Annotated in this window: 53 protein-coding genes (2 of these 53 running past the window's edge); 8 read left to right on the top strand and 45 right to left on the bottom strand. The window is 33.7% G+C overall.

Going from position 1 to position 57671, the window contains the following annotated elements; genetic code table 11:
• The 3 genes in view from ACNC7R_RS21570 to ACNC7R_RS21560 are tightly spaced (at most 16 nt apart) and all read right to left on the bottom strand, a layout consistent with a single transcriptional unit that may run on beyond the window.
• Positions 1-249: the 5' portion of a hypothetical protein gene (locus tag ACNC7R_RS21570; protein WP_417943063.1), read on the bottom strand. It extends 405 nt beyond the left edge of the window; the window shows 249 of its 654 coding nt (coding positions 1-249); its start codon is at positions 247-249; the stop codon falls past the left edge of the window.
• Between the two features lie 7 nt (positions 250-256).
• Positions 257-1732, bottom strand: coding sequence for a hypothetical protein (locus ACNC7R_RS21565; RefSeq protein WP_417943062.1), 1476 nt, complete (start codon positions 1730-1732; stop codon positions 257-259).
• 16 nt (positions 1733-1748) lie between these two features.
• On the bottom strand, positions 1749-3488 hold the full coding sequence (locus ACNC7R_RS21560; protein WP_417943061.1) for an O-antigen ligase family protein: 1740 nt from the start codon (positions 3486-3488) through the stop codon (positions 1749-1751).
• Positions 3489-3601: 113 nt separating this feature from the next.
• Between ACNC7R_RS21560 and ACNC7R_RS21555 the strand changes: the two genes are divergently transcribed.
• Both ACNC7R_RS21555 and ACNC7R_RS21550 read left to right on the top strand, forming a co-directional pair.
• Positions 3602-3919 carry a helix-turn-helix domain-containing protein gene (locus tag ACNC7R_RS21555; RefSeq protein WP_417943060.1) on the top strand — a complete coding sequence of 106 codons (318 nt, stop codon included), beginning with the start codon at positions 3602-3604 and terminating at the stop codon, positions 3917-3919.
• Positions 3920-4077: 158 nt separating this feature from the next.
• A complete protein-coding gene (locus ACNC7R_RS21550) occupies positions 4078-5505 on the top strand; it encodes an MATE family efflux transporter (RefSeq protein WP_417943059.1) in 1428 nt (475 codons plus the stop codon).
• 43 nt (positions 5506-5548) lie between these two features.
• Here the strand turns inward: ACNC7R_RS21550 and dusB are convergent, their stop codons facing one another.
• From dusB to ACNC7R_RS21375, 35 genes are all read right to left on the bottom strand, one after another.
• Positions 5549-6541 carry a tRNA dihydrouridine synthase DusB gene (gene dusB, locus ACNC7R_RS21545; RefSeq protein ID WP_417943058.1) on the bottom strand — a complete coding sequence of 331 codons (993 nt, stop codon included), beginning with the start codon at positions 6539-6541 and terminating at the stop codon, positions 5549-5551.
• A 173-nt stretch (positions 6542-6714) separates the two neighbouring features.
• Entirely contained in the window at positions 6715-8001 is a 1287-nt protein-coding gene (locus ACNC7R_RS21540; RefSeq protein ID WP_417943057.1) for a phenylacetate--CoA ligase family protein, read from the bottom strand.
• Positions 7998-9665: a C45 family autoproteolytic acyltransferase/hydolase gene (locus ACNC7R_RS21535; protein WP_417943056.1), complete on the bottom strand. Its 1668-nt coding sequence runs from the start codon at positions 9663-9665 to the stop codon at positions 7998-8000. Before ACNC7R_RS21535 ends, ACNC7R_RS21540 begins: the two co-directional genes overlap by 4 nt.
• A 5-nt stretch (positions 9666-9670) precedes the next feature.
• The gene (locus tag ACNC7R_RS21530; protein WP_417943055.1) at positions 9671-11182 is read right to left on the bottom strand and encodes a phytoene desaturase family protein; all 1512 of its coding nucleotides are present in this window, start codon (positions 11180-11182) and stop codon (positions 9671-9673) included.
• On the bottom strand, positions 11182-14862 hold the full coding sequence (locus tag ACNC7R_RS21525) for a 1-acyl-sn-glycerol-3-phosphate acyltransferase (RefSeq protein ID WP_417943054.1): 3681 nt from the start codon (positions 14860-14862) through the stop codon (positions 11182-11184). Before ACNC7R_RS21525 ends, ACNC7R_RS21530 begins: the two co-directional genes overlap by 1 nt.
• Before the next feature lie 93 nt (positions 14863-14955).
• A complete protein-coding gene (locus tag ACNC7R_RS21520) occupies positions 14956-16125 on the bottom strand; it encodes a DUF2062 domain-containing protein (protein WP_417943053.1) in 1170 nt (389 codons plus the stop codon).
• A 17-nt stretch (positions 16126-16142) separates the two neighbouring features.
• Positions 16143-16628 carry a hypothetical protein gene (locus tag ACNC7R_RS21515; RefSeq protein WP_417943052.1) on the bottom strand — a complete coding sequence of 162 codons (486 nt, stop codon included), beginning with the start codon at positions 16626-16628 and terminating at the stop codon, positions 16143-16145.
• 2 nt (positions 16629-16630) lie between these two features.
• A complete protein-coding gene (locus ACNC7R_RS21510) occupies positions 16631-17002 on the bottom strand; it encodes a 3-hydroxyacyl-ACP dehydratase (RefSeq protein ID WP_417943051.1) in 372 nt (123 codons plus the stop codon).
• Between the two features lie 3 nt (positions 17003-17005).
• Positions 17006-17650: an outer membrane beta-barrel protein gene (locus ACNC7R_RS21505; protein ID WP_417943050.1), complete on the bottom strand. Its 645-nt coding sequence runs from the start codon at positions 17648-17650 to the stop codon at positions 17006-17008.
• 3 nt (positions 17651-17653) lie between these two features.
• Positions 17654-18271 (bottom strand): outer membrane beta-barrel protein, encoded by a 618-nt coding sequence (locus ACNC7R_RS21500; RefSeq protein WP_417943049.1) that lies wholly within the window; start codon positions 18269-18271, stop codon positions 17654-17656.
• Positions 18272-18273: 2 nt separating this feature from the next.
• Positions 18274-18879: a porin family protein gene (locus tag ACNC7R_RS21495; protein WP_417943048.1), complete on the bottom strand. Its 606-nt coding sequence runs from the start codon at positions 18877-18879 to the stop codon at positions 18274-18276.
• Positions 18880-18895: 16 nt separating this feature from the next.
• Positions 18896-19501 (bottom strand): hypothetical protein, encoded by a 606-nt coding sequence (locus tag ACNC7R_RS21490; RefSeq protein ID WP_417943047.1) that lies wholly within the window; start codon positions 19499-19501, stop codon positions 18896-18898.
• Between the two features lie 7 nt (positions 19502-19508).
• On the bottom strand, positions 19509-20135 hold the full coding sequence (locus tag ACNC7R_RS21485; protein ID WP_417943046.1) for an outer membrane lipoprotein carrier protein LolA: 627 nt from the start codon (positions 20133-20135) through the stop codon (positions 19509-19511).
• Positions 20136-20218: 83 nt separating this feature from the next.
• Positions 20219-20887 carry a polysaccharide deacetylase family protein gene (locus tag ACNC7R_RS21480; RefSeq protein ID WP_417943045.1) on the bottom strand — a complete coding sequence of 223 codons (669 nt, stop codon included), beginning with the start codon at positions 20885-20887 and terminating at the stop codon, positions 20219-20221.
• 113 nt (positions 20888-21000) lie between these two features.
• Entirely contained in the window at positions 21001-22065 is a 1065-nt protein-coding gene (locus ACNC7R_RS21475; RefSeq protein WP_417943044.1) for a beta-ketoacyl synthase N-terminal-like domain-containing protein, read from the bottom strand.
• Positions 22065-23261, bottom strand: a complete 1197-nt coding sequence (locus tag ACNC7R_RS21470) for a beta-ketoacyl-[acyl-carrier-protein] synthase family protein (protein ID WP_417943043.1) — start codon at positions 23259-23261, stop codon at positions 22065-22067. Before ACNC7R_RS21470 ends, ACNC7R_RS21475 begins: the two co-directional genes overlap by 1 nt.
• A 139-nt stretch (positions 23262-23400) precedes the next feature.
• On the bottom strand, positions 23401-23658 hold the full coding sequence (locus ACNC7R_RS21465; RefSeq protein WP_110346503.1) for a phosphopantetheine-binding protein: 258 nt from the start codon (positions 23656-23658) through the stop codon (positions 23401-23403).
• A gap of 6 nt (positions 23659-23664) precedes the next feature.
• A complete protein-coding gene (locus ACNC7R_RS21460; protein WP_417943042.1) occupies positions 23665-24282 on the bottom strand; it encodes a 3-oxoacyl-ACP synthase in 618 nt (205 codons plus the stop codon).
• A 103-nt stretch (positions 24283-24385) separates the two neighbouring features.
• A complete protein-coding gene (locus ACNC7R_RS21455) occupies positions 24386-25000 on the bottom strand; it encodes a hypothetical protein (RefSeq protein WP_417943041.1) in 615 nt (204 codons plus the stop codon).
• A 30-nt stretch (positions 25001-25030) separates the two neighbouring features.
• Positions 25031-26182, bottom strand: coding sequence for a beta-ketoacyl synthase N-terminal-like domain-containing protein (locus ACNC7R_RS21450; protein ID WP_417943040.1), 1152 nt, complete (start codon positions 26180-26182; stop codon positions 25031-25033).
• Positions 26183-26505: 323 nt separating this feature from the next.
• The gene (locus tag ACNC7R_RS21445; protein ID WP_417943039.1) at positions 26506-26955 is read right to left on the bottom strand and encodes an acyl-CoA thioesterase; all 450 of its coding nucleotides are present in this window, start codon (positions 26953-26955) and stop codon (positions 26506-26508) included.
• Positions 26930-28213: an ABC transporter permease gene (locus ACNC7R_RS21440; protein ID WP_417943038.1), complete on the bottom strand. Its 1284-nt coding sequence runs from the start codon at positions 28211-28213 to the stop codon at positions 26930-26932. Before ACNC7R_RS21440 ends, ACNC7R_RS21445 begins: the two co-directional genes overlap by 26 nt.
• Complete coding sequence (locus ACNC7R_RS21435) at positions 28203-28901, bottom strand: ABC transporter ATP-binding protein (RefSeq protein WP_417943037.1); 699 nt, start codon at positions 28899-28901, stop codon at positions 28203-28205. Before ACNC7R_RS21435 ends, ACNC7R_RS21440 begins: the two co-directional genes overlap by 11 nt.
• Before the next feature lie 61 nt (positions 28902-28962).
• Complete coding sequence (locus tag ACNC7R_RS21430) at positions 28963-29961, bottom strand: BtrH N-terminal domain-containing protein (RefSeq protein ID WP_417943036.1); 999 nt, start codon at positions 29959-29961, stop codon at positions 28963-28965.
• Positions 29962-30366: a hypothetical protein gene (locus ACNC7R_RS21425; protein WP_417943035.1), complete on the bottom strand. Its 405-nt coding sequence runs from the start codon at positions 30364-30366 to the stop codon at positions 29962-29964.
• Positions 30367-30395: 29 nt separating this feature from the next.
• Complete coding sequence (locus tag ACNC7R_RS21420) at positions 30396-30857, bottom strand: ABC transporter permease (protein WP_417943034.1); 462 nt, start codon at positions 30855-30857, stop codon at positions 30396-30398.
• 5 nt (positions 30858-30862) lie between these two features.
• Entirely contained in the window at positions 30863-31285 is a 423-nt protein-coding gene (locus ACNC7R_RS21415; RefSeq protein ID WP_417943033.1) for a hypothetical protein, read from the bottom strand.
• Positions 31286-31293: 8 nt separating this feature from the next.
• Positions 31294-32427, bottom strand: a complete 1134-nt coding sequence (locus tag ACNC7R_RS21410; protein WP_417943032.1) for a beta-ketoacyl-ACP synthase III — start codon at positions 32425-32427, stop codon at positions 31294-31296.
• A 14-nt stretch (positions 32428-32441) separates the two neighbouring features.
• The gene (locus tag ACNC7R_RS21405) at positions 32442-33344 is read right to left on the bottom strand and encodes a dialkylrecorsinol condensing enzyme DarA (RefSeq protein ID WP_417943031.1); all 903 of its coding nucleotides are present in this window, start codon (positions 33342-33344) and stop codon (positions 32442-32444) included.
• 54 nt (positions 33345-33398) lie between these two features.
• Entirely contained in the window at positions 33399-34280 is an 882-nt protein-coding gene (locus ACNC7R_RS21400) for a lipid A biosynthesis acyltransferase (protein ID WP_417943030.1), read from the bottom strand.
• On the bottom strand, positions 34280-34534 hold the full coding sequence (locus ACNC7R_RS21395) for an acyl carrier protein (protein WP_417943029.1): 255 nt from the start codon (positions 34532-34534) through the stop codon (positions 34280-34282). Before ACNC7R_RS21395 ends, ACNC7R_RS21400 begins: the two co-directional genes overlap by 1 nt.
• 3 nt (positions 34535-34537) lie before the next feature.
• A complete protein-coding gene (locus tag ACNC7R_RS21390) occupies positions 34538-35761 on the bottom strand; it encodes a beta-ketoacyl-[acyl-carrier-protein] synthase family protein (RefSeq protein WP_417943028.1) in 1224 nt (407 codons plus the stop codon).
• Positions 35762-35780: 19 nt separating this feature from the next.
• Positions 35781-36512: a 3-oxoacyl-ACP reductase FabG gene (gene fabG, locus ACNC7R_RS21385; RefSeq protein WP_417943027.1), complete on the bottom strand. Its 732-nt coding sequence runs from the start codon at positions 36510-36512 to the stop codon at positions 35781-35783.
• Positions 36513-36729: 217 nt separating this feature from the next.
• Positions 36730-37923: a WG repeat-containing protein gene (locus tag ACNC7R_RS21380; RefSeq protein ID WP_417943026.1), complete on the bottom strand. Its 1194-nt coding sequence runs from the start codon at positions 37921-37923 to the stop codon at positions 36730-36732.
• 84 nt (positions 37924-38007) lie between these two features.
• Positions 38008-39528, bottom strand: coding sequence for an HAL/PAL/TAL family ammonia-lyase (locus tag ACNC7R_RS21375; protein ID WP_417943025.1), 1521 nt, complete (start codon positions 39526-39528; stop codon positions 38008-38010).
• A gap of 100 nt (positions 39529-39628) precedes the next feature.
• Here ACNC7R_RS21375 and ACNC7R_RS21370 point away from each other — a divergent pair, with 100 nt between their 5' ends.
• Positions 39629-40879 (top strand): NAD(P)/FAD-dependent oxidoreductase, encoded by a 1251-nt coding sequence (locus ACNC7R_RS21370; RefSeq protein WP_417943024.1) that lies wholly within the window; start codon positions 39629-39631, stop codon positions 40877-40879.
• 22 nt (positions 40880-40901) lie between these two features.
• Here ACNC7R_RS21370 and ACNC7R_RS21365 read toward each other — a convergent pair whose 3' ends face one another.
• The gene (locus tag ACNC7R_RS21365; protein ID WP_417943023.1) at positions 40902-41507 is read right to left on the bottom strand and encodes a hypothetical protein; all 606 of its coding nucleotides are present in this window, start codon (positions 41505-41507) and stop codon (positions 40902-40904) included.
• 218 nt (positions 41508-41725) lie between these two features.
• On the opposite strand from ACNC7R_RS21365, the gene ACNC7R_RS21360 reads away from it, so the two are divergent.
• A complete protein-coding gene (locus tag ACNC7R_RS21360) occupies positions 41726-43000 on the top strand; it encodes a Y-family DNA polymerase (RefSeq protein ID WP_417943022.1) in 1275 nt (424 codons plus the stop codon).
• Positions 42991-43431 (top strand): LexA family protein, encoded by a 441-nt coding sequence (locus tag ACNC7R_RS21355; protein WP_417943021.1) that lies wholly within the window; start codon positions 42991-42993, stop codon positions 43429-43431. The genes ACNC7R_RS21360 and ACNC7R_RS21355 overlap by 10 nt, the downstream gene beginning before the upstream one ends.
• Before the next feature lie 169 nt (positions 43432-43600).
• On the opposite strand, the gene ACNC7R_RS21350 is transcribed toward ACNC7R_RS21355, so the two are convergent.
• The 4 genes from ACNC7R_RS21350 to ACNC7R_RS21335 all read right to left on the bottom strand — a co-directional run bounded on the left by ACNC7R_RS21350 (position 43601) and on the right by ACNC7R_RS21335 (position 53154).
• A complete protein-coding gene (locus ACNC7R_RS21350) occupies positions 43601-43822 on the bottom strand; it encodes a DDE-type integrase/transposase/recombinase (protein ID WP_417943205.1) in 222 nt (73 codons plus the stop codon).
• Positions 43823-44015: 193 nt separating this feature from the next.
• Positions 44016-44588, bottom strand: a complete 573-nt coding sequence (locus ACNC7R_RS21345) for a hypothetical protein (protein ID WP_417943020.1) — start codon at positions 44586-44588, stop codon at positions 44016-44018.
• Positions 44589-44592: 4 nt separating this feature from the next.
• Complete coding sequence (locus ACNC7R_RS21340; protein ID WP_417943019.1) at positions 44593-49245, bottom strand: DUF6443 domain-containing protein; 4653 nt, start codon at positions 49243-49245, stop codon at positions 44593-44595.
• A gap of 135 nt (positions 49246-49380) precedes the next feature.
• Positions 49381-53154 carry a hypothetical protein gene (locus tag ACNC7R_RS21335; protein ID WP_417943018.1) on the bottom strand — a complete coding sequence of 1258 codons (3774 nt, stop codon included), beginning with the start codon at positions 53152-53154 and terminating at the stop codon, positions 49381-49383.
• Positions 53155-53614: 460 nt separating this feature from the next.
• On the opposite strand from ACNC7R_RS21335, the gene ACNC7R_RS21330 reads away from it, so the two are divergent.
• Complete coding sequence (locus ACNC7R_RS21330; RefSeq protein WP_417939497.1) at positions 53615-54373, top strand: IS5 family transposase; 759 nt, start codon at positions 53615-53617, stop codon at positions 54371-54373.
• A 254-nt stretch (positions 54374-54627) separates the two neighbouring features.
• Here the strand turns inward: ACNC7R_RS21330 and ACNC7R_RS21325 are convergent, their stop codons facing one another.
• Positions 54628-54996 carry a hypothetical protein gene (locus ACNC7R_RS21325; RefSeq protein WP_417943017.1) on the bottom strand — a complete coding sequence of 123 codons (369 nt, stop codon included), beginning with the start codon at positions 54994-54996 and terminating at the stop codon, positions 54628-54630.
• 153 nt (positions 54997-55149) lie between these two features.
• On the opposite strand from ACNC7R_RS21325, the gene ACNC7R_RS21320 reads away from it, so the two are divergent.
• Together ACNC7R_RS21320 and ACNC7R_RS21315 are read left to right on the top strand one after the other, a co-directional pair.
• Positions 55150-55386: a hypothetical protein gene (locus ACNC7R_RS21320; protein WP_417943016.1), complete on the top strand. Its 237-nt coding sequence runs from the start codon at positions 55150-55152 to the stop codon at positions 55384-55386.
• Positions 55387-55524: 138 nt separating this feature from the next.
• The gene (locus tag ACNC7R_RS21315) at positions 55525-55854 is read left to right on the top strand and encodes a hypothetical protein (protein ID WP_417943015.1); all 330 of its coding nucleotides are present in this window, start codon (positions 55525-55527) and stop codon (positions 55852-55854) included.
• Positions 55855-56408: 554 nt separating this feature from the next.
• Here ACNC7R_RS21315 and ACNC7R_RS21310 read toward each other — a convergent pair.
• Positions 56409-57671 carry the 3' portion of a sodium/sugar symporter gene (locus tag ACNC7R_RS21310; RefSeq protein ID WP_417943014.1) on the bottom strand. The gene runs 423 nt beyond the window's last position, so 1263 of the gene's 1686 nt are visible here — the last part of the coding sequence; its start codon lies off the right edge, out of view; it ends in the stop codon at positions 56409-56411.

The following is a 57671-nucleotide window of genomic DNA, read 5'->3' as shown; positions in this document are numbered from 1 at the left end:
ATAAGAATAACTTTCGACAGCTTTAATTTTTTTTAACGCTTCTTCTATAATGGTAATTTCAAAATCTTTATAGTTTATATACCGGTCTTTTTTTAATTCAGCAGCTAAAAAATCATTTACAATATCATTTTCGACTTTATTCAGGCTGGATTCTACTGGAATTTCGATTGGATCTATTTTAGTATTATTTTTTTGTGCAGAACAGGAAAATAATAGAGCACTTAAAAAGAGATAAATTTTTTTATTCATAATAGGATTAATTACAAGGTGTTGAAATTTGATATTGTGCTTGAGGAGTTCCTTCACCAATTGGGTGACCCGTTTGTTCAGCAGCATACCGGTTTATTATTCTTTGTCTGTCAGAGCTTCCAACAGGAAAAAGAGAGTCAAAAACCGGAGTTCCAATTAATCCCCCCCATGCCAAATCGGAATAAGTCTGGGAAGGAGTAGCCCCTTGGGAAACTGGTGTTCCAGTTTGATACTCTTGTAATGCTCTTGCAATTGCATCCGAATAATCTGTAGCCATTTGTTGATGATGAATATCAACGGGATTTATAGAAGAAGGTCTGTTTAATGTGACATAGTAATTAAATAAATAAGAAAAATCATTGTAGGCGTTTGAATTTGGAGGATTTGTATTGTAATAATCATCAAAAAGACTCATAAAATAGGCATGTACTAGTTCATGAAACATATTTGCAGCAATAAACAATTGAGTTTTATCTTCAAAATCAGTACTAATGTAAATAGTATAATTAAACTTTGAATCGCGAATAGTTTGTGCAGGTGTTCCGTTTGGAGTAGCCTGAGATTTAAAAGTGGTATTATATATTATATTAGTATCGCCCAGTTTTTTTAAGACTTCGGCTATATCACAAACAGTTGCATTTTTTACTGTATTTAAAATATTTTTTGGACAATCATCAAGCATTGTATCATTAATTGTTTCTTCAATTGTATCTGCAGCATCACCAGAGCCATCCCCACCTCCAGAACCGGGATCTTCTGGATTTGGATTAGGATTTGGATCATCAGGAATATCAAAACACTCATAGTTATAATAGGTTGTGCAAACCGTATATGAACCTCCACCGCCGCCGCCACAATCTGACCAGCCTTCGCCAGTACCTCCATCGCAGTCTCCTCCTCCGCCACCCACAGTTACGCATGATTCATATGGAGAAGTATAATAACATACAAGTCTTGATGTCATTGCATCTAATTTTTCCTTTGAAGCAGCTTTACGCATAACGCCGGGATTTCCGTTTTTCTTCCCTAATATTGTTCTGTCATACGCTTTAAAATAACCAACCCAAATATTAGAATCCCAAAATGGAAGTTTTATATTTTTGTTAAATACATCGCTGCGAACAGTCATATCATATTGTATTTTTCCTTTAGAGTCTCTGTATAAAGCAAAAAAACCAATTATGTTTTCTTTATCGATACTTAAAAAAGGCACCAAAATTCTTTTCTTATCTTCAATGACTAAAAATTCAGCATTCTTCCACAATACCTCATTTTTTAACAACCTTCTTTCTAGTTGTTCTCTCTTTTTACTATTTTTTAATTCTTGTATTACCCCTTTTAGAACTGTATTATCTCCATCATATACCCAGACTTTTTCAGCAATGTAGCTAGCATTGGCTTCTGGTGTTTCAATTTTCTCGCTGACACAAGATACGTTTAAAAATAGAAGTAATGCAATCGTATAAAAAAAATGTTTTTTCATAGTTTGTTGGTTAATGTTAGTAAATAGAATGGATTAAATATTTTTTTGCTTTTAGCTTTATAAGAAAAACTTTTTTGCTTTTAATTTTTACAGGCGTTTTTAAAATTTTATTAGCATAAAATCCGGCATTTTTTAGATCATTGTTTCTTATGTAGAATTCTAATAATTTTTCCTGCGGTTTAAACAAATGAGGCTGTATAAAATGTAATTTCAAAAGATTGTTTTCTGCACTTTTATAATTTTGCTTTTTTTCATAAAGATTTGCTGTTTTACTATAAAGTATAGGTAGATTATTTATTTTTTTTGCTTTTTCATATAAACATAAGGCGCTATCTATATCTGTATCTTCAAGAAAATTGCCATAACGCAATAAAAAATTACCATCATTATTTAATCGTTTTTCTGCATATTCATAAAGAGTTTTGCTGGAATCAGGACTAGTATATTCTAATTCGCTTGCACTCTTCGAGGCATGAAATCCTTTGTATTGAAAGTTAGTTAGGAGAATTAATAATGCGGCAATTAAACAAAATGCTGCTTTTTTGAAGTTTTCATTTAACTTAATTTGAAGATTTGAAGGATTGTAATTTCTTAAAGCAATTTGATTCAATAAAATTAATTTGAAGGGAAAAAATTGCAGAGGAAAAGAAAAGAAAGCAAAAACAACAAATGATAAATAAACAGAAAATGATGCTAAGGTAAAGTCATCTTTTTGATTACTGAGTAGTGACTGTTTAGATTTAAATATCCATATACCTGCAATAACAATTATAATAATTCCTAATAATCCGTTTTCAAGAATGAATTTTAAAAATTCGTTGAATGCCTGTGAACTTGCTCCGGCCAGTAGAATTTCTTTTGTAGTACCACCTTTAGAAAAATAATCAGCCTGCGAATTAATATATTCAACATTAAAAAAATTATAACCAACACCTGTTAATGGATTTTTTAGAAATGAAAGAAAGGAAATTTTCCAGATCAGTAATCGTCCATAAACAGAATCAGTTCCTTTACTGTAAAAAATGAATAAAAGAAGAGGTATTGAAGAAAACAAAAAGTATTTAAAATATCCCCATTTTTTGAAAGTAAAATAACTTATTATACTGACAATTGTGACAACTGCAGCTAACATTGCAGCTCTGGAAGCACTAAGTATAAGTACAAAAAACATTAAAAAAACGGCAAGTAAATAAAGTATTAATCTTAAAGGTTTTTTTAGAATGATTTTTTGTGATAATTGACAACATGCCAGTGATAAAATTATAGCGATGAAGCCACCTAATGGTCCCGGATTAGGAAAATTACCAGTTACTTGCCAATAATAATTTGTTCGTTCGATAATACCGTTGTACTGAAGTATACAATAAATGCTAAGCAGTACTCCGATAAAAGTAACATAATCATAATAGGTATTAATTTCCTCGTACTTTAAACGAATTTTCTTTAATGATATGTAATAAATAATGAGTGAAAACGTACTTATGACATGAATTTCATTTATTGACCCTAAGCGTAAACTTCTTGAAATTGCTGAATATAAAAGAATAACAATTACAGCAAAATCAGTTTTGCCAAGTTGTAATGGTTCTTTTGAGAAAGTAAACAAGGATCCTGAAAATAGTATTAAAAGAAATAGCTGATAATAAACATATTCACGACCAATCCAAAAATCAGAGTTATGATTTAAGACAAGACTTATAATAAGAATTATAGCTAATAATGTCGTTTTAAAGAAATTTTTATTTATAGCTACCATCTTATTGTTAAGAGTAATTTTTTTCTTTCAAAAAAAAGAATTAATTTCAGATCTTTAAATGTGATAATAACATTTATTATGTGATTAAAACATAATTGCTAAATAATTTAGAAATGCAGTTACACCAAAAAGTTAAGCTCATTAGGGAAATAAAAAAGCTTTCTCAGGATTATATTGCTCATGAATTGGATTTAAATCAGTCTCAATACACTAGGAGAGAAAAGGGAGAAATACCATTTATAACTAATGAGATAATAAAACTTTCGATACTATTAGAAACATCAATATCTGACTTATTTGATGAGAGAGTTACTGCTCTAAATAATACTATTTTAATTCATGAAAAACTTATACAACAATATGAATTACGGATTAAAGAAAAAGATGAACTTATTGAGATATTGAAAAGTCAAATAAATATTTCTTCCTAAAAATTACTTATATTTACCGCCTCAAAAATCTACAGTATATGATAGTTTCTGCCTAATCCTATATTTTATTTTTAGAATAATTTAGGATACTTACGCTTTTTACTTTTCAGTTCAGATTACTACATCTGAACCAATTTTATCATTTATCCTAAAATATCATGACAGAAACAACTATAAAGAAAAATCTATTTTCTAAAATTTTTATCACATTAAAACAAGCCCTGAAAGGCGACGAATCCTTTGATTACACATCCGGAAGCATCAAGAAAGCAGTAATTCTGCTGGCTATACCAATGGTTTTGGAAATGATGATGGAATCCGTTTTTGCTTTAGTAGATTTATATTTTGTCGGACATTTGGAAAACAGCAGTTTTGCGATTCAGACTGTTGGTTTAACCGAATCGGTATTGACGGTTATTTATTCGCTTGCCATCGGAATGAGTATGGCGGCGACAGCAGTTGTGGCAAGACGTATTGGAGAAAAAGATCCCATAGCAGCTGCAAAGGCCGGAATGCAGGCGATTATTATTGCTTTTGCAGTTAATAGCTTACTGAGTATTTTCGGAATTATGTATGCGAAAGATATTTTGATTTTAATGGGTTCCTCATTAGAATCAGCAGAGCACGGTTACCGATTTACGCAAATCATGATTGGTTCCAGTTTATGCATCATGCTTTTGTTCCTGATAAACGGAATTTTTCGCGGCGCCGGAAATGCAGCAATTGCCATGAAAAGTCTTTGGATTGCCAATATCTGTAACATTATTTTATGTCCAATTTTAATTAACGGTTTAGGACCGGTTCCCGCTTTTGGTTTGGTTGGTGCCGCATTAGCTACAACATGTGGGAGAAGTATTGGGGTTTTGTATCAAATCTATCATTTATTTTCAGGAAATGGAATTTTAAAAATCAAAATTTCATACTTCGTTCCGGATTTTACACAAATAAGAGCGTTAGTAAAAATTGCAGCTCCCGGAATTTTACAATTTGTAATTGCGTCCTGCAGCTGGATTTTTTTAGCTCAATTAGTAGCCACGACGGGAGGCGATCATGGTTCAGCAGGCTATCAGACAGCACTTAGAATTATGATGTTTTTTATCCTTCCTGCCTGGGGATTGAGTAATACTGCGGCAACTTTGGTGGGACAAAATCTTGGTGCCAAACAAATTGAGCGTGCCGAAAGATCAGTTTTTACGACTGCGAAATACAATGTGATTTTTATGGCCACTATTATGATTATTTCATTGTGTTTTGGCAAATACATTGTTTCTTTTTTTACAAACGACGAAATGGTTAGAACATTCGCTACTCAAGCTTTACAAATTATGAGTGCCGGATTTGTTTTCTACGGAATCGGAATGGTTTTGATTAATACGTTCAACGGGGCAGGAGATACCTGGACACCAACCGGAATCAATTTCTTCGGGTTTTGGTTGTTTCAAATTCCGCTTGCCTTTGTTTTGGCCAAGCATTTCAATATGGGACCAACGGGGGTTTTTATTGCCATTCCGGTTGCTGAAACTGCGATTACTTTAGCTGGAATCTTTTTCTATAAAAGAGGAAAGTGGAAACGGGTTCAGGTATAATAAAAATGAAAGACATTCAGTTACGGAGGTCTTTTTTTTTATTTTAAACAAATTCATATCCCGCATAAACCTGTTCAATTTCTTTCATAATCGCGAATAAATTTTCAGGTTCATCAGTAGTAACTAGTTTTTGTTTGAATTCTTTAAAAGAGTGAATTCCTTTGAAATAATTGGTGTAGTGACGACGCATTTCTACAATTCCCAAACGTTCGCCTTTCCAGTCCATTGACCATTGCAAATGATTTCTGGCTGCTTCAACACGATCAATAACCGTTGGAGCAGGCAAATGTTCTCCGGTTTTAAAGAAATGTTTGATCTCGTTAAAAATCCACGGGTAACCAATCGCAGCACGGCCAATCATGATTCCGTCGATTCCATATTCGTTTTTATATCGTAATGCCTTTTCGGGACTATCGATATCACCGTTTCCGAAAATAGGCATTGTAATTCTTGGGTTGTTTTTTACACGTGCAATATGAGACCAGTCAGAATGACCTTTGTACATTTGGGCACGGGTTCTGGCATGAATGGTCAAAGCCTGAACACCAATATCCTGAAGTCTTTCTGCCACTTCATCAATATTAATTGAATTTTCATCCCAGCCCAAACGTGTTTTTACTGTAACAGGCAAGTTAGTTCCTTTGATAACGGCTTGTGTCAAACGAACCATTAAATCTACATCTTTCAAAACCCCGGCACCGGCGCCTCTGCAAACTACTTTTTTTACCGGACATCCAAAATTGATATCCACTAAATCCGGTTTTACGGTTGAAACAATTTTAGACGACATTTCCATTGCTTCTTCATCACCGCCAAAAATCTGAATCCCGACAGGGCGTTCGTAATCAAAAATATCCAGCTTCATTCGGCTTTTTATAGCATCACGAATCAATCCTTCTGATGAAATAAATTCAGAATACATCATGTCAGCTCCGTGCGTTTTGCATAATCTGCGAAACGGAGGATCGCTTACGTCTTCCATCGGTGCGAGTAATAAAGGAAATTCGGGTAATTCTATGTTGCCAATCTTGACCATATTCACTATTTTTTGCAAAATTACAACATTTAGTTCAATTCACAGCAAAACATTAATAATGAGGTTCAAAGGGTTGAAGTTAAACCATATAAGTAATATAAGTTCATTTTAGTTTTGCGCAAAGTTTTATATGGACTTATATTACTTATATGGTGAAAAAAATCAATATGATATTATCGATAATCAAAAAAACGAATGGGTTTTCGGCTCATTGGATTAAAAACCAAAGGATTAAGAATTTCTTTTGGAACAAATTCTAATTTTGGCGTTACTCTTAATTTGGCTCTGAAGTGATCTTTAATTTCCTGAAGAAATTCCGGAGTTTGGTTTTTAGCAGCAATTTTTATCAGAATTTCATCCGTACCTAAATCGTTGGTTGAAATTTCAATTAAATGATTTTCGATAGTGTCAAAACTGCTCAAAACATCATTCATTGCTGGAGGATAAAGCGTCGTTCCTTTGTATTTAATCATTTGTTTCTTCCGTCCTACAACCGGTCCAACACGGAAAGTGTTTCTTCCGCATGCACAAGGTTCATCGTGAAGCTGCACAATGTCTCCGGTTTTAAAACGTAACAAAGGCATGGCTTCAATTCCTAAAGTCGTAAAAGTAAGCTCGCCCGTTTCACCGTTTTTAACCGGCATATTATTTTCGTCTAAGACTTCAACAATAATTAGTTCCGGATGATGATGACCGCCTTTCCCTTGTTCACATTCCGTAAAGGCAGTACTCATTTCGGTAGAAGCATAAGTCGAAAACAACTTAATATTCCATTTATCCGTAATTTTTTTCGATAAAATATTCATTGAAAAATCCTGTTCTCTTAAGGATTCTCCAATACAGATAGCGCCTTTTATACTCGAATTATGATAATCGATACCGTGGATTTCGGCGTATTCGATTAATTTCAAAAGAAAAGAAGGAACGGTAATCAAATAACTCGGATTGTATTTTAAAATCGAATCCCACTGCATTTCCGGAATTCCGGCTCCCACACGGATAACGCCAACTTTCAATTTTCGAAGACCCAAAAAATAAGCCAGACCGGCCATAAATTTTCTGTCGATTGTGGTCATTAACTGAACGATATCGCCTTCTTTAATTCCTGCGCAGGCAAAAGAAATGGCTTCGTTGTAAGCTAGTCTGTCTAAGTCAGAATCGGTTAACCCAAAAGTTACCGGATCGCCCAAAGTCCCGGAAGTTGAAGCGTAATCGATAATTTTATGCTGCGGCACACACAAAAAATCATCGTTATATTGTTGTAAATCTTCTTTAGTAGTAACAGGTAAAAATGGTAAATCTTCCAGCGTTTTCACTTTCGAAACATCAATATTCTGACCTGCGAAAAGTCTTTTATAAAACGGAGAATTCTCACTGATATAAGCTAAAAGTTCAGCTAATTTTTGTTCCTGAAAAATTTTAATTTCCTCTAAAGATTTTTTTTCTATTGCCGGAATCATTGTAATTTTCTTTTGAGTTTTTTTAAATATTTTTCAATTTCTGCTTTTTCAGGAGCGGTAGTAATTTCTTTGGTCAGTGCTTTTTCAAAATTTACCCGAGCCTGCTGAAATTCTTTTTTTTGGTAAAAGTACAATCCAGCTTTGTAATACACAACCCAATAATCAGGGTTTAATGATTGATAATTTTGAATGAATTCAGTAGAAATTGTTTCTTCATTTTTCAGAGATAAATCCATCTGATGATCTTCAATTTTAAACTTTTTATAGTTTTGAAAAGCTTCTGTTTTAATGAAAGGATCTCTGGTAAGGTTTAGATTTTCCTGTTGGAATGAAATTCCCGCATTCGTTTTTTTGCTATTAAAAACAGTATCCAGATTGTAACAGACAAATTCGCCCAATTGATACGGATTTGCCGAGACCCAAACCAGTTTTTCTTTTGGTTTAAAAATAACTCCGTGATGCGCCATTAACTGATTCAAAGCTTTTTCATTGCCGTAACCCAAAGGAAGATTATTTAAACCGTTTTTATCCCTGAGAATTTCAGAAGCAATCTGCGGATTGATCTTTTTATTTTCTGATAAAAGTTCCTGCATTCTTTCGAATCGGTATTCAGAATGACTGTTTACAATTTGTTCCTGATTTCGCTTATCATCCTTAAATGCTTCTCCCTGAAAATGATTCGAACAGATTAACTGATTGGTATTTGGCACGTTGTAAACATCCATTTTTTTTGGAGAAACTTCAATTAAAATGGCTTTGTTATCATTGGCACTTCCCACCATAATAGATTCAGAAACAAATACCTTTCTTTTTTTGGCAATGGCAATCGCTTCGTCAATATTTTGAGCGTGCTGTAAAATTTCACGGGTCAGAATCGAAATCGGTGTTTTGGCAACCAGTGGAATTTTAGATTTTGAAGCATTAATAGTAACAGTCAGACCTTGCTGGTTCATTCCGGAAACGGTTCCTATCATTCCGGGCCAGGTAACCATCATAAAATTATGACCCTCCTTCGGTTTTACAAAAGCAATGATTTTATTTTCTGCGAAAGCGTCATTCACATAAAAATCAAAATTGCGTCCCAGAATCAAATTTCCGTCTTCCGATTTTTCATTCCATGCAGCAAAAGACGAACAGCCAACCAATGCCAAATCCTGTAAAGCATGCCCAATATCGTGTGCGGCGTGCAGGTATAAACCACGCTGATATTGCGGTGCAATGTTGTCAAATTCAGGGGAAGTATATTGCGAAACGCCGTAAATCTCTGTCTGGTATTCTTCAGGAACATTCAGATATAATTTTCTGTTGAACCAACTCAAAAAATGACGCAGTATTTTCTGCTGAAATTTTGAAGGGACAATATCTGTTATTTTAGAGAAAAAAATACGTTGTTGTTTATGCAAAAGCGAATCTGACAATGCTCCGGTTGTAAGTCCAATTTCCAACGGATCACCTTCCACATATAATTCCCAAAGTCCTTGTTTGTTTTTTGAAAATGAATTATTTCCCGAAATAAAAGAGCTGTCAGAACGTTTTGTAACCACTGGTTTTGTCGCGTTATAACCGGAAATATCAGGCAGATGTTTTTTTGATTTTGCTGTGCCACAGGAAACCAGAGTTCCTAAAAAACCAATGAGTAAAAGATATAAAATACCGTTTTTCATCACAATTAAGCCTGATTGATTTTAGTAATTAAATATTCTTTACCAACAATTTCAGAGCAGGTTACAACGGCTCCAATTGTTACGCCCAAAACCCCGTGCATGCTGATGCTCTGACCCGTGAGATACAAATTGTCTAATTTGGTTTTTGACGGAATCAACGTTTTCATCGGATTGTCGGAATCTTTGACATAGCCGTACATATTACCTTTATCACCGCCAATATAATCGCGGTAAGAGAGCGGACTTGAGGTATAAACAGACTGAATACATTCCCTGATTCCCGGAAATTTTATTTCGATTTCATCCAAAAATTTAGCTGCTTTTCTGGATTTGAACTCTTCATAGCTTTCACCACGTTTATTTTTTTCGACAGTTGTATTAAAAGTATTTGCCCAGGGCAGTACATCATCAAATTTCATATACGTGATAAACGTCATTCCATCAGCCCAGATTTCGTCATGTCTGGAAGCATTCATAGAAGCCATATACATTTTTGGCCATGAATTTTCATCGTATTCATGCGCTGTCCACACTTGATCGCTATTTTTAAAATGATAATAATTGTGGTTGATGTATTTGAAGGTCTCGGGCTTAAAAACCACATACAGACTAAAAGCTGAAAGAACGCCTTCAAGGTTTTGAATCCGGTTGAAAAATGGCTTTCTGAAGTTCTCTTCTCCTGCCATTTTCAAAGTTGTTTTGGGTTCAATATTCGATATAAAGAGTTTTCCGGAAACCTTTGTCCCGTCTTTTATTTTAACCGAATTCACTTTGTGATTTTCGACATCAAAATGGGTAACTTCTTTGTATTTATAAAATTCGCCGCCGTATTTTTTAAGCTGTTTCAAAAGCTGTTTGGTAATCTGGCTTCCGCCGTTGATACAGCGCCATGAACTTTCAATATACGAATTTACAATCAGGGCATGAACATAAAACGGAGACTTATCCGGAAGACCGGCATACAGAAAATTTGAACCTGCCAGAACGGCTTTTAGTTTTTCATTTTGGGTAAAGGAATCAATCGTTTCTTTTGCGTTGAGCCTTAAAATTTCATCTTCATATTTTCCTTCCCATTCTAAATTATAGAGCGGAAAAGAACCGCAAACTTCTTTTAAACTTTGACAATATTTCTCAATATTCTCTTTTTCTTCGGGGAAAGATTTAACTAATTGACGAACAAAATTATCATAACCCTGTGCATGCGGATACTCGATATTATCGTCTTCAAAAGTAATAATGTCGAAAGCATTTTCGTCTAATTGCTTCAGTTTTAGTTTATCGATAATGCCCAGATATTTAAAGTACTGATGCAGATTCTGGCCTTCACCCAAACCTCCGATGTAATGAATGCCGGTATCAAAAATCGTTTTATCCCGAACAAAAGTCTGAAGATTTCCGCCGTACTGATTGTTCTTTTCGAGCACACAAACGCTGTAGCCTTCTTTAGCCAGAATGATCGCCGAGACCAATCCGCCTAAACCGCTGCCTACAATTACTATGTCGTATTGCTCTTTCATTAATTTTTATTTAATAACGAGATACCGTTTTCTTCTGAAACAATCTTAAATCCAGAAGCTATAAGCTTTGTTTTATAATGCAGGCAATATATCAAAATTACAGAAGAAAATTTTGAGACGATTTTTTCAGGATTTTCATTATAACTTTCGTCAGAAATTAAAAGAAGTTCATACTGATTTGCAACTGATGATTCCAGTTGGGATACATAATCAACTTTTCTTTTTTGTGCGATGTAATTGGTTTTGGCAACCTCTCTTTTTTCTTCATCAGAAATAAACGAATGAATTTTTCGTTGGGGTTCCTGTAAAGTGAGTAAAACATCTAATTGCCCGTAATCATTGGCTAAATGCACTATTTTGGCTTTCGCCGAAATGTACCGGTTTAGATGATAATAGGTTTCGAGCTGTGTTTTCAGATTTTCTTTTACACTTTTTACGACTTCAATTTCTTTGTAATCATAACTGTGAATCAGCATTTTTTTGAAATAATCCGGCCCTTCGATTTCCTGACGGATTTTGTTGAATTCCGTTTTAAAGAAGCTGCTGATTTGTTTGGTTCTTTCTGCATAATTCTTTCCGAAAGAATCATTTTCAGGACTTATTCTTTCTAAAATAGAAATGGTAATACTGCCGTCATAAATTATAAAATCGCCTTTTGGCAAGACTTCCGAAACACCATGAATTAAAATAGGAAGAATGTCTAAATTCAGTTCTTCGGCCAGATAAAAAGCACCTTTGTGAAAACGTTTAATCTGATTGCTTTCAGAACGTGTTCCTTCAGGAAAAATGATGATCGAATACCCTTCTTTTGCTTTTTGGCGCAAATGCTCAACGCCGTTTTCAAGCCCTTTTGAAACGGGGTAAAAACCTGCTTTTTTAACAATTGGGCCAAAAAACAAGGAGTTGTACACCCAGTCATTTACTAAATAAATGACTTTTGGAGTCAGCATTCCGATTGTCAGAGTATCTAAAAATGAGGCATGATTGGCAATAATTATGGCTGGTTTTTCGAAATTTTCATGAAAAGAATTAATCACTTTTTTGACCACAAACGGATTGGAATACAAAACGGATTTCATAAATTTTGAAATCACAAAGCGGAATCCGGTCATTTTTGATTTTTCCTTTATTGGAAGAATCGGCATAATAAACAAACAGTAAAGGGACATTAAAATTCCGCCAAGTCCATAGTAAAAGAAGGATATAATACCATTTAAAAAACTGCGTAGTGCGAAAGGTGGATTTCCGTTTTTTGAACGGTTTGATATAAAAAGTTTAAAGAGAATCGGGTAGAAGATGAATGTAATAATCAGTGCAGCAAAAACCCCAATTAATGAAACCGATGAAATCGAAGTTAGTGCCGGATGCTTGGCAAATATCATGGCTCCGATTCCTAAAATTGTCGTGATTACAGCTAAAATAATGGATGTTCTGTAAATAGCGATTTCATTTTTTCCGGTAGTATATTCTTTTTGAAGTGCGCTCGTCATGAAAATACTAAAATCAACTCCGTGACCAAAAATCAAAGTGCAGACGATCATGCTGAAAATATTCATCTGAATGCCAAAAATCCCCATAATTCCTGCTGTCACAATTCCGGTTAAAGCTATCGGAATACAGCTGACAATTACCAATTCGATTCTCCGGAAAAAGAAAAACAGAATTAAAATGACGGCGATAAAGGAATAATTGACAAGCGAATTGAAATCGGTTTTCAAAGTGCTGAAAAAGGTTTCATTCATTTGCTGACGGTCAATTGCAATCAGGTTTTCTTTGGCGGAAGCCGATTTTACAAAACTATCCCGCTGTTCCGGAGAAACTTTCACCAAAGTCGAAATCGTATAAAAACCATTTTTTTCGGTTACAAATTCTTTTAATTGAAGCGCCTGAATTTTTAAATAAGCTGAAGCAGAAATGGGTTTGAAATCAACATTTAAATGATCGAAAAAAAGATTGTATGTGGCTGGCTTGAATCCAATCTTGGAACCTTCGGCAATTAATTGAGATTGTAAAAACTGTTTTTTACTGGCATTCCAAAACGAATTCCACTTTTGAATTTTTTGAAGCTGTTCTTTCTGCGAAAGCATGATTCCGCCCACAGAACTGAAATTCAATATTTTCTTCTCCTGTTTTTCTTTTGCTAAATCAGCAAAAAGCTGGCTGTTGTGCTGCAAGACTTCTTCCATACTTTTTCCGTACGAAGCCAAATAAATCGTTTTTGAAGTCAGGCTTGTACTTTCTTCCAGTTGTTTCTCGGCAGCTTTGATTTCCTTTGGAACAAAATTTAATTGCGACAAATCGTTATTAAAACCAACATTGTCATAAGTAAAAAAGCAGACAATCGTAATTATGACACAAAATCCAATCAAAAATTTATTGTTATGAAAGGAGAAATGAGCCAGCTTATCGATTACATTTTTCTTATGTTCAGAATTATTTTCTTTGGGTTTGTATAAATGAGGAACAATCAGAAGTGAGAAAAACGCAGATGCCATAACGATGACGGCAGCGAAAATTCCGAGATCATTCAATGCATCTGATTTTACAAAAAGCAGACATAAAAAGGCAACAGCCGTAGTCGAACTGCTCATAATCACTGGCATCGTGATATCTTTATACAATGTTTTGATGTCGCTGTTGTGTTTGTAATGCGTAAGGATGTGCAGCGAATAATCAATCGTGATTCCTAATAAAATAGATCCGATTCCGAGTGAGATCGCAGAAATCTGTTCTTTTACAAAATACAAAAAGGCAACGGCAAACAAACCGCCAAATATTGTCGGAATAAAAATAATCAGCGGAATTACTATTTTTTGGTAAAATAAAATTAATATCAGCATCAGTGTAATCATGGCGATGGTTGTCGTCAGGACAATGTCGCTTTTAATCTGAGTAGCATTGGCAACTGCAATTAGAGCTGATCCAAAATAACTGACGGAAGTTTTTCCTTTAAACTGCTGATTTAAATTTTTCTGAATCGATTTTAGTTTTTCGGCAAAAAGTGTGTTTTTTTCGGTTTCGCTGGATGAAATATCTGAGGTAATAAAAAGCAGTAATTTCTTTTTGTCTTTGGTCATCACAAAACCATTGTCGAGCGTAAAATCATCACCAATATTTAACTGCTGTAATTTTTTTAAAGCGATAAACGAAATCCCAATCGGATCCTGCAAAATAAAATCTTTTGTTATAAATCCCGAAGGCGAAATAATGGATTTGTAATTTGCCTGAACGGTTGCTGCAATACTGTCTTTCTGCAATTTCTTTTGGATGGAAGCATAATCTTGATCATCTAAAAAAAGCGGCAGATTATTGTAAACAAAATCGATAGTTTCCTGGATATTTTCTTCGTCAATTTTTCCCTGGATTCCGGTAATGTACGGTTTACATGATTTAGAAACACTATCTGAAAAGGCAGTCGCCATTTCTTTCAAATCCTCTTCTGAACCGTTTTTTTCGAGTTTGAAAATCACAGTAGTTTTGTCTGCAAAATTTAATTGTTTTAAAACTTTTGCCGTAACATCAGCTTTGTCATTTGTGGGAATCAATTTGGTTATGTCTTCTTCAAATTTGATTTGAGAAGCAAAAAAACCGAAAATAAAAAGCATCAGCACAGCCAAAAAAACCGATAGTGATTTTCTTCGGTTTACAAACAAATGAATGGCGTAGAAGTATTGATGCATGATTATCGCTTAAATTTTTCAGCCACAAATTCACGAATTTATTTTGAATAAATTGTATTAATTTGTGAATTCATGGCGAATTGACATAGAATTTTATTCTGTACGTTTCTTAGTAAAAGCGGTTAAAAGTAAATAACTTATTAAGCCAGCTAATAAAGCCGAAACGGATGCTAAAATAAGACTTCCTACGATATATTGTGCGGCATTTTTCTGAATATCGTCAAACGTCATCGAACTGTCCAAGAATAGTGGCGCATCAGACGGGACAAAAATGCTTCCTATTTTTAGAGAACCGTAGATAATAAAAGGAATGAAAGGAGGAAAACTAACATTGGAGGTTAAAAAAGCAATGACTTTGTTGAGTCTGAACAAGGCTGCGAAAGTAAAAAGCAAAATAGTCTGAAATCCCCAAAAAGGCGAAAGACCAATAAAAATTCCTAAAGCAATTGCAGCAGATTTTTTAAAATTCGAATCCTTGCTTTCTAAAATATCCTCTAGAAAGAATTTTTTAAACCCTTTTTTTTTTGCTCTTCTGAAAAAATCCCTTGGTTTGATATAAAGGAGCGCATTTGTTACCAAAACGGTATTTAAAATACTGATTCTGGTAAAGTCACGAAACGGGCGAAAATGAGAAACACGTTCTGCAGGATCGTACAAAACCTGAATCGGAATGTTTTTTACTGTAATTCCTTTCCATGCAGCACGTACAATAACTTCAATTTCAAATTCAAATTTATTGGTATAAAATCGTTTAGGAAGCCACCTCAAAGGATATAATCTGAAACCGGATTGCGTATCGTCAAGTTTAATTCCGGTTTCAAACTTAAACCAGAAGTTCGAAAATTTATTTCCAAAACTGCTTTTTTTCGGCACGTTTTCCTGTGTCATATTCCGGCTTCCAATCAACAGTGAATTGGGTTCTTCCTGAATGGCAGTAATAAAATTTGGAATATCGGAAGCGAAATGCTGTCCGTCAGAATCGATCGTGATAGCATATTCGAATTTCATTTCGATTGCTTTTCGAAAACCGTTTCTAAGTGCTCGTCCTTTTCCTAAATTTTTAGGATGATGAATTTGCGTAAGCTGCGGATATTGCTTTAAAATGGTGAAAGTTTTATCTGTCGAGCCATCATTAACCACAATAACATCCTGAGTAAAATTTAAAACAGAATCCAGTACTTTTTTTAGTGTTTTTTGGTTATTGTACGTTGGCACAATAACGCAAAACGTAGTTCGATTAAGTATTTCCTGCTGTGATTTCATGTAGCGTTTTTTGAGCTTTATTTTACAAATTGTTTTTCTTTTTCAGAGAAACTTTTAGATTGCAAAACAAAGTCTTTCAGATAATCTTTCAAAGCCACACCCTGTGCAGCATAATACGTTGTGATGAATTTTTTATCTTCTTTAATATTTTTCTTGTAGCCCGTAATTCCCGGAACATCTTCCTGAATGCTCAGTCTGATCATTCGCATTTCGATATTACTGGGATCACTTTTTATTGTGGCTTCAAGTAATTTTGCGCCTTCTTTAAAACGCTCCATTTTTTGGCCAAGTTTTTTTTCAAATTTTGATTCCAGTAGAATAGAAGCTGCTTTGTAAGCCACTAAAATTTTATCATCATTATTTGAAATGCCTGCAAGTTTTGTTACAAATTCTTTAGCATTATTTTCAGATTTTGTGACGTCAGCATACATTTTGCGGATGGAAGCCAAGTCTGGCGTTCCGGCAAAACTTACCCATATAAGTAATGTCAGTAATAGTTTCATAATTATATTTTTTTGTACACATTACTCAATTTAAGAGCAGTAGTGTCGTTAAAGTAAGTCGTGTTTTTTACTTTTACCAAATCGTCTTCAGTTGTTGCAATATCAAGTTCCAGGCGTAATTCCGGAGTGCTTTCAGGATTTATGAGCGCCATAAATTTTACATTTGAAAGCGTCTGAATCATTAAAGTCTCCTTCGTGATTTTCTCCGTCAGTTCTTTAATAATCTGAATCATGCAAACACCAGGCATAATTGGGTTTCCCGGAAAATGACCTTTGAAAACTTCATGTTTGTCATTGATCAGAATCGTAATAATATGTTTCGAATCGGATATTTTTTCTTCCGAAAGTATTTTATAAAAGTCTTTTAAAACCATATTTTATTTTTTTCCAAATGTATATGCGACACCAAATTGAAACACTAAGTTATTGCTGTCACCGTTTTCGTCATAATAATTAGTAAAAGAATTCAGAATTCCTTTTTTTACTCTTGCTTCAAATGCGATACCGTTTTTTAAGTTGTATCCTAATCCACCAATAATTCCAAAATCAATATCCTGTCCTTTGTTAAAATTATATTCCTTAGATTGAGGATTTACTTTAATATCATCTGCAATCAAAATATCAGCAAAAGGTCCGGCTAAGAAATAAAAATCGTCACTAAAATTGAATTTATTTATAGTCAACGCAGAAATATATTGTAAAGAAGCATCTACAGTTCCGCTATCGTAAGTTGTTATATAGGAGTTTGTTTCCGGAATATAAGTACTTGTAGTTCCCATACTTGCATTCCCTTTTCCCCCTTGTCTTGAATATGTTATTTCAGGCTGTAGAGTATAAACTTTTCCCAATTTTAAAGCTCCAAAAGCACCAATATAAAAATCTGTTTTGTTGCCTAAATCAGTATTAGTTAATTTAGAAAGATTAACTCCAGCTTGAATACCTGGTCTAAAAGTTACCTGAGCTTGTATTGTTGTAAATGCAAAAAAAGTTAATGCAATGATTACTAAATTTTTAATATTCATATTTTATTTTACGTTAAAAGAATAGGAAACTCCCATTTGAAAATTGACATTTGTATTGTAATCACCAAAGAAATAATCATTATTAGAATCGTTGGTGTAATAATCACTATCCAGAATATCCAGAAAGCCTTTTTTAAAACGAATATCAAAAGCAAGCCCAGAAGGCATGCGATATCCTAGACCTAAATTAAAAGCAAGGTCATTATAATTTTTTCTTAGAACTAGATTATCTTTTAAACGAAAATCTAAAGAAGGTCCAAACAAAATCTGAAAACCTTGTCCCATGGTAAATTTGTTTATCAGTGAACAAGATAAATAATCCAATTTTAAATCCTCGTATGTAACTTTATCGGTTTCTGTTACTGGATCATAATAATTTCGTGCAACGTTGTTTGATCCTTGTTTTATATAACCTATTTCAGGCTGAAGTGCATATTTTTTGGTTAAGTTTATTTCGCCAAAACCGCCAATATAAAAATTGGATCTGTAATTCGCATGCATTTCTGAAATGGTCGAAAGACTTAGTCCTCCTCTTAAACCTGGTTTAAAAATTACCTGAGCCTGTATGTTTAGGATTGCAAAAAAAAGGAATACGGCAATCGTTGATTTCTTTTTATACATTATTACATTTTAAAAGTATAACTGATACCAAGCTGGAAGACCTGATTTAAAATTATTTCGTCATAATAATAGTCATCATCAACTCCGTCATATCCATAAATATCTACAAATCCTTGTTTGATTCTCGCTTCAAAGGTCAGGCCATTTGGTAAAGTATAACCAACGCCCGCAATGATTCCCATATCAAAATCAACTAAATCACTTGAGTAGTTAAAATTGTCATTAGTTTTTAAATCAAAAAATGGTCCCCCCAGAAGATGAAAACCTCCTCCTCCAAAATGAAATTTTGCCACAACATCCAATGAAACATAATCTAAATCATAAGTAGTATCAAATGTTTGATAATTTCCGTTGTTATCATAATCAAAATAAACGGCGTCGGTTCCTTGTTTGGAATAACTTAGTTCAGGTTGTAATGTGAAATATTTATTGAATTTTATACTTGCTAATCCACCAATGTAAAAATTAGAATTGTAACTATTACCTTCGATATTAGACAGTGTTGAAAGATTAAGACCGCCTCGAAGTCCTGGGCTTACTTTTACTTGTGCTTGTGATGTTATCAGTCCTATAAATAAAACGAATGCAATTAAGGTTACTTTTTTCATGTGTATATGATTTAAGTTAATTTGATTTTTCCTCTGATTTAAAATAATTTAGTTCAATTTTCAATTTTATATTTTGATGTAAAATGACTACTTTTTTAGCAAAAATATCGTTTTCTAAAGTAAAAGTAATTGTTATTTTATCTTTTGTTTTAGAAGAACGGACTACTTTGTCTAATTTTTGATCTTTTTTGGAGAAGAAAAGGTAATTGTCACGTTTCCCATCTGCCGATTTATAAATGTTATTTTCCTCGTTTTCGAATTGTTCCTGAATCAAATATTTGTTTTTAAGAAGGAGTCGAAAATCTTCTTCTAAGGTATTGATCAGGATTTTTCGGTCCAGTTCAGAAACTATTGAATTGACTTTAAAATTGTTTTCAGAAATTTCAAAATCCATTAATTTGTTTCCAAATTCAGTTGTAAAAACAACACGGTGCGTGGTATCATTTATTTTTTTGGCGATGAAAATTCCGGACATTTCGTGACCGTAAACCGTAATATTGGTTTTGTAAACATAATCGGTTTTTGAATCAGAAAAATAAGGAACTTCAATAGCTGTTTTATCTAATTTTTTGGGTGTATAATTTTTGGTGACCGAGCCACAAGAAATTAAATTAATTGCCAAAAAGCAATTAATTAGTAAAAACTGAATCGTCGATTTTTGCATTGATCACTTTATTTTTTAATACAATTCGGGTATAATCGTCAGATGATTCCAATAATTTTACCTGAACCACAGTGGCTTCTTCTTTGTCGAAAGTCAGTTCGATTTGTTTGATATATTTTTTCAAAGTAGCGTCTTTCGGAATGAACTTCGCCAGATTTTGCCCTTTTAATTTAAAATACGAAATTATAAATTCTTTGTCGTCAAACATATTTCCGCTTACGCTTCCCACAATCAGTTTATTGATTCGGCCAAAGATTTTGCTGTTTCCTATATCAACGGCACTTTTTTTTCCTTCGTCGTTAATCAGGATTTTCCCGTTTTTGAAAATAATGCTGTAATTGTATGGTTTTTTATATTGCCAGGACAATAGCGCAGGTTCTTTAAAAAACATTTTTCCTGAAGTTTCAATGTCTTTAGACAAAAAATCCAAATGTTTGTATTGCACAAAATCAGTGCTTAGAGATTTGATTTTTTTTGCTACGATATTTACGTCTTGCTTAAAAGACACAATTTCGGAATCGGTCATTTTTTGTTCCTGTGCGAACAAATTTCCCGAAATGAATAGAATGAGTAGTGCTATTTTAGGTTTCATATTTTTTAAAAGAGGGCTTTAAATTTTTGGACACTCCCGATAATTACCGGGATCACAGATTAAAAGGATTATAAAAATCCGTTTTATCCACGTTCAATTTCATAAGCTTTTAGATTCAAAAGTTCTTCAATCGAAACGACCTGATAATTATTTTGCTGTAAAAATCGCAAAAACTGTTCCAATACCAAAACAGAGTGTTCGCCGGTATCGTGCAAAAGTACAATTCCGCCGGGAGAAACCCGTTTTATAATTCGATTCAAAATCAATTCCTGGTTTTTTGTTCCGCCGTCAAGCGAACGAATATTCCAGCCAATTGTTTTATGTCCGGTAACTTTTAAAGCTCTTCGAATCGAAGGTGTCGTGACTCCGTAAGGCGGGCGAAAGAATTTTATTTTTTTAGAGGTGAATTTTTCCAGAAGTGCATCTGTTTTTTGAAGTTCGTCTGCTATTTTTTTTGCATTATAAAAATCAAAAAATTTTGAATGGCTGTACGAATGATTTCCAACTAAATGACCTTCGTCAATTACTTTTTGAAGAATATCAGGATGTGTTTCTATATTTTTTCCAATGCAGAAAAAAGTCGCTTTGGCATTGTATTTTTTCAGAAGTTCTAAAACTTCCGAAGTATAAACGCTTGGACCATCATCAAAAGTAAGGGCTATTTTTTTTTCTGTTTCTAAAGGATTACTGCAAAACGCTTTTACGTGATAATTTGAAGAAATTCGGGCAGAACCAAAAGCATTTATTCCCATCCAGATCAAAATTATAACAAAAAACCACCACAAATTTACTGCACTATAAAGATTCAGAAGAAACAATACAAGCAATAAAAAGATAAAAAATATTGAGATGTTTCTATGCGTTATCATTTTGACAGCAGCGTAAAACTATGGTTTTTTCCGTTTAATTGATTGTATAATAAAATCGTTTTATAGCTTGATTTTTCGACAGCATTAACTTTTATGATTTCCGGAATTTCCTGTGTTTTTAAAATTTTAGACGCCATCCAAAAAGCAAAAGCCGAGGCCGTATCATATTCGCCGCTCAAATGCTTGTAATATAGCTGAGGTGTTTTTGCGAAAGCATTTTCAGAAATATTTTTATAATAATTTTCGAAATTCACATTTCCGTCAAAGCCTAAAATCAGTGCGTCAATATCTGAAATTTCTAAATTATTGTATTTGAGAAATGATACAATTGCAGATTCAACTTCATTTTCTTCTAAAGTATTTACAATAGTAACATCTAAAATTTCAGCGTATGTATTGTCTTTTCTTTTATTTTCTAAAACAAAAAAACTGGCACCTTCTCCGTAAACTGCACCGCTTGTATTAGAATTCAAAACATTATAAGGAGCCTGATTGTCTTGTTTAATGCGCCCGTTTAGTTTGAAAAGGGCAGTGGTATAATCGCCATTTTCATCAACGCCGCCCACTAAAATTGAATTAGCTTCCTCTTCTTCAATTTGCATTTTCGCATCAATAAGCGCAGATTCAAAAGAAACAGCACCGTTTACATAGGTGAAATTATAGCCATTACATTGCTGTAAAAGTGCAATTTGTGCACCCACGGTATTGTGAGTCGATTGAATAAAAGAAGTAGGAGTCAGGAATTCTTCGTTATTATCTAAAATGCTTTTCAGGAATTTTTCAGAATCTTCGATACAACCCAAACCTGTTCCGGTGATGATGGCATCAACGTTTTCAATATTAGCATCTTTCATTGCTAAAACAGAAGCAACGATTCCGTTTTTCACTCCTTTTGCCATTCTGCGGCTTGCAGCTGGCGAAATATATTCTTTGTAAGCTGGCGTAACAATTGCCAGTACATTTTCATCGTGATTTACATTGGCCTCTTCCAAAAAAACAGTATCAAATGTTTTTTGAGTCGAAATACAGCCTACTCCATTTATGTATGTTTTTTTTGTCATCAGCTTTTTGAAAATATAAGGGTTGAACAGTTTCCACCAAATCCGAAAGAATTAGACAGAACATGTTCGATAGTTTTATTTTTTAATGAAGTCTGCGGTTTCAAATCAAATTCTTCCATCGGAACGTCAAAATTCAAATTCGGATACACCACATTATTCTGAATTGCCAAAACACTATAAACGGCTTCAATCGCTGCTGCCGCTGCTAATGTATGTCCTGTATAAGGTTTTGTAGAACTGAAATCCGGAACTTTTTCATCTTCATAAATTCGAAGCAAAGCTCTTCCTTCAGACAAATCGTTGTTTGGTGTTGCTGTTCCGTGTACGTTGATGTAATCAATTTCAGAAGGTTTTAAGCCCGAAACTTTAAACGCTTTTTTCATTGCCAGATAGGCTCCATCTCCATTTTCGGAAGACGCAGTCTGATGGAAAGCATCGTTTGCATTTCCGTAACCAGAAACTCTTGCCAGCACCTTTTTATTTTGTTTGGCTACAATTTCATCTGATTCTAAAACTAAAAAAGCAGCAGCTTCTCCAAGATTTAGTCCTTTTCTGGTATTATCAAAAGGTTTGTTGTAATCATCAGATAAAATCATCAGCGTTTTAAATCCGTTGATCGTAAATTTTGCCAAAGCATCGGCTCCGCCCACAATGACACGATCTAATTTTCCCGTTTTGATTAATCTTGCTCCCAACATAATAGAATTAGCGGCAGATGAACAAGCGGTACTTATGGTTGTTACCATTCCTTTTAAACCTAATTCCTCAGCAATTTTTTCAGCAACATCACCACCGTCATTACAGGTAATGTATTTAACTAGTTCTGGTTTTTCGAAATAATCGTAGTAATGCTTCTCCGTCATGTCCATTCCGCCTACGCTGGTAGCCGAAATCAATCCGGTTCTAAATTCATTGATAGCGGTAATGCCAGCATTTTCAACAGCTTGTTTGGCTGCCAGAGTGCCAATCATAGCGGTTCTCGAAAAATTATTATTTTCAGAAAGCTGTAATTCGGCAACGAGTTCTTCATTGGTTTTTTTGATTTCACCCACTTTGATCACATCGGCGTGAACCGTTGGGATATTTTGAATACGTGAAATGCCAATTTTATTTTCGATCAACGAAAGATAATTCTCCTCAACCGAATTCCCGATTGCAGAGATAATTCCCATTCCCGTTATTGCAACACCTTTCATTTTTAGACTTCTTAGATTGTTAGAATTTTAGACTTCTTAGATTTTTTTAGACTGGCTTAGAATTTTAGATATTAGACTTCTTAGATTTTTGGAAAACATTGTCTAAGAAGTCTAAAAATCTAAGTGAGTCTAAGAAGTCTTACTTCGTTCTATTAGCGCTGATATACGCTGCCATAGTTTCGATAGATTGGAAAATAGATTTTCCTTCTTTCGGATCTACTAATTTAATTCCGTAATCTTTATCTAAAATCACGATCAATTCAAGTGCATCAATGGAGTCTAAACCTAAACCGTCCCCAAACAAAGGATCATTATCTGCAATATCTTCGACAGCGATATCTTCAAGGTTTAGAGTCGTAATGATTTTATTTTTTAATTCTGCTTTTAATGCTTCCATGATTATTTATTTATGGTATAATGTATTGATTGTTTCGTTTTTGTATTCAGTATTTTCTTTGGTATCTATTGTGCAAAGAAAAGCTTTATAATTGTCATTGAAAAATTCTACCCATCCGCATAAAACCGTATCTGCCTTATTCGTATTCAAAAGAGTGTTAGAATAATTCGACATAAATTCGCCATTAAAGGCATCAAATATAAAGAAAGAATTCTCACTTTTCAGCTGATGACGAATACTTATTTCGCCGAGGCAAATATTAGGCAGCGTATAAACAAAAACTGCCGGACTCGGATAATAGTTTTCTTTGTCTGAAATAGATTCCTGATATTTTACATCGGTATCTAAACTTGATGATTTATTCGCCAAAACCAAAGCGATATTATTTTCCTGCTCGGTTGAGGTTATCGGACTCAAAAGTAGTTCTGATCCTAAAAAAGCCAGTTTGCTCAACGCATCCATTTTGAAAAATTTTGGGTACTGCATTTCAAAATTGCGATAGGCTTGTTTGGCGAAATCTGCAAAATCGGTTGGTTCAGTTTTGAATATAGAAGTTCCGTTCAAAACAATTTCGTTGTTTTGGATGGTGATGTAGGATTGTATGTAGGTTTTGTTTTGAGTCATTTATTTTGTTTAACACGAATTTCGCCAATTGGCACAAATTATTTCAGGTTTAAAAATTACACTAATTAATTTGTGAGCATTAGTGTAATTGATGTTTTATTTTTTACGAAATCCAAGTCTTAACAATTTTGGTAATATGCCATTTCCCAGATTTGTTTTCAATCGTAATTTCAAATCCTTGTCCACATTTTCCTCCTCCACATGATGCACTTGCTTCCAAAGTTCCTGTTGTTTTAGTTTTATTGAAATAAATTTTATGAACGGTAATAGTACCAACAGGCATTTTGCTTTTTTTGTCATTTACGTCCCAATATATCTGATCGGGAAATTTTGAAGCATATTGGAAATCAAATTTTTTGTTGTTTTTAAAAGGGGTTAAATCAAATTTACTATCATTAATTCCGTTGCTTACCACAAAATCATGAACACTAATTAAAATTCGATGTTTGTCATTTTTAATACTGTCTTGTTCCCGCCAATATTTCTTTAATTCATCTTGATATCCTGTAGTATCTCTGATATTTTTTTTAAAATCTACTATTCTTGGATTTGGAGGCGGATACATAATTCTTCTATCCATATAAATAGAATCTACAATTTCGACAAACACACTATTAAAGACATCTTTTTCAAATTCAGATTCAGGTACTTCTTTCTTTTTACATTCAAAAAAGGAAAGTAGCACTAGAATTATAAATATGAATTTTGATAGTTTCATTTATTTAATACCAATTTTAATTCGTGAAAATTAGTGCAATTCGTGTTTCACTTTCTCAAAAACTACCGCAGTATTACATCCCCCAAATCCAGAAGCTGTTTTCAAAAAACAATCAATATTCTTTTCGTGATTTTTCTCAATCACATTTACAGCTTCACTAACACCAATTTCATCAAAACCTTTCGATTCAAAAAGTATATTTCGATTAGCTGATTCAATGGCAATTACCGTTTCCAATAATCCCGAAGCGCCTAAAGTATGACCGTAAAATCCTTTTAAACTATTTACCGGAACATTTTGTAAACCTAAACGATTTAAAGCAATCGCTTCCATTTCGTCGTTAAACGGAGTTGCGGTTCCATGCGCTGAAATATAATCTAATTTATGGGCTTCAATATGAGCTTCTTTCAAAGCATTCTGAATACTTCTAAACAAACCTTCACCTGTTCTTGACGGACCAGAAATATGATTTGCATCGTTTATTGAACTGTCGCCAATTACTTTTATTTTAGCAGTAGCCGGATTCGCCGAAACTAAAACAGCTGCTGTTGCTTCGCCTAAACTTACTCCGGTTCTGTTTTTAGAATACGGTTTACATGGGAACTCGCTCATCGCCTGAAAAGCATTAAAACCAGACAAAACAAATTCTGAAACTTCGTCGCCCGCCACTACAAAAATGTTGTCGTAAAGTTCAGATTGAATCATTCTTTTGGCAACTGAAACGGCTAAAATTCCGGAAACGCAGGCATTTGAAACGACAATGGGTTGTGTTTGGAATCCGAAGAAATCGGCAACGTTTTTTGCTAAAACATCTAAATGTGCGTTGTTGAAACTTTCTTCAGAATCATTTGCTAAAGCGGTTACATTTCCTTTTGTGGTTGAAAGGATAAAAGCGGTTTTTGAATTTAATTCAACATTTGAATTTTTGATAATCGGCTCTAAAGCCAAAATCATCATTTTCTCTAAACGGGAATATTTTGTCTCAGCGCTGATTTTTGAAAAAGCACTCTTTATTTTTTCATCAGAAATAATCGAAGCATAAAACGGATTTGGCATCAAAGAAATAGCATTATGAAGCTGAATTCCGGAATCGCCACGAAGAATGGCTTCGATATTAGATTCAACATCAAAACCTAAAGGTGTGATGCAATTTGTTTCTGTAATGTATATTTCTCTTATCATTTTATTGTTTCATTTCCTGCAATGTTTTAAAACCTTGTAGGTATATTTTTTCTCAACACATAGAACATAGTTATCATAATCTTGTCATTCCGACGAAGGAGGAATCTTTGTAAGTAACCTCTACAAAGATTGATTTAGCATACGGAGTTTCAAGTGTGATTTCTCGTTCCTCGAAATGACAAAAATAACATATCGCTATGTGTAAAATCTAGATTTTATTTGATTCTTTTATTCACTTTTAAATTCTATGATTCTATGTGTTTAATTTTTTAGCACGCAGATCTAGCAGATTTTTATTTGTGCTAATTCGTGCAATCCGTATTTTATTTCAACAATCCCACTTTTCGTTTCCACTCTTCATAAAAAGGAGGATTGGTCAGCATTAAATTTCCGTCTTTATCTAAAAAAACCTGGGTCGTTTCGCCGGTACAGGCAACTTCTCCTTTTGCATCAATAATTTTAAAACGGTAAATTATTTTTGCGGCTGGTGTTTCTACAACGGTTGTTTCAATGGTTACCACGTCGCCGTAACGCAGGGACAATTTATGTTCGCAGGATGATTTTACAATTGGCGTTGTGTAACCTGTTGCAGCAATATCTAAATAGGTAAGCCCGTGGTGACGTCCAAAGGCTTCACGTCCATCTTCGAAATACGTAATATAATGGCCATGCCAGACGATTCCAAGCGGATCTGTTTCGTTAAAACGAATCCTGATTTCGTGAGAAACGGTTAGATCTGTAGCTTCTTTAAACTGCTCTTTTCTTTTTATCATAAAATAATGCGATGGAAGTGGTAATAATGAAAAACAAAAATAATAAAGTTATCTGTGGAATGATTTCGAAAAAAGAGCTATTACGAAGTAAAACGTTGTAAAATGCCTCTAATCCCCAGTTCATTGGAGAAGATTTTGCGATATATTGCATGATTTTTGGCATGGCAAAAACAGGAACCCAAACACCTCCAATGGCTGCTAAAATAATGACACTTGTTGCGCCAAAAGGAGCAGATTGTTCCTGCGTACTGGCGACAGTTCCTAATAAAATTCCGAATCCGATGGCAGCAAAACCTGAAAATAAGGCGACAACACTGGTCAAAAAGAAATGTCCTTCGATATTTAATGAAGGTAATCCGATGGATGGAAATAAGAATACAGCAACGGCAACCATCATGTAAAACTGAATCATACAAATGATCGAGTAGGTGATGGTTTTGCCAATAATCACCACTAAATTAGAAACCGGATTGGTTCTTAACCGGACAAAAGTGCCTTGCGATTTTTCTTTTACAATATTAATGGATAACGGAATGACAATAAAAAAGATCGCAAAAAGGGTCCAGGCCGGAACGTTATGCTGAACCGAATTTGGCAGTACTTCTTTGTTATTAATTCTCGGTATTATTTCTTTGAAAGTAATAAAGTTTTTTTGCTCAAAATCGATGGTTTCTTCTCCTAATTGTTTTTGAAAAGTCGAATAAATCGATTTGGTTTCAATCTGCGAAATCATTTTGTCAATCGAACTCATGACAGCATTTTTAAAACTCATCTGAACCGCTGGGTCAAAATACAGTTTGACTTCTTTTTGTTTAATGATACGTTGAGGTTCGGCAGTTGAAGTAATGTCTGTCAAACCTAAATGGCTCACAATTTTTTCTACATTCTGCTCGACTTTTGCCTGAAGATCAGAACTTAAGTTTTCTGGAATTACAATTGCGAGTTGAAATTTCCCTCTGTACACATTTTCTCTGGCAATTTCTTCGGTAATCGACTTATTGTCAATTTGTGTTACAACAGTAAAATAGTTGCTTTTTTCTAAATTTTCAAAAACGGTTTTCGATACAGATCCTTTATCATTATCAACCAAAAGAATCTGAAGTTTAGAATCGGTTACGGCTTTAAAAGTGCTGTCCTGAATTAAGGTTACGGCAACGACCAAAACCAGAGGCATGATGAATAAAATAATCAGTCCACCTAAATCTCTTTTTAGCAAAAGGAATTCTTTTACTACCGACATCCAAATTTTATATACCATCTCTCAACGCTTTACCGGTTAATGAAATAAAAACATCTTCAAGATTTCGGGCATCTTTTACAGATTCAATTAACACAGATGGAGTGTCTTGTGCGTAAATCTGACCTTGATCTAAAATGGCAATATTGGTGCATAGATCTTCGGCTTCAGCCAAATGATGCGAGGTATAAATAATCGTAGTTCCGTTTTGATTCAGCACTTTTAAATAATCAATAATCGCTGTTTTAGAATGCACATCGACACCAACTGTTGGTTCGTCTAAAAACAATACTTTTGGTTTGTGAAGAATTCCGGCAATTAGATTAACACGGCGTTTCATTCCGCCCGAAAAAGTCTGAACTTGTTTATCGGCAAATTTCAATAAACCTAAAAGATCTAATGTTTCGATTACTTCATCTTTTAAATCAGAACCTTTCAAGCCGTACATGCTTCCAAAATAAAGCAGATTTTCTCTTGCAGTTAAAGTTGGGTACAAAGCATATTCTTGAGGAACAACACCAATTATTTTTTTAATTTTTGAAGCATGGTGCTGATAGTCTAAACCATCAATTGTAAAATGTCCTGATGTTGGTTTTACCAATCCGCAGAGCATGGAAATCAAAGTGGTTTTTCCGGCGCCGTTTGGGCCCAGCAAGCCAAAAATCTGTCCTTCATTTATATTTAGCGAAACGTCATTCAAAGAATACATTTCTGCATTTTTGTACTTTTTCGAAAGGGATTTTATTTGAATGATAGACTGCAAAATATAATTAGCTGATCGCTTTTTTTAGTTTTTTAAAAAAGATTTCTTCACGGTTGGCAATGTCCAAAAGTTCATCGGCAATAGTGTTGTAGGCATCTTCTTTGACACTTCTGTTTTTATAAATGCGTGACGCTTCAACAGCGAAATCACGCCATGAGTCCCCGATTTTTGTCATTTCTTTAGAAAGTTCTTTTAGTTCTTCATTACCTAAAACAACCGAAGCTTCCTGTAAAAATGCGGCATAAATAAAACGGAAACCTCCGCCTCCGGTTCCTATTTCTTCCTGCATCCGAACCATTTGTGCCAGGTAATGATTGGCTTTTTTAGTTCCGTGTTTTATAGGCCATTTTCTAATTTGTTTCGAAACAAATTTGATTCCTTTAACTCCAATAATTGGCACTGGAGCCAGCATATCCCGACACGTATTTTTGATTCCTTTTAGGATGGCACTTTTTAAATCAATGTCTTTTGGAATCTGGATTGGATAATACATTTGTCCGCGAGGTGCAAAAGCTCCTTTTGCGAAACGTACTTTATCTAATTCTTCGTGTGTTAAAGTCGTAACTGTTTCCATAACGGGATCACTCACTAAATAATCTTTATCGGTTTTTCCGTAAACGACTAAATTATGTGCGTTGAAGTGAAAACGATATTCGTCTGGAAAATAACTCAAATGATATACACCAACTTGTAAACCGGTTGGAATATTATTTTTTAAATTTTCATCTAAAGCTTTATTGGCATTTGATACAGAAGAAAATTTTTGTCTTTTTATTTTTAAATTTAATCGGTTGGCTACTTTATTGAAAATCTGTCCTGGCAAAGTTCTATAACTAATTGCGGGTGCATAATTGACTTTTATAAATGGCAGATATACAAAAAATAATCCTGAGCCAATACCAAAAACCATCGGTTCGCTGATGTTTAGTCCGCTGTTTTTTAGCAGATTCGACGCTACTCCATTCTCGCAATGAGCAGATTGATGATGTGTGAAAGTTACTTCCATTTATTTGGTAATGCTGTTTTTTAAATCTTCGATTGATACTTCAAAAGTATCTGCATATTTTTTTAGGATTTTGTCGTTTAGTTTGGCAAAAATACTGGGTTTAAAATGTCTTTTTACGCGCCATTTCCAAAATCCTACATAGCTTGATAAAATGGTAAGATCCATTTTGTTGACTTCCATAAAATACACAATTGGACTTGCTTCGCCATTTATAACCTGTTGTCTGGCCTCGGCAATACGCTCGTTTATTTCGTCAATAGAATTTGAAAGAGCAATTGTTTTGGGTTCCCAGCCTGTACTTAAGGTTGTGGTATAGTTGCCATTTTCATCTGTTGCGTACAAGAGTTCTTTAACATTGTTTTTCGTTAAATTACTTTGATCCTGAGGTACTTTATCTTTTTCCATTACCTAGTTATTATTTTCAAGTGGAATTGTTACGAAACCGAAACTGTTTTTTGAATAAACAAGTTAATTTCGCATTCTAAGAGTATCTGTTCTTCGACAGAACTTTGACAACTCATCGTGCATAAAGTGTAATCGTCGCCTGCGAACTTAGAAACTAAATTGGCTCGGGTAATTATGGTTTCTTCTGTTTTTGGCAGCGAATGGATTTTTACATTTTTTAAAGCGCTGATAAATCCTATTACATTTACGTTCTCATTTTCAGTTCCGTTTTCGTCAAAAAAATATTTTTTTCCAACAATAGACGAACAGGTCTGCGCCGTATTTTCGATTAATCCGGCTTCTGTAAAAATGCCATTATCTACAAAAATATTATCTTCTTTGATTAAAAATTCGGTTTCTACGAAGTTGGCATCAATTTCTAGAATCAAATCAACCATCAGCATTGGAGCCCGATGAGGTAAGTAATTCTGAATGTCAACTCCTGTTTCCATAATTTTTATTTGGCTAAAACGGTTTTCATCTGACCGCTTGCGATTTCTTCATTATTTAATGTTGTCACAACATCTACCAAAGTGATTCCGGCAAATTCCTGAAGAATTGTTACCGTTGACTGAATCGAATCGTTGATTTCTGGCAGTTTTTTTATTTGAATTTCTTTGATAGAACCGATGTATCCTGTTGGAGCAGTTTCGTTTCTTAAAAAAAACTGATAACCGGTGTGTAAGGCCACTGACTGAGCCATGTGTTCTATTAAACCTGCTTCCAGAAAAACAGAATTGGATGCAAAAACATTATCGCTTTTGATTTTTAAACCTGAAACCAAAGAAGTTTCAGTATAAGAATGCATAGCGTCGACCATAACAAAAGGGAACTTTTGAGGTAATAAATTTTCTACCATTTCTTTTTCTACAAAAGCCATTGTTTCTATTAGCAAACTGTTAAATAAGCATAGGCGAAAGAAAATCTTCCGCTTTCAGGAACTGATAAAAGAATGTGTTCTCCTTTTTTTAGGTTTCCTGAATTCATTAATTCTTCTAAAGCCAGGTAAATTGAGGCAGAACCTACGTTACCCACTCTTGAAAGATTCATGAACCATTTTTCGTCACTCATTCCGATTCCTTTTTCTGTTAACCCTTTCTTTAAACCTTCAACAAAAAAGTTTGAAGAAACGTGAGGAATGAAATAGTTAATATCTTCAGATTTGATGTTGTTTTTATCCATTGCCTCTTTCATGCTTTCTGCACCTTTGCTAAGGATAAATTCATCTAATAATTTTACGTCTTGTTTAATTGAGAAAACGGATTCGTTTAACCATTGTTCTGGAGCATAATCACTCCAGCCTTTAATTTCGCCGTTTTCCAATTTGTCTCCTCCAGCATACATACAGGTTTCTAATTCGTAAGCATACGAAAAAGCTTCCATCCATTCTATTCGTAAAGAGAGGTCTCCTTTAGGCTGGTTTTCTAATAATAAAGCACCAGCTCCATCAGAAAGCATCCAGCGTAAAAAATCTTTTTTGAAAGCAATAATTGGCTGTTCTTCAAGACTTTTTAAATTTTCGGCTTCGTGATTGTATTTTTGAGCATTCAGCCAGGTCGAAACTTTTTCAGATCCTGTACAGATGGCATTTTTAGAATTTCCAGATCGTACTGAAAGAAAACCAAATTTAAGTGAGTTCATCCCGGCACAGCAAACTCCGGTTGAAGAGTTAAGTTCTACCGATTTATTTTTTAACAGACCATGAACCATTGCAGCGTGAGAAGGCAGAAAAATATCCGGAGTTGAGGTTCCGCACGAAAGTACTTCTAAATCCTGAGGTGTAAAATTTTCGTCGAATAACGGTAAAATCGCATTTCTAGTTAATTCGGCATTGCTGTGAGTGCTTTTCCCAGATTTATCAACAGCATAATATCGGCTTTGAATTTTATTATTACGCAAAATAATACGTCTTGCTTTAGAAGCAGTATCGTTGATAAGTCCTAAATAGGCTTCCATTTCATCATTAGAAATGGCTTCATTTGGCAAATATTTTGCAGCTTTTGTAATGTATACTTCAAACATAATCTAAATCTCTTCTAAACTCCCTGATAATATTGAGTTTGTTTTTTTATGGTTTCTAGCTTAAAAGGATAGCTAACGAGGTGCAATATATACACTATTGGCGAGATTAACCATATCGCTAAGAATAAATAAATATAAAATATTTTGAGAAGCTGTTTTCTCTTTTTAGGATTCTTATAAATAAAATTCGACCACTTATTAAAAATTTTGTTGGCTGTTTTATCAACGGTCACTAAATAAGGGCTAATCCGTACAGCATCAGCAGTTACTAATTTGGACTGTAACTCATTTAATTTGTTCTGACTGAAATGTGAAATAATGATATCTCCAAATTTTGTGGATTCCTGAATATCTTTTTCTGAAACCCCTGGTAAGGGAAAAAAGCCTAGATATTTCTTTTTTACTCCTGAAAACATCCATTCTACAATTGTAATCACACTGATTAAATTTCCAACTCGATCGACCAAAGCTACATTTCCAACCAAATTTGCATTTGCTTCTTTTAGCAGAATCTTAATTTTTTCCTGAGCCATAAGCCACATATTGCGGGAACCACTGATGGTAACTACAGGTGTATTATTCAGGATTTTTTTTCCTTCTTCACTTCGCAAAAAAGAATTTATCGGAATGGAAGGCGATAAATACCAAACCTGATAGTGAAATAAAACCAAATCAAATTTTGTGTTTAAAATTTCTTCCGGAACTGGTTTTAATGCTGTCGGAATCTGTAAAAAAGACTCTGGAAAAGCATCAAAAAAGGAGTCTTTGTCCCACGGAAAAGGAAAAGGCTTTTCTAATTGTATTTCATGAAAAGTTACTTTTATTTCATCTGAATTTAAGAAGGGTTTAGCAATATTTTGCGCAATCGACTTTAATTGTCCGGACTGAGAATAAAAAATAACAAGGACATTTTTCATTTTGGTTTTACCTTAGGTTGCAGGCAAAAATAGTAAATTTATTGACATGGATTTTTATGCTTTCAAATCATTCCAAAAATCAAAATAATTGAACCATTGCAAAGGATATTTTTGCAAAATGGTTTCCACACTTTTTACATATTCTTTCAATAATCCTTTTTCGTCACGATGTTTTACTATAGCTTCTCTGGCGTACAGATGATAATGAAGGTTTGGCTCTTTCATTACATATACAAAAACAACAGGCACTTTTAATCGGGAAGCAATTAAAAATGGACCTGCAGGAAAATTAGCTTCTTTTCCTAAAATAGTTTCAGAAAGAGATTTGGTACCTTCAAAATAGCGATCACCGGTAAAGCAGACTAATTCGTTATTGGCCAAAGCGGCATTAATCTCAAAAATATGCGAGAGATCTTCTTTGATGATGATGAATTTTACAGCAGATTTTTGAGTAACGCTTTCGAGATAATTCTTAATTGCCGAATGTTCTAAATCGGTAGTTACCAAGTTGATTTGAAAATCAAAATCGATATCCCCAAAAAAATGTTCTGCAATTTCAAAATTTCCAATATGGGCGCTGATTAAAACACCGCCTTTTTTTTCGGCTAAAAGCCTTTTCAGAATTTCGATTCCGTCAAATTCATAGGTGAATTTATTTCGCAGACCGGCAGAAATAGAAACTTTGTCAATAATGGTCTGGCCAAAAGTATAATAGCTTTTGAAAACCATTTTTTTTGACCGGAAATACGAATAGCGAAGCCTCTCTCTGAAATAATAAAAAATAGCCCGATTGCTTTTTCTTAGAAACAAAAAGTAGTAAGAAGCGACAAAACAGAGTAAAAAATAAGCTGATTTAACACCCGCTTTCTGAATTAAAAAAACGAATATTCTATAGCCTAAAACTGTTCCTTTTGATTTGCCATCCCATTGACTCATTAATCAATTTTAGCTTTTAATTTAGATTCGATAAGGTCATAAAAATTTTGAAAAGTAGCAATTCCGACGAAATCCACTTCAACCAGTTTAACACCAAAGTTCGATTCGATTGAAACGACTAAATCAACGTAATCTAAACTATCCAGCCCAAGTGTATCCTTTAAATTAGCATCTGGTTCAATTTCGTCATTGTCAACTTCAAATTCATCAACCAAAAAACCATTAATTCGTGCTATAATCTCTTCTTTATTCATTTTTTATTTAAACTTTTTAACCACCAATGCAGAATTGGTTCCTCCGAACCCGAAAGAATTGGACAAAAATATATCAAATTTTTTGTTTAACGTACTTTTAACTAAATTTAATTTTGAGGCATATTCATCAGGGTTTTCCAAATTGATGTTCGGAGCAATGAAATCGTGCTGCATCATTAAAATAGAATAGATTATTTCACTGGCGCCCGCCATCCAGCATTCGTGTCCGGTCATTGATTTTGTTGAACTTACGGGAGGATTTTTCTCGCCAAAAACTTCAAATATGGCTTTAGCTTCGTTTGCATCACCAACAGGAGTTGAGGTGGCATGTGCATTTATATACTCAATATCTGAGGCTTTTAGGTTTGCGTCTTCAAGTGCTCTTTGCATTGCGGTAGCCGGCCCTTCTACATTTGGAGTAGAAATATGGCCTCCGTTAGATGAAAATCCGTAACCAGAAACTTCTGCAATAATGGTGGCACCCCTTGCGATGGCAGATTCGTAACTTTCTAAAATTAAAGTCGCACCGCCGCCACTCGGAATTAATCCGTCACGGTCTGAATCAAAAGGTCTTGACGCTTTTTCAGGATCACTTTCTCTATTCGAAAAAACGCCCAAACCGTCAAAACTGCTCATCGCATATTTGTTGATTTCCTGTGCACCTCCGGTAATTATGATATCCTGAAAACCGCTTTTGATTAAAAAATAAGCCAGGCCAATAGAATGAGAACCACTCGCACAGGCTGCACTTACAGTTAAATTTATACCACGAATTTTAAAAATCGTTGAAAGGTTCATGGTAACCGTAGAATTCATGGATTTGAAAATCGCTCCCGAACCAATTAGCGCAGTATCTTTTTTCTCGCGAACAATATCTGTAGCATCGATAATCGCTTTAGAAACGCTGTCGTTTCCGTACATAATGCCAACTTCATGATTTTCGAAAAAAGCATCGTCAATATTAGCATTTTTCAATGCTTCGATAGTGGCCATATAAGCATATTCGGTTTCTTCACCAATGCTCATACGCTGTCTTCGGTTCAGTAAATTTTTCAGATCCGGTTTTGGTACCATTCCGGTCAATGCAGACTGGAAACCAAATTCTTTTCTTTCAGCATCAAACTGAATACCGGATTTTCCTTTATACAAGGAATCTTTAACTTCTTCAAGTGAAGTTCCGATGCAGGAATAAATTCCCATTCCAGTAATTACAACTCTCCTGTTCATCTTCTTTTAAAGTAATTTTTTAAGAATATATTCCACCGTTTATATTGATAATTTCGCCGGTAATATAGCTCGATTTTTTTGAAATCAAAAAGCTTACCAAATCAGCAACTTCCTCTGCTTCGCCAAAACGATTCACCGGAATTAGTTTCAATAATTCTTTTTCATCCAGTTCACTCGTCATATCTGTTCTGATGAAACCCGGTGCAACTGCATTTACAGTAATGTTACGTTTTGCTACTTCCTGAGCCAGCGCTTTTGTAGCCGCAACAATGGCACCTTTTGCAGCAGAATAGTTGGTTTGTCCTGCTGTTCCTTTTACTCCGGAAACAGAAACCATATTTACGATTCGGCCATATTTATTGCGAAGCATCTTCTGAATGAAAAATTGTGTTACATTAAAAAATCCGTTTAGACTTGTATTGATAACACCATTCCAGTCTTCGGGAGTCATCCACATAAAAAGGCCGTCTTTTGTAATTCCGGCGTTATTTACAATCGCTTCAACAATCGCTTCTGGATTGGCTTCCTGCCATTTTGTTAAAACAACTTGTACTTCTTCAAAATTAGAGACGTCAAATCCCAGAATTTCTCCGGTTGCGCCTAGTTTTTGTACTTCCTGAAGTGTTTCTTCGGCTGCAGTTTTATTCGAATTATAATTGATCAGAATATGATAATTAGATTCGACAGCTAATTTTTTACAAATAGCGCTACCAATTCCTCTTGAACCACCGGTTACTAATACACATTTCATTTATGTAGATTTAATTTTTTATAGGTCATAAATGGTATCGCCTTTTAACTAAATTGTTTTTCAACTATTTCCATTAGTGGCGATTTCATTTATGTAGATTTAATTTTTTATAGGTCATAAATGGTATCGCCTTTTAACTAAAATTTTTTTCAACTATTTCCATTAGTGGCGATTTCATTTATGTGGCATTTTATTTTTTTGCCACAGAGATTAATTATTACTTCTTTTTTTTGGGAGCTGATTTTCCTGGGGAATTTTCCGTTTTAGGTTTTTCAGCCAGGACATTTCTTTCAGCGGATTTAGAAAATAGTTCAGCATTTTCAAACCACTGATTGCTTAATACGGTTCCGTCAGGTTTTAGAAATCCCCATTTCCCTTCATTTTTTACTCTTGCGAGACCATCAATGAATCCCTTGTCCTGCTGAACAAACAGGGCTGCTATTCCATTTGCAGTAATGCCGTATTGGGTTGGGATGACTAATTTTCCACTTTCATTAATGAATCCCCAGTTGCTTTCTTTTACAGGAGCCAGACCATTAGAGCCGAAAACTTCTGCATCACTGTATGTTGGCGGAATTACAAATTCTGCTTTTGGATTAATATAACCCCATTTTGAACCTACCAATACAGGTGCCAGATTTTTCGAAAAAGCTTTTGCTTTATCATATATTGGCAGAATAACCCAATTTCCTTTTAGATCAATAAATCCAATTTTTCCGTTTTTTTTGGCAAATGTCAAATCCTGTATTTCAAAATCCCAGATTTTTTCAGCGCCATCAACCGGAATAAATTTCCCGTTGCTTATGATTCCGAAAGTTTTATCTTTTCTAACCCAGGTTGTGTTTTTGAAATAATTTCCAATTTCATTATAAGCGGGTTCAACTAATTCTTTTCCGGCAGTATTTATAATTCCCCAGTTTTTGTTTAGTTCAACTCTGGCATAACCGTTTTCAAAGGGTTTGATCTGATCGTATTTTGGTTCTAAAACAACAGCCATTTTGGAATTGATTAACCCAACTTTGTTTCCTTGTTTTATAAAAGCTATGCCGTCATTAAAATCATACAATTTTTCAGAAGCAGGTGCTTTTAAGACTTCTCCTTTTGTATTAATATAAACCCAGTCTTTATCTTTTTGTACGATGGCAATTCCACTGTTAAAATCTTTGGCATTTTTGAAATCTGCCGGAATTACCCAGTTTCCTTTTGTATCAATAAAACCCCATTTTCCATCTTTTTCTACAGCCGCCAGACCTTCAGAAAAACTTTTGGCAGACTTGTACTGAGGCTCAATTTTAAAAGAACCGTCTTTGGCGAGATATCCAATTTTTGAATTCTTTTTAACTAATGCCAGTTCCTGACTATTAACAAACTGAATACCTGCCAGTAACAAAAAAATAAATACTTTTTTCATGATTTTAAAATTCAATATTTAAAAATATAAAAGTTAAACTCGTTGGGCATAAAATTTTAAATACACTAAATTAGGTATAGCATATTAACTGTTGATTAGATAATCTTTTACTTGCTGAACAAAAGGATACATGACCTGATCTTCCTTAAATGTTGGAATTATTTTTCGAACATCATCATACCATTTTTTAGAAACAGATGAAATTTTATCTTTCTGTTCTAAGTAATCAATGGCCTGAACAATGGTGATTAATTCGATTGCCAATACTTCAAACGCATTTTCGATAACTTTTGAAGTAATTACAGCCGAGTTGGTTCCCATGCTTACAATATCCTGATTATCGTTGTTGTTTGGGATACTGTGAACATACATCGGGTTGGATAACATCTGGCTTTCGGCAGTAGTTGAGGTTGCCACGAACTGAACGCCCTGCATACCAAAATTAAATCCTAAGGTGCCTAAATTTACAAACGGAGGCAGTAATTCGTTAATTTTTGAATTTAATAAATAATTTAATTGACGTTCTGCCAGCATCGTTAATTTGGTAATCACGATTTTCAGTTTATCCATTTCAAGCGAAATATAATCTCCGTGGAAATTTCCTCCGTGATAAACGTGCTGGTTTTTTACATCTATAATTGGGTTGTCGTTTGCCGAGTTAAATTCGTCTTCTAAAATAGAAGCTACGTTATTAATGGTTTCTAAAACCGGTCCCAAAATCTGAGGCACGCATCTTAAAGAATAATACTCCTGAACTTTTTCTTTGAAGATTTCTTCGGTATTTTCACCGGAATATAAATGGTCTTCTCTTTTACGGATTAAGGTACTGTCAGAAAGGTTTTGGCGCATTTTTAAAGCTACTTCCTGTTGTCCTTTATGACGTTTGGTCTGGTTCAGTTCTTCTGAGAAATGATCATCATACGCCTGAACCAATTCGTTTATGGCACAAGAAGCTTTTAATGACCAGTCCAATAATTTATTGGCATAATGCACATTTACAACACCAATTCCGGTCATTACCGAAGTTCCGTTGATTAATGCAAGCCCTTCCCTGATCTCTACCTGAATTGGTTTTAGTCCTTCAATTTCAAAGACTTCGGGAGTTGGTCTTCTTTCTCCTTTATAAAAAACCTCGCCTTCGCCAATTAAAACTAAAGCTAAATGTGATAACTGCACTAAATCTCCGCTTGCACCCACACCACCATGTTCGAAAATTAAAGGGGTAATATCTCTATTGATCAATTCAGCCATTAAGTGAATAACGGAAGGATGAACACCGGAATTTCCTAATGATAATGAGTTTAAACGCGCTAAAATGGCTGCTTTTGCGCAAACAGGACTTAAAGGTTTTCCTGTTCCTGATGAGTGGCTTCGGATTAAATTATATTGCAGCTGAATCTGGTCAGACTCTTTAATTCGATACTGGGCCATAGGACCAAAGCCCGTATTTACACCGTATATTACTTTGTTTCCAGAAAATTCTTTTAAGAAACTAAAGCTTTCACTAATGCGGTTTAGTACCAAATCACTAATGATAACTTTCTGGTTTCCAAATATAATAGCCTCAAATTCGGCTAAACTTAAATATTCATTAATTGTATTCATTAAACTCGTTTTGATTGCGCTAATTTAATTTTATTTATCAAAATAAATGTAGTTATTTTGATGAGGCAAATGTAAGTTAATAAATTAGAACATTTTTATTATGACAAAGGAGTTTGTAGACGTTTTAATCATTGGGGCAGGACCATCAGGATGTGTTTCGGCATCTTATCTCCATATGAACGGTGTTAAGATAAAAGTGGTCGAAAAAACAAAGTTTCCAAGACTGGTTGTTGGAGAGAGTCTTATCCCTAGGGTTATGGACCATTTTGCAGAGGCTGAACTGTTTGAGAGTTTAGATGCCATGAATTTTGAAAAAAAACTTGGAGCCCGTTTTATAAGAGGAGAAGAAATTTGTGTTTTTGATTTCAGCCAGAAATTTGGCGAAGGCTGGGACTGGACCTGGCAGGTGCCAAGAGCAGATTTTGATAACACGATGGCGCAGGAGGTAATCCGAAAAGGTATTGATCTGGAATTTGAAACGGAGGTTTTGGAAGTTTCCTTTGAAGGGAAAAATTCTAAGACAATCGTAAAAGATAAAGACGGAAACCTGAAAGAAATCCATGCCAAATTTATTATTGATTCCAGCGGTTACGGACGTGTTCTGCCAAGGCTTTTAGATTTGGATACACCTTCGAAACTAGATCCGCATTCGTCTATTTTTACACACGTAAAAGATATCAACAGAGAAGAAGGCGAGGAGGGAACACAGATTTCATTCGACATTTTGGAAACCGAAGTCTGGCTTTGGGTAATTCCGTTTTCAAATGGAAATACCAGTTTAGGAGTTGTGGGACCAACCGATTTTATCAATTCGCTTTCAGAAAATAAAGATAACGCCGAGGCTTTGCGAAATGCCATTCAGAAATCCGATTATTATATCAAAAGATTTAAAGGAACCGAATTTTTATTCGAACCTGTAAAACTGGAAAATTATTCAAGAGCCGTAAAAAAAATGTACGGAGATGGTTTTGCCTTAACAGGAAACAGTTCCGAATTTTTGGATCCGGTGTTTTCATCGGGAGTTGCTTTTGCAACGGAGTCCGGAATGCTGGCAGCCAAATTATACCTAAAAGAATCACAGGGAATTCCTGTTGACTGGGAAGTTGAATTTACGCAATACATGAAGCGCGGTATTGCTGTTTTTACTACTTATGTACAGGAATGGTACACAGGAAATCTTCAGACGCTGTTTTTTCATCAGCCTGAAAATCCGGAGGTGAAAGAAAAAATATGTTCCGTTTTGGCTGGTTATGTCTGGAACGAAGAAAATCCGTTTGTTAAGAAACATGACCACGTTATTAAAAATATGGCTTATTTACTCAATATGCAAAAAGAACAAAGCCCTGAATAGTCAGGGCTTTGTTTTACTATTATTATTTGTAGGCTTTCTTTGCAATTAGTTTGGCAAGTGATTTTGCTGTTTTAGCATATCCTTCGCCAATTCTTGATTCATTGCTAAAATTGCTTCCCCATTGATCTCCTGGTGCTTCTTCACTTGTAATTTCGAGTAAGACATTTGATTTGTTAGCTGTTTCAACAAACTTTAAATTGGTCGAAACCTTTGCAGGCTGTTTCATAATTGAGACATCCCAGCCCGGATATATCCATGTAGTTTTTACGATCAGCGTATAAGGTGTTGTTAGTCCTTCCTGAAAGGTCAGGTCTTTTTTTTCTTTTTGCAATACAACATTCATTAATTCCAAAAATTTTGGAGTCCAGATTAATTCTTTAGAAGAATTCCATTTTTTTTGCCAGATGTTACCATTGCCTTTGTGTTTTTCATTTAGCTCGGCAGTTCTTTCTTCTACATACTGTTTTTCAGTTTTATTTTCTTTCATCATAGTGAAGGAACTATAATCAAATTCTACGTTAACTTCTTTTTGGGTTTTTAAAAAATCAAAATTTCCATTTACAACGTTCATGTCCTGAGCAAATGTAAATCCTGAAACGAATAACAATGCGAATAGTATTTTTTTCATAATTAAGGAATTAGTTTAGATTTCAAATGTAAATATTTTTTTAAATAACAACCAGTTTTTTGGAGATTTCTATTAATATTTTTTAATAAGATTATTTTTTAATTTCTAATGAAAGGTTAAGGGTTATGTTGTTGTATTTTAATGTTTTACATGGTGAGGCATGAAAATTTAACTTTCCTAATCAAAATGCATATTACACTATTGCGTAATTTTGCAACATGTATGCTTTAGTCGATTGTAATAATTTTTATGCTTCATGTGAACGTGTTTTCCAGCCGGAATTCAACGGAAAACCTGTTGCGATATTATCGAATAATGATGGCTGTGTGATTTCGCGCAGTAACGAGGCTAAAGCTGTTGGCGTTCCTATGGGTGCTCCGGCATTCAAGATCAGGGAATTGATTAAAGAAAAAAATGTCAAGTTGTTTTCGTCGAATTATCCTTTATATGGAGACCTGAGCAATCGTGTGATGGAAATTTTGAGACAGTTTACCCCGAATGTCGAGATTTACAGTATTGATGAAGCTTTTCTGAATTTTGATGGTTTGCATGTTGTGGATTATCAGGATTACGGGCTGCAAATGAAATCGCGTATTCAAAAATGGCTTGGGCTTCCGGTTTGTATTGGCTTTGCCGAAACGAAGGCCTTGTCAAAATTAGCCAACAAAATTGCAAAAGAATTTCAAGACAGAACTAAAGGTGTTTATGTAATCGATACTGACGAAAAACGGATCAAGGCTTTGAAATGGACTAAGATTGAAGATGTCTGGGGCATTGGTCACCGTACCAAAAAGAAAGCTAAACTTCGAAATATTAATACAGCTCTCGATTTTATTGATCCTGTGCACGAAGCCTGGATTAAGAAAGAAATGGGGGTGATTGGTCTTCGCCTGAAATATGAACTCGAAGGCAAATCGGTTTTGGATTTAGAACCTTTGCCGGAACAGAAAAAGAGTATTGCAACGACAAGAAGTTTCCCTAAACAAATTTCCGATTTTGATTTGCTGCGTGAGCGTATTGTTACTTTTGCCTCTGTTTGTGCCGAAAAATTACGTAAACAAAATTCCTGCTGCCATACTATTATAGTTATGCTGGTGATTGATAAACATTCGGTAAAATCATCCCAATATTATTTTAATATGGCTATAACACTGCCGTATGCTACTAATTCAACTTTGACTATTTCGAATACCGCCATCGAAATACTGAAGAAATTACACAAAGGAAACGAAGGAATCCGCTTTAAAAAAGCTGGCGTTATAGTGACCGAATTGATTGATGAGGATAAAAAGCAGTTTCAGTTGTTTGAAGAAGAAAATCCAAAGCATCTGGCTTTAATGAAAGTAATGGACCAGCTGAACACTAAAATAGGAAACCGGAAAGTAAAACTGGCTTCGCAAAACCTTAAATTGACCTGGGATATGAACCAGAATCATTTGTCTCCTAAATATACAACCGATTTTAGTAAACTTCTGGAAGTAAAATGTCTGTAAAAAAAGAACAAAAACTGACCTTTTTTGAGCCTGATTTCGAAAGTGACATCAGGATTTCTTATATCCATGAGGGTGTTTCGGCTGGTTTTCCGTCGCCCGCAGCTGATTTTATGGAAACGAGTATTGACCTGAACAAAGAACTAAGCGAAAATCCGCTGGCTACTTTTTATATCCGGGTCAAAGGCAATTCGATGATCGATGCGGGTATCAGCGATAAAGATGTTTTGGTAGTTGACCGAAGCCTGGAACCGCAAAACAATAAAATTGCGATTTGTTTTATCGATGGCGAGTTTACCGTAAAACGCATTCAGGTCGAAAAAGACTGTTTGTACCTCATGCCCGAAAATCCAGATTACAGCCCCATAAAAGTTACTGAAGAAAATCAGCTTATTATTTGGGGAATGGTGACTTATGTGATTAAAAAGGTGTAAAAAAGATGGCAACCGTTGAAGTTGGAGAAATTTAAGATATTCTAGAAACTAAAGCCACTCCGTTATTAAAGTGGCTTTGTTGTTTTAACCGCGTTACAAACGCTACGATTTATCTTTTAATTTAAGTAGGCACTCGCTATAAGCAAGCTCCAGAGTTGTCTGTCTCGTCCTAAAAAAAGTTTACATATTCATTACTGCAATATTGTGTGCCTCTATCGGAATGATGTATTAATTGCAATTCATTTTTATTTTCTTGTGAAAGATTAGATATTGCGATTTGTAAGGCTTGAATTGTTTCTGCGGTTTGTAAATTATCGCCTAAATGATATCCAACAATCTTTATAGAATAAGCATCAGTAACAAAACTTATGTATACAAAATGATCCTTAATCCTTCAATATGTTATATTAACATTATAAGCGAGTGATAGTTTCTCTAATTCTCCTTTCGGAATATATTCTAAAACTTCTTCTAATTTCATAAGTCTGTTTTAGACTCAAATATAATAACTTTGAGGTTTCAAAATACTTATGATTGCAAATCTGCGCTGACGTTGCGTTGACATATCCGAGCGGTCGGTTTTTTTACTCTTCAGGAATATATTCGTATTTCTTCAATCTTAATAATTCAGCCCCAACTTTCTTCATCCATTTTTCTTGCTGATTATCATTAAAATAAACTTGATTGTCATATAGTTTTTGGTAAGCTTCACATTTTTCGCCATAAAAAATATAAACATTATCATAAATTTGATAGTCTTTAACTTTTTTTATATTTAAACTATCGAATGCTTTTCTAATTTTTCTTGTGAAAAGCTCATCAATATCAAAATGTAATTGTTCATGTAATAAAGAGGATGCATCACTTACCGTTGTCCAAGATTTACTTTTAACAAAATAACATTGTACCACATATTTTGGAATGCCATTTAGTACATCATTTTCAGTAATTTCAATTTTTGAACTCGTTAATGCTCCTATATTTGTTCTACTTGTATCTGGAATTCCTCTAAAATCATCCCAAACCAATTTTCTTTTACTTGACCATAAAATCCTGTCAATATCTTCCTTAAAGTTGTGATTTTTACTTTCTTTAAAGACATTTATTGAGCAACATATAAACAAAAGACAAATAAAGAGTAATAAATTTTTACACATAATATCACTTCTTAGTATTAATCAAATTAAAAGTTGCATCTGGATTACTACCATCCGTTTTTATTTTGCCATCCTTAATTAATATTTGTTTTGGATTCACTCCTCTTTTTATTAAAAATCGTTGAATTGATTTAGCTCTTGCCGACTGTAAATCGCCAATCGTAGCGTCTTTCCCATCCATTCTAACTCCCGTATCTCGAGTAAGAGGCATGTCTGTTTTTATTGCTACATTCGCTGAAATAGAAACAATTAATTGTGGATAATCTACTAGTGTTTTTATTAAATCTCGTAAGGTTTTCTCTGTATGAGGAGTATTTAGTTTAGTTGAACTATTTTCAAATTCAATAGCTCTATTAAAGCTCACTATTGCTCTATTTCCAATTATTGGAATAGGTGGGCGTCTTCGCGATGAAGGCGATGCAATATGTCTTGTTGGAATATTAATCTCAGGCGACTCAATACCATTACCGCCTGTTGTTATCCCAACAGGGGCTAAATCAATTCCTTCAACAGGGTTTCTTCCTTTTCCTTCTTCAGTATTATCATTTTTTTCATATCTTCTAGAACTTCCTTTGTTAGATACATACCATCCAAAATCAGGATTTTTCCAAGATGTGATTAGGTCTTCTTCTCTATGAGGATTACAAGAATTACAAGCTATATCAATGATACCATTTCTAAGTCTTCTGAACAGGTTACCAATGACATTAAGAATCCCTAATCCGTCATCATCGATATTCATTATAGGACTGTTGTCGCTAAACACATACGGTGATTGATAATTGACAAAATCTGCCATCGGGTCTATTGCTGTAAATCGACCCAAATCTGGCATATATTGTCGAAATAAATAATCATACATCCCAAGCTCTAGATCGTCTTGCAGTTCTTTTCCGTTATAGCGATACTTATAACCGGCACTGGTAGATGTAACAACATTATTGCCTGTATTGTGTTCCAATCCAAATGGGTAATAGCTGCTTTCTGATATAATCTCATTTTGAGAATTAGGTATTACTTTTTCTATTTTCAAGTCATCATACCATGCACTCCTTACGGTAAAATCAGCGTTTGAAGTTTCAAGACTTAATAGCAAATTTAAATATTTAAAACTGGCTGGTACTAAAATTTGTTTTTGTACAAAAATCCATTGTCCACTATTATCAACATTAACAAACTCTCTTTGAGTAATGGGATTGGCATCACCCGTTTTCATTTCAAGACTTAATATCCCACGAGTAAATTGAGCTGCATTTTGAATAAATATCCACCCTGAAATACGATAGAATGTTTCTTCTGTATTATTTATAGCAATCCATTGATTGCTTTGAACCGCTCTTCCATCACCATTACTGCTACGATCCATAGTTATCCGTGCTGAACGATTTCCCGAATGTTTGACAGTAGTGTCAAAATTTAATAGAGGATGAGAAATCTCTGAATCAACATTACTCCAACCTGTATCACTTTCAAAACCATCTTCCCATAAGGTCTGATAAATATTAGCTACAGGAGGAGCTATTATCCCATCATTATTGCTGTCTGCATAACTCAAACGGATATTGCCCAAATGGTCTTTGTACTGATAAATATAATTAAAATTTCCTGAATTATATTCTACATAACCTTCAGGCTGCGGGAAAAACTTCAGGACATTGTTTACATACTGAAACCCTCCTGCATAATCTGTTGTAGTAGTAACCAAGTTTATTACTTTTTTACTTTGTTTTACACCAGTAGCATCATATACATAATCAATACTTTTTCCGGTATTGAATAATATTTTAACAGGCAGGTTGAGATGGTTGTAAAAAATATTTGTGATTGCTTTATTCTTATCAACAGTCATATTGCCATTGTCATCATAACTGTAATCATTGCTTCCTTTGTTGGTATCTTTAAAACCTTCATCACTGTATGCTGTAAACCATGGATTATCATCGACTTTTATTAATCTGTTGCCTTTATCATATGTGTAGGTTAGGTAATCTATAATAAATGAATCTGAGCCTCCTGGACGTTGCATATTACGTGACAAATTCATAATATTTCCATTACGGTCGTATTCTGAAATACTTTCATCAAATTTAGAATTGGAGACATTATTTTCAAGATAGCTTGCTCCTCTCAATCTGTTTACCGCATCATATGTATAATTATATTGTTTAAGGACGGAATTAAGATTATTTGTTTTCCAGGAAGTGCTGCTAATATTGCCATTGTACAAGGGCTTGTTTTGGTAATAGGAAGCAAGTGAAGGGTTTACTATCGTATTATAGTTTAACCCAAAACCAAACAGATCATTATCCTGATTCAGGCTATTGGGATCGTTGATACTTTTAAGCCATCCTCTGATATTATAGGCGTAATCTACTTTTTGCAATCCCTGAGGGGTTTTTCCTCCGACTTTTTTGCTGATTAATTGTCCCAGCTCGTCATAGGTATTCGATACAATAACTTCAGGTATAGTGGCTCCATTGATAGCCTGTGTATGATCAGTAATCCTCCCTGAATGATCATAGGTAAAATTGTCTACTACAGTGGTAGTAACACCGTTTCTGAGATGTGTAGCTGTAGTTGCCAAAGTCTCACCTATAAAATTAAACTGGCTTTTAAGCGTGCTGGTAGTGCCCAGATAGTCGTTCTTGCTGTAGCTGTACACAAGCCTGCTTTTAGCATCATAATAATTCAGGCTGGTTATCCAGCTAGTGGTATCCAAGACACGGATTTTGCTTCCTGTGGCAAGGCCTTTGGCATTGGTGATTGGCGTAACATTATAGGATGTTGCCGGGCCGCCTCCGCTTAAATCAAAGCTATAATCATCATAATAATTAATGGTTAACAGATTAATATCAGTTGTGTTAGGAAAAACATTATTACTATAATATACCGTAGTTCCATTGATACTGTTAACGGTTTGTTTTGATTCAGATAAGGCTGTCCCTGCATCTGCCAAGAGCTGTACATCTGCGCGAGCTGTTTTTACAATATTTATGTATTCACCGGTATAAACAGGCCTGTTGAAAACATCATACTTGGTAAATAACCATTTTTTTGACGTTCTTAAATTGGCATCCTGCGTTAAAACAGGCCTGTCAAGTTTGTCATATACTATGTATTCCCATCCTTTGCCCGGAAGCTTCTTTTCTATAAGACGGTTGCGTTTGTCATAACGGTATTGATAGATCAAATCATCCAGAGTGCTTCTGTCTAATGCCGGGGTATAAGTAGCCTGAAAATCCGAAAGGTTTAAACTTTTATTGAATAAAAGCTCACCATTTTCATCTGGATAAACGCTCACTCCGTTTGAAGAAAAATATAAATCGCCATCCTGAATATAAGCGGTACCAACTACAACTGAACTCCCATTTATGTCGAATGCTATAATATTTCCCAACGATATGTTAGGCAAATCAGGATTGAAGTCCAAGGTTGCAATTTTTCCTGACCTCAATAAAGAACCAGGAGTAAATCCGTATGTATAAAAACGATAGCTTAGAATACCTGAATTTTGAGATAAAGCAATTTCAGCATACATTTCATCATTAAAAATAGAAATACCTTGATAATCGGAATCAGCGTAATAAGATTGACCAATATTGGGCTGAATTATTGAACCGTAGGTTAAAAGTTTAGGAGGCAGTACATAAGTCAAATTCCCGTAATCGTCATATACATAATAAGTATCAAGCCACTTTCCTGCATCAAAAGTCCTTTTTAAAACAACATTGCCTTGATTGTCTTTAAATTCTTCTGTTGTATGGTCGTTAGGGTAAGTCTGGTTGGCCTGCCAGTTTTCATCTTTTGTAACAGTTTTGTATAATTGTGCAGGATCATAAATACCTTCGTCTTCAAGGTACGGATTTTCTGTGTTTCCAACTATGAAAGAAACTCCAAAACGTCTTACCTGATCGGCATTAGTATTGGTTTGGTATTGAAGTTTTATAGTATGATCTGCAGTATTATTTCCCATTGGAGGCAATGGATTAGCATTTCTAAATGTCGTGCAATCTGAAGATCCATAACCATAATAACTTGAATAATAACAACTAAACCTCCAATCTGTTGTGCCACTCTGAACGGAATTTCTATATTCTACACAAACACTTGAATTATAAGAAAGTGAGTTATAATCAAAACAAATGCTGCCATCTCCATTTGAATCTGATTTTAGAGCCCAATCATTACCTGGAGCGGCTTGTTTGAGTATACGATTGAGGGGTGAGGCTTCAAATTCTTTTTCAGAATAAGGATTAAGTGTGTTTTCATATTTATTTGTATTGTAAAAACTTTTAGTCAAAGTATTAATATCTCCTACTCTAAACGCACCACTACTTCCTGCATCTGTATATGGTAAATACTCTTTCACTTGTCTGCCAAACGCATCATACTCTATATGGGTTATAATATCTATAGGGGTTCCATCACTTTTTACCCCTGCTCTTACAGCTATATTTTGCTTAGGTCTACCTAATCCGTCAAAATAACTTATAGCTTCTATTTTTTGAGACGTTGCAAGTGTTGCTATATCAGTTGCTCCTTCCTGAGGTACAACTGTATGAATATAGTTTTCATTAGTCTGGGCTACAACTGTATTCGTAGATAATAATACCAAAAGTACTATAATTAAAAACTCAATTCTTTTATTAAAGTTCATTATTTTTCGCATTTATAATTTTATAAACAACCTTTTATAAATCATTGTTTCATTTTGTTACTATTCTCCAGCCTTAATTTTGTAATAAAAAGCAAATTACATTTATATAAATACTTGAAGGATTAAAGAAGTTTTTTATCTAGGAAAATTAGCTACATATATTTTATAATGTTTCTGTTGCTCAAAAGTGAAAGAACCTCCTGTAAACAAATATTGCTTATTGTTATTTTCTACTGTTGTAACTGAAATATCTGGTAAATAACCCTGTTGATATTTAGCTGTGGGGTCTATTCTGAAACTTAATTGATAAGTACCATGTGGTAGAAAAATCTTTGTGATAACTGAATTAGTAAAAGGATCTGTTATGTTAATTTTTTGTGTTGCAACGATTGACCCTTCTTGAATAAAATCAACTTCTATTTTATTAGGGTAATTTCTTAGATTATCTGGCTGATTTAAATTGTAAAGTGAACTCGCTAGTTCTAAACTGGCATAGGGTAAATTTGGTAAACAATCATTATTAAAATTAGCCCCATTATTTCCCAAATTATTCAGAATATTTAGTGCATTATTATTAGAACTTTCACTGGATGCTTGATTGTACTTACCGCCTGGTATAATGTAATTATTAAAAAGTCCCGTTTCGCAATTGTAATCTATACTTCGCATCATCGGAATATTATAATAATTGTTAAAGTTTATAATTTTAAAATTCTTAATATTATAATTAATTGATTTTACTATTTTTAGATTATTGTCTTTTATATTCTTAAGTCTTCCAATTGAGTCATAATCAAAATATTGAGTAAGGTCTTTTGTATCAGTTATGCTTGTTACTCCTACTTGTCTTTTATAAGTGTATGTATTAATAGCTTGACCTGGTTCATTAAATGTATTTCTCAATCCTTTTAAAAAATTAATTAAGGAAGTATCATTAACGGGATCACTTATTTCAATATTTGATTTATAAGTAGAAGGAATACCGGCATAAGATACATTTTTAAGTTCAGCAACAGGATAGATATCATGATAGCCCCATAAATAAGAAACAGGAATTTCATCTCGGCCTCTTAACTGTAAAACATTTCCAAACTGATCATATTGATCAATTGTAGTATCGGTTTCTAATACTCCTCCTTTTACCGAACTTTGAACTGTTTTGGGAGCAAAAAAATTCAAGCCAGCAGGAATTTTTTCAAAATTTGTTTTCTTCCTAGATAATTCTTTATTTTTAGTAATATTTCGGGTAATCTCTTCAATCAAAGGACTTATCATGTTGGCATTTTCCATTTCGTCATAAACACCATCAAAATCATAAGCATATTTATGTGATGTTTCTATACTTTCTCCTTTGGAATTTTGTGTAAGAATTCTGGAAGGCTCTACAAATGGTAATTTGTCATAAAAATATGAGGTTGATATTGACTTAGTTCCTGTGTTTTCAAACCAGTCTTCTTTTTCTTTACTTAATAACATAACTCCCATGGGAAGTGCATATTCTCCTTTAATAAAATTATTGGGATAATCTAAATTATAAAGATCTCTTGTGCTTCCTGTATAGGTGCTTTGTAATTGATAAAAATACTTAAAAAAAGAATAAACTACTCTTAATCCTTGAGGTCTTAAATATTTAATATACTCAAAACTTTTTTTATAAACAGACTTAAAGCCACTCTTAGGATCGTATTTATATATTTCTTTAGATTTTTGTTGCCCCATCATCCAGTCGGTTTTTAGATAGGGAATATTAGTTTCTTGCACTAAATTTCTATTTATAAAAGGATAATCAGTACTATAAAATTCGTCTGGTTTATAATATGTATGTACTGTTTTGCCTGTTTGTTTTCCCAAATCCTGTTCATACTCAGTAACTTTTGTATAATATATTGGAGCTCCATTTGGATAAGTATAATTTAATGAAGAAGCAGAAGAATAGGTTGTTTTTGTTTCTTTGGTGAACGAAACCATACAGCTGGATGTATCACAATTAGAGAAATATCTACCTGAAATATTCTGTAAATAACTTATAATTTGTTCATAATTTTCAATACCATAATAATAGGAATCAGGGTCTGTAGTTAGCTGAGGACGAGAAATTAAAAGACCTGTTCCCTCTTCTAAATCACCATAACGAAAGTATACTTGTTTTGAAGGTGAAGTTGAATTTGCATCCAGATAATTAATACTTCTAATTCTCAATCCACCTCCTAATAAAGGAAGTTTTTGAGAGTAATTCAATAAATTTGTATGCATCTCTTCTTGATATTTATTGGTCTCAAAATCAAAATTTACTGAACCTCCAGTGGGATATATAATCTGTCTTAAAATACCTTTTTTTATTGCTTCTTCATTTGGTGTTTCATTCCAATTACTATTACCTCCTATAGATACATTTTTATTTGTAGCATAAACATTTGTGTTGTCATATTCCGGCAGAAAAAACTGAGTCATTAATATATTTTTCTTAGGCATACTTAAATCATCGTTATTTGTATTATTAGAATAAACCGAAGTAGATTCATTTGGGTATCCAAAAACATCATGCCCTTTTAAATGATTTCCATAATTAAATTTATTATTGTAAAATAATACGTATCGTTCAAAAGTATTACCGCTATTTCTTACATGTAAAGAATCTAAATAATTTGTTTTGTCAACAATCTGTGATGATGTCGTTGTAGCGGATTGAAATAAACTAAGCGATTTAATCTCATTGTTTTTATCATCCAAAACTTCGATAGAATTTAGTTTATCTGCCCCATTAAAAACTACTTTCCCTCCTCTAAAATTAATCTCTGAAATAGAAATTCCTTTAACTACTGAAAAAGACGAGTTAGATTCATTTTTTAAATACGTTTTATCCGTAAGATTCTGATTGCTTGAGGAAGCTAAATAAGGCACATGTAATACCGATTTGTTCCAATGATAAACTTTATACTTTGGGGAAGAAATTTGATGGAAGGGAACGGTAGCCATCAAATTATCATAATAAACGATGTTATTTATAGGACTTTCCATTGATCCATAATATGGATCTCTACCAAGTCCTATAAATGGAGATGGATTATTATAGAACTCTATTTTATCATCAAATGATTGATATGTTACATCTGTTTTATTAATATAATTAAAAATAATTTCATCGACTTTATTATTGCTTATAACCCTGTCACATTTCCAAGAGGTTACATAATCTTTAGTAAGTTCTTTTTTTCTTAAATTGAGGTAAGTAACATCACCTAACCCTGAAGTTCCAAAGTAATAAATGGTTCCGTCTGTGTCAATAATTTTAAAAACACCTCCGGATTCGTATGTAATTTTAATATTGCTATAAGGTACTGTAATTATAGAATATCCTGTTCCTGAATCGTTTTTTTGAAAATAAAATGACCCTGTTTTTTCTAATAATTGATAATTAAATTTGTCAGGCATGCCATCAAAATCACCGTTAGCCAAATTATAAGCACGATCCATTGCGACTGCATCTGAACCATAAAAATAAGATTCATTGGGGGTATATGGATAATAACTAGGAATGTAAGATTTCAATAAATTATTAACTATATAACCTCCAGGATGCAAATCATTTAGTCCATTAATAGATTGTGTAATCTGAAGATCACAACTTAATGACCACCCCAAACCTGTTCGGGTAGATTTTTCGTTTATCTTAAAACCACCAGCATGATAATTCAATGTAATAGGTAATTTGAGATTTCCAACCTTAATCTCATAAAAGGGGATATTAATATTTGGAACGCCTGTATTATGATTTACTGGATAATTTACCATTTTAGCTAAGGCAGCAGCTTCTGGTGTAACTGGTAAATTAACATAATTTGAAGATTGTTGCTGTCCATAGATTATACTAAAAAAGAGAAATGAAAGTGTAGCATATAGTAATCTCATAAATTAATTCTTATAATATTTTAATGAATTATACTAATAATAAATTGTAATTTGTTATTTACAATAGTATAATTTATATTTTAATTAACAATACAAATCTTTATTTTTTTTTTAAATAAAAATGAGTTAAAAAACGGAATTATTAAATTCCTCCTTTTGCTGCGTGTTAATACAAGAATCTTAGTTAACGGCTATTGCTAATTGATTTTTAATAAAAATAAGAAACTGATTGTTGGGTAATTGGGTAATAATTACTTAACAGTATGTCAGTATATGAGTTAAAGTAACTTCCACAGGGTTATGAGGCTACAATTTTAGTAAGTCAGCAATTGTACTCTTTTGTCTAAATCCAAAATTTATTTAGATTTTAAGAGCCTGTTTAAAAATGTAAAAAAAAGTCTTTATGAGTTAAAGAAACCGATTGGAATTATTCTTTTTGTGCTACCAAACTACAAATAAGATGTATCCAACCGATTTAACAGAAACTCAGTGGCAATTTATAAAAAAAACATTAGAATTAGGTGATAGAAAACGTAAACACAGCTTGCGTTTCATCTGGAATGCGATCAACTACCTTATTAAGAGTGGTTGTCAGTGGCGAATGCTACCTAGTAATTTTCCAAAATGGCAGCTTGTTTATTATTACTATTCAAAATGGGCTGATTTAGATTATTTTGATTTATTACTTTCGAAGTTAAGAGAAGGAGTCCGTAGTAAAAAAGGACAAAATGCAGAACCCAGTTTAGGAATAATGGATAGCCAAAGCGTTCGTTGGGGAAATAATCGTTCTTTAAAAAGTTTTGATGGGAATAAAAAAATAAAAGGTATAAAACGACACGTTGTCGTTGATAAAAATGGCTTTTTATTAGCCATTATGGTAACGGTAGCGAGTATTCATGATAGCAAAGCAGTATTTTTATTGATCAGAACCCTAAAGGATTTACTTTGTTCTGTAAAAGTTATCCTTGCCGATGGAGGCTATAGAGGTGAAATTATAGAACAAATTAAAAACAATTTTGGCTATATAATTCAAGTAGTTATGAGGTCGGATGATAAAAAATCAGGCTTCAAGCCTACACACAAAAGATGGGTGGTAGAGAGAACATTTGCATGGTTTGACAACGATAGAAGATTATGCAGAAATTATGAACTATTAATTGATTCTGCTGAAAACGTAGTCAAATTAGCAGCTATTAAACATTTATTGAATAAAATTTAAACAGGCTCTAATATTTATTGAAGATAATGCTCAATCCTAAAATCTTATTGATTTAAAATTGTGAATGTTTTTTTCATTTTTGAATTCAGTAAGCGATTGTGTAATTCAGTAAACTGTTTACTTAGCACTAAATTAAAAATGCAATTCTTCAATATATATCCAAGTTATAATTCCGATTTAAAAAGAGAACTTAATTCAGAAAAATTTAATTTAAGTATAAAAGGGTAAAAGAGTCTTAAATACATTCCTTTAAATTACTTCTTTTTCTTATCCTCTAATTTCTTTTCGATAATAGCAACAATTTTATCAGTAGTGGCTTCTTTATCAAAGTATTTTAAGAAAGCCTCATACCCTGGATCTAAATTTTGATAAACTGAGTTTGGATCACGTAATATATTTTCTTCTGTAATTTCCATATCACCCATGCCCGTTAAAACCCAATTTATATTTAAATTAGGATAAACCTGCATAATTTTCTTCAAAATATTCATTCCCAATGCTCTGGAATTGGTCAAAATTGGGTGTAAAGAGGTATATAATATATCATTTTCTATACAGAACTGCCTAAGGTTAACTTCCTTGCTTTCAATGTAGTAGCGTAATCTCTCGCCTTCTGTTTGCATTTTTTTTAAATTTTTGTATTAAAAATGATACAATATATTAATAAATGATATATATTTGAAGTAGTTACTTCGTAGTAAAATCGTAGTAAAAATACAATAATTATATGATTCTAATAATACTTATCTATGATTACAGCCAAACAAAGGAATAAAATGAAGAAAGTCTTTAAAACAGGCTACTCAAAAGAGGTTAAAAAGCTTTTAGAAGAGAAAGAAATATGGAACAAAAAGGGGCTTCCATTTAGCAATTCTTACATTACTCATGTTTTTAATGGCAGAAATACCAATATCGATATTGAAGAAACGATAATTGAATTGTATCAAAAAAGATTATACGAAGAAACCAGGATTACGTTGCGCAGAAAAGAAATTTTCAGCAAAAAAACATAACCTATTATCAGCATTTCTAAAAATGAAATTACAGATTCATTTTAAACTTAGAAGCTGTAACAGATTTTAGAAAAAAGGAGTATACAATCTCAATAAGATTAATAATCAAGTTATCAACCAAAAAATCATTCAATCATTATGGCAATAATAAAAAATGAAAGTTTAGGAAATATAGGTTATTTCTCAGACAAAAAAGGAGCATTAACGAATTTTATCTTCGAAATTTTATCTGTTGAATACAGTGATAATCTGTATGGATATTTCAAAATAAAAATGACAAACGATAATTTGAAATTTGTAGTGATTAATAATCTGAGCATTTGTGGTAAATTTTCAGATAGTTTTCCGGACAGGGTATTAGAAGAAGGCTCCTATTTCTGCCATCCGGAGTTAAGCCATGAACTTGTACTTGATATTTTCAGTTATGAATTTGATTTGTATAAAAGTAAATTAGTAAAAACTGCATAAAAAAGATATCCGGATTCAAAATTCAGTTTACTTTGGGATGTAAAAAAATGGACATTAATCCATTTTGTGTTCTTTATTTTTTGTCAACATAAATGCTTGAAAACTCGTTTTTATCATCAAACATCAGTTTTTTTTAAGCAAAGCATTCTTAATCTCCTGTTTTATGATATTCATTTCTGATCAGTTTTTTTAGGGTATAAAGCGTTACTCCATATAAGTTACTGATTTTTATATTGTTGAAAGATATTTTGAAAGAAGATTTATGAAAAACTACTTTTTACACCGCTTTTCTCTTTCGTCATTAGAAAGGACAAAGTTTAGTATGGTAAGCTTTAAGGATATAATTGGTAATGTCTAATTTTGTAACGATAGTGGTTAGAGTAATGTCTTTTTTAAGAGTATAGTTTAAATAATCTGTATAAGAAGTTTCGGGGCTGTAAGACAACTATTTTTGACATTGGGGGAGTTTTTTTCTTTCAATTTCTTAAAAGATATATATAAAAAAAGACTGCCTTTTAAAGCAGTCTTCTATGCAATTTATTATATACTATATTTTACCAGAACTTAACGTATAAAGCTACGATAACTAATAAAGTAATGACAATTAAAACAGTTGTCTGTGGTTTTACAGAGAACATTCCTGGCTCAGTTTCGAAAGCTTTAGGGTTCACTTTTGGTCCTGCAAAACTCATTGCAACCATTACAAGTGTTGTAAAGAAGAATGATAATCCCATACAGATGTGGAATGGAATTTCGTAAATTCCTTTAGCATTTTTATAAGCTGTGTATAATAAAGTTTCGTTTCCGAATAAAGCCGGTGCATATTCATTAAATAAAACTGATAATACAAATCCTAAAATTACACCTACAATAGCTGCAGCTCCGGTAGTTCTTTTCCAGAACATACCTAAAACGAACATAGCAAATACTCCAGGGCTAATAAATCCTGTATATTTTTGGATGTATGTGAATCCACCAACACCACCAATTCCAAGAACGTCATTCCATGTAAATAAAACAGCTAAAAGCATCGCTGCGAAAACGGCATATCTACCAATGTTTACCTGATGTCTGTCACTGGCATTTTTCTGAATGTATTTTTTGTGAACGTCTAAGGTATAAATAGTAGAAATACTGTTTACTTTACCAGCTAATGAAGCTACGATAGCGGCTGTTAAGGCTGCAACAGATAATCCTTTAAGACCTGTAGGTAAGAATGTTAACATGGCTGAGTAAGCTCCGTCTTTTCCGCCAACCAATTGTGGCAGATCACCATTTTGGTATAAAACATAAGCTGCAATACCCGGTAACATTACGATAACAGGCATTAATAATTTTAAGAAACCTGCAAATAAAATACCTGTACGGGCAGTTTGCAAATCAGCACCTAATGCTCTTTGCGTGATGTACTGGTTACATCCCCAGTAGTTAAGATTGATAATCCAGATACCTGCTAAATAAGACATCATTCCAGGGAAAGTAAGGTATTTGTCAATTTCATTTTGCGTAGAAGTAGCTGTTGGCTCAGGAATAATCATTTTGAAATGTTCCGGCGCTTTTTCCATCAACAAGTTGAAACCGGCAAGAGCGTCTTTTCCGAAACCAAAACTTTCTGCTACAACAGTTAATGCGATGTAAGAAGTAACCAAACCTCCAATAATTAAAACCGCCACCTGGATTACATCGGTGTAAGCAACCACTTTCATACCTCCTAAAGAGATGATTAAAGCAAAAACAGCCAGACCAATCATGATAACATGCAGATACTCACCACCTGCTAATCCGTTAATGGCAACTGCTCCTAAATATAAAATAGA

This window comes from Flavobacterium adiutor (assembly GCF_048282555.1).
In the GTDB taxonomy this organism is placed as follows: Bacteria; Bacteroidota; Bacteroidia; order Flavobacteriales; family Flavobacteriaceae; genus Flavobacterium.
The sequence above is the reverse complement of the archived record's forward strand: the minus strand, read 5'-3'. Positions and strand labels throughout refer to the sequence as shown.

Bases quoted from the DNA above. Each gene is read 5' to 3' on its own strand.
- ACNC7R_RS21340 (WP_417943019.1), bottom strand. From the start codon at position 49,245: ATGAACTTTAATAAAAGAATTGAGTTTTTAATTATAGTACTTTTGGTA.
- ACNC7R_RS21470 (WP_417943043.1), bottom strand. From the start codon at position 23,261: ATGAAAGGTGTTGCAATAACGGGAATGGGAATTATCTCTGCAATCGGG.
- ACNC7R_RS21475 (WP_417943044.1), bottom strand. From the start codon at position 22,065: ATGACAAAAAAAACATACATAAATGGAGTAGGCTGTATTTCGACTCAA.
- ACNC7R_RS21390 (WP_417943028.1), bottom strand. From the start codon at position 35,761: ATGAACAGGAGAGTTGTAATTACTGGAATGGGAATTTATTCCTGCATC.
- dusB (WP_417943058.1), bottom strand. From the start codon at position 6,541: ATGGTCAAGATTGGCAACATAGAATTACCCGAATTTCCTTTATTACTC.
- ACNC7R_RS21360 (WP_417943022.1), top strand. From the start codon at position 41,726: ATGTATGCTTTAGTCGATTGTAATAATTTTTATGCTTCATGTGAACGT.
- ACNC7R_RS21550 (WP_417943059.1), top strand. From the start codon at position 4,078: ATGACAGAAACAACTATAAAGAAAAATCTATTTTCTAAAATTTTTATC.
- ACNC7R_RS21315 (WP_417943015.1), top strand. From the start codon at position 55,525: ATGGCAATAATAAAAAATGAAAGTTTAGGAAATATAGGTTATTTCTCA.
- ACNC7R_RS21485 (WP_417943046.1), bottom strand. From the start codon at position 20,135: ATGAAACCTAAAATAGCACTACTCATTCTATTCATTTCGGGAAATTTG.
- ACNC7R_RS21520 (WP_417943053.1), bottom strand. From the start codon at position 16,125: ATGAAATCACAGCAGGAAATACTTAATCGAACTACGTTTTGCGTTATT.
- ACNC7R_RS21560 (WP_417943061.1), bottom strand. From the start codon at position 3,488: ATGGTAGCTATAAATAAAAATTTCTTTAAAACGACATTATTAGCTATA.
- ACNC7R_RS21435 (WP_417943037.1), bottom strand. From the start codon at position 28,901: ATGTATTCTTTGAATGACGTTTCGCTAAATATAAATGAAGGACAGATT.
- ACNC7R_RS21430 (WP_417943036.1), bottom strand. From the start codon at position 29,961: ATGGAAGTAACTTTCACACATCATCAATCTGCTCATTGCGAGAATGGA.
- ACNC7R_RS21450 (WP_417943040.1), bottom strand. From the start codon at position 26,182: ATGATAAGAGAAATATACATTACAGAAACAAATTGCATCACACCTTTA.
- ACNC7R_RS21365 (WP_417943023.1), bottom strand. From the start codon at position 41,507: ATGAAAAAAATACTATTCGCATTGTTATTCGTTTCAGGATTTACATTT.
- ACNC7R_RS21540 (WP_417943057.1), bottom strand. From the start codon at position 8,001: ATGATTCCGGCAATAGAAAAAAAATCTTTAGAGGAAATTAAAATTTTT.
- ACNC7R_RS21530 (WP_417943055.1), bottom strand. From the start codon at position 11,182: ATGAAAGAGCAATACGACATAGTAATTGTAGGCAGCGGTTTAGGCGGA.
- ACNC7R_RS21465 (WP_110346503.1), bottom strand. From the start codon at position 23,658: ATGGAAGCATTAAAAGCAGAATTAAAAAATAAAATCATTACGACTCTA.
- ACNC7R_RS21515 (WP_417943052.1), bottom strand. From the start codon at position 16,628: ATGAAACTATTACTGACATTACTTATATGGGTAAGTTTTGCCGGAACG.
- ACNC7R_RS21535 (WP_417943056.1), bottom strand. From the start codon at position 9,665: ATGAAAAACGGTATTTTATATCTTTTACTCATTGGTTTTTTAGGAACT.
- ACNC7R_RS21565 (WP_417943062.1), bottom strand. From the start codon at position 1,732: ATGAAAAAACATTTTTTTTATACGATTGCATTACTTCTATTTTTAAAC.
- ACNC7R_RS21425 (WP_417943035.1), bottom strand. From the start codon at position 30,366: ATGGAAAAAGATAAAGTACCTCAGGATCAAAGTAATTTAACGAAAAAC.
- ACNC7R_RS21440 (WP_417943038.1), bottom strand. From the start codon at position 28,213: ATGGTATATAAAATTTGGATGTCGGTAGTAAAAGAATTCCTTTTGCTA.
- ACNC7R_RS21415 (WP_417943033.1), bottom strand. From the start codon at position 31,285: ATGGCTTTTGTAGAAAAAGAAATGGTAGAAAATTTATTACCTCAAAAG.
- ACNC7R_RS21525 (WP_417943054.1), bottom strand. From the start codon at position 14,862: ATGCATCAATACTTCTACGCCATTCATTTGTTTGTAAACCGAAGAAAA.
- ACNC7R_RS21400 (WP_417943030.1), bottom strand. From the start codon at position 34,280: ATGAGTCAATGGGATGGCAAATCAAAAGGAACAGTTTTAGGCTATAGA.
- ACNC7R_RS21355 (WP_417943021.1), top strand. From the start codon at position 42,991: ATGTCTGTAAAAAAAGAACAAAAACTGACCTTTTTTGAGCCTGATTTC.
- ACNC7R_RS21330 (WP_417939497.1), top strand. From the start codon at position 53,615: ATGTATCCAACCGATTTAACAGAAACTCAGTGGCAATTTATAAAAAAA.
- ACNC7R_RS21455 (WP_417943041.1), bottom strand. From the start codon at position 25,000: ATGAAACTATCAAAATTCATATTTATAATTCTAGTGCTACTTTCCTTT.
- ACNC7R_RS21495 (WP_417943048.1), bottom strand. From the start codon at position 18,879: ATGAAAAAAGTAACCTTAATTGCATTCGTTTTATTTATAGGACTGATA.
- ACNC7R_RS21405 (WP_417943031.1), bottom strand. From the start codon at position 33,344: ATGAAAAATGTCCTTGTTATTTTTTATTCTCAGTCCGGACAATTAAAG.
- ACNC7R_RS21395 (WP_417943029.1), bottom strand. From the start codon at position 34,534: ATGAATAAAGAAGAGATTATAGCACGAATTAATGGTTTTTTGGTTGAT.
- ACNC7R_RS21345 (WP_417943020.1), bottom strand. From the start codon at position 44,588: ATGTGTAAAAATTTATTACTCTTTATTTGTCTTTTGTTTATATGTTGC.
- ACNC7R_RS21480 (WP_417943045.1), bottom strand. From the start codon at position 20,887: ATGGGAATAAATGCTTTTGGTTCTGCCCGAATTTCTTCAAATTATCAC.
- ACNC7R_RS21370 (WP_417943024.1), top strand. From the start codon at position 39,629: ATGACAAAGGAGTTTGTAGACGTTTTAATCATTGGGGCAGGACCATCA.
- ACNC7R_RS21320 (WP_417943016.1), top strand. From the start codon at position 55,150: ATGAAGAAAGTCTTTAAAACAGGCTACTCAAAAGAGGTTAAAAAGCTT.
- ACNC7R_RS21420 (WP_417943034.1), bottom strand. From the start codon at position 30,857: ATGGAAACAGGAGTTGACATTCAGAATTACTTACCTCATCGGGCTCCA.
- ACNC7R_RS21380 (WP_417943026.1), bottom strand. From the start codon at position 37,923: ATGAAAAAAGTATTTATTTTTTTGTTACTGGCAGGTATTCAGTTTGTT.
- ACNC7R_RS21445 (WP_417943039.1), bottom strand. From the start codon at position 26,955: ATGATAAAAAGAAAAGAGCAGTTTAAAGAAGCTACAGATCTAACCGTT.
- ACNC7R_RS21325 (WP_417943017.1), bottom strand. From the start codon at position 54,996: ATGCAAACAGAAGGCGAGAGATTACGCTACTACATTGAAAGCAAGGAA.
- ACNC7R_RS21500 (WP_417943049.1), bottom strand. From the start codon at position 18,271: ATGTATAAAAAGAAATCAACGATTGCCGTATTCCTTTTTTTTGCAATC.
- ACNC7R_RS21555 (WP_417943060.1), top strand. From the start codon at position 3,602: ATGCAGTTACACCAAAAAGTTAAGCTCATTAGGGAAATAAAAAAGCTT.
- ACNC7R_RS21510 (WP_417943051.1), bottom strand. From the start codon at position 17,002: ATGGTTTTAAAAGACTTTTATAAAATACTTTCGGAAGAAAAAATATCC.
- ACNC7R_RS21460 (WP_417943042.1), bottom strand. From the start codon at position 24,282: ATGACTCAAAACAAAACCTACATACAATCCTACATCACCATCCAAAAC.
- ACNC7R_RS21375 (WP_417943025.1), bottom strand. From the start codon at position 39,528: ATGAATACAATTAATGAATATTTAAGTTTAGCCGAATTTGAGGCTATT.
- ACNC7R_RS21505 (WP_417943050.1), bottom strand. From the start codon at position 17,650: ATGAATATTAAAAATTTAGTAATCATTGCATTAACTTTTTTTGCATTT.
- ACNC7R_RS21410 (WP_417943032.1), bottom strand. From the start codon at position 32,427: ATGTTTGAAGTATACATTACAAAAGCTGCAAAATATTTGCCAAATGAA.
- ACNC7R_RS21335 (WP_417943018.1), bottom strand. From the start codon at position 53,154: ATGAGATTACTATATGCTACACTTTCATTTCTCTTTTTTAGTATAATC.
- fabG (WP_417943027.1), bottom strand. From the start codon at position 36,512: ATGAAATGTGTATTAGTAACCGGTGGTTCAAGAGGAATTGGTAGCGCT.